Source organism: Micromonospora sp. NPDC005171, assembly GCF_040608575.1.
Lineage (GTDB): Bacteria > Actinomycetota > Actinomycetes > Mycobacteriales > Micromonosporaceae > Micromonospora.
This window is the reverse complement of record NZ_JBEXIM010000025.1, coordinates 1-55673: the sequence shown is the minus strand read 5'-3', so window position 1 is coordinate 55673 and position 55673 is coordinate 1. Positions and strand designations below refer to the sequence as shown.

Sequence of the window (55673 nt, the reverse complement as noted above, 5' to 3'; positions counted from 1 at the left end):
GGCGCGCTGGTGGTCGGCTTCGGTGAGCTGACCGTTGCCACGTACGCCGAGGTGCTCAAGGCCACCGACGACGGCGGCCAGGGTTTCCTCACCTTCATTCGCAACAGCGGGTTGGTCGCCGTCGCGGCGACCGTGCTCACCCTCCTGGTCGCCATCCCCGGCGCGTACGCGGTGGCCCGGCTGCGGTTCTTCGGCCGGCGGCAGGTGGACTTCCTGTTCCTGGCGGTCTACCTGTTCCCGTCGATCGTCATCGCGATCCCGCTGTTCGTGGTCTTCACCCGGGCCGGCCTGCGCGGCTCGCTCTTCGGTCTGGTGCTGGTCTACATCTCGCAGACGTTGCCGGTGTCGGTCTACATGCTGAAGAACTACTTCGAGACCATCCCGGTCAGCCTGGAGGAGTCCGCCGCCATCGACGGCGCCGGTCGGCTCGGCATCCTCCGGCGGGTCAGCCTGCCCCTGGCGATGCCGTCGATCATGGCGGTCGCGCTCTACGACTTCATGATCGCCTGGAACGAGTTCCTTTTCGCCCTGCTGTTCCTGGTCGACAAACCCAACCGGTGGACGGTGTCGCTGGGTCTGTCGCTGCTCGCCGACGGCGTGGAGGTTCCCAAGACGGTGCTGATGGCCGGGTCGGTCGTGCTCACCCTGCCCATCGTGATTCTTTTCTTCGCCAGCGAGCGACTGCTCACCGAGGGGCTGACCAGCGGCGCGGAGAAAGGCTGAGCCGGCCGGTGTCACAGTCCGGAAACGCCGGGCTGTGATGTCCCCCACGATCCCTCTCATGTCCGTACCATCGGCACGTTCTTAACCGGCACAGCTGAGGGAGTTCGGCGCATGAGTCAGGCAGGACGGCGTCATCCGACCGAGACGGCGGGCGAGGATTACACCGATCGGCTACAGCGCCTCGGTGGTGCCCGTTGGAAGCGGATGCTCGACGTGCAGGCGCCGTACCGGTGGAATCTGCGCCGGCTCAATCTGGGCACCACCCTCGACGTCGGCTCCGGCCTGGGCCGCAACCTCGCCAACCTGGACGGCAACGGCGTCGGCGTCGACCACAACCCGACCTCGGTGGCGCACTCGCGGGCCGCCGGGTTCGAGGCGTACGAGGTGGAGGAGTTCAAGGACAGCCCCCACGCCCGGCCCGGGGCGTTCGACTCCCTGCTCGCCGCGCACCTGCTGGAGCACCTGCCAGCCGAGCAGGCGCTGGAGGTCATCTCGTCCTACCTGCCGTACGTGCGCTCGGGCGGGCAGGCCGTGTTCATCACGCCGCAGGAACGCGGCTACGCCAGCGACGCCTCACACGTCCGGTTCGTCGGCTTCGCCGAGGCGGCGCAGGCCTGCGCGGACCTTGGTCTGACCGTCACCCGGCAGTATTCCTTCCCGTTCCCCCGGCCGCTCGGGCGGGTGTTCACCTACAACGAGTTCGTGACGGTGGCCCGGCTGCCCTGATCCGGGCTGTCCCGGGTCGACCGCCGGGCCGCCACCGGCCCGGTTACGGTGGCCACATGGCCAACCCGACCCGCTGGGCGACCGACACCGGTCCCGAGCACTCACAGTGGTATATCGACCGGTTCCGCAAGCTCGTGGCCGAGGGTGCGGACCTGGCCGGCGAGGCCCGACTGGTGGACGCCCTCGTCGCGCCCGGCTCCCGGATTCTCGACGCCGGTAGCGGCACCGGCCGCGTCGGTGCCGCACTGGCCGAGCGGGGGCACACGGTGGTCGGGGTGGACGCCGACCCGGCGCTGGTGGACGCCGCCCGCGCCGACTACCCCGGCCCGACGTGGCTGGTCGCCGACCTCGCCGAGCTGGACCTACCGGCGCTGGGTGAGGCCGAACCGTTCGACGCGGCGGTGCTGGCCGGCAACGTGCTCGCCTTCGTCGCCGTCGGCACCGAACCGGAGGTGCTGCGTCGGGTCGCCGCGCACCTGCGACCCGATGGCGTGCTGACGGTGGGCTTCGGCACCGAGCGTGGCTACCCGCTGACCGCGTTCGACGCCGACGCGGTGGCCGCCGGGCTGCGCGTGGAGCAGCGCTTCGCCACCTGGGACCTGCGCCCGTGGCGCGACGACGCGCCGTTCGCGGTGAGCGTGCTGCGCCGCCCGGCCGAGTGACACCCGCCGGGCCGCGTCAACCTCAGTCCGGGGCGGCGACGGCACGGGCGGCGGCCGGGTCGAGAGTGGCCCCGGCGGGCACCAGGCTGACCAGCCCGGCCGGCAGCCGCACCGGCCGCACGTCGCGGTAGCCGAGCATCGGGAGCACGTCCCGGTCGGCCAGCACGTACCGTCGGCCCAGGTCGGTGACGACGGAGACCGCGCCGCCGGTCGCGCCGGGCGCCGCGGCGGCCTCGACCACCGCGCCGCGGCCCGGCTCCACCACGACGTGGTCGGCCAGCACCATGCCACCGGTCGGCGCGGTGCGAGGCGCGGCCGTCAGGTCCCGCAGCGGTACGCCCCAGCGCACCTCACCCACACCGCCGTCGTCGCCGATGCGGGTGCAGAGCGCCCCGCCGTCACCGGCGGCGAGCCGGGGCGGGGTCGGCGGCGGGGCGTTCGGACCGGTCGGGGCGAGGTCGGGCACCGTGGGCAACGCGGCGAACCGGCCCAACGTCATCGGCACCGGCTCGACCTGCCCGGTGCGGGCCAGCAACAGCCCCGCCTGCAACTCGGTGATGCCGGCCAGGCCGGCGTCGAGCGCCACCGCGTACTGCCGGCCGCCACCGGAGTTGCTCACCAGGTAGACCGCGCCGATCGTGGCGCCGGGCACCCGGGTGGCGGGCCGGCCCAGCGCCGGCAGGTCGAGCGGGGCGAGGTCGGCGCCGGCGGGCAACGAGTTGAGCAGTGCCGGCGCCACCGGAACCGCCTGGGCCCGGGTGGTGGCGAGCGCCGCCAGCACCCGGCTGGGATCACGGACCAGGTAACGCCGCTGGTGCCAGACCAGGTGCAGCCCACCGTCGGGGTGGCGCAGCAGCAGCGCTTCGTCGCCCAGCGGCCGGCCACCCTCGGGCTCGGTGCCGATCAGCAACGCGGAGCGGGGCGCCTCGACGCCCGCGCCGGCAGGGACGGTCGAGCAGACCGTCCACGCCGTGGCGGCCAGCCGGCCGGGGGCGGGCAGCGAGTCGGGTGCGTCGGCGATGCCCAACGGCAGCCCGCGCGGCACCCCGTCGATCGTGCGTCGGGACACCAGCACGGTCTTCGACCGGTCCGCGCCGACGATGAGCAGCGCCGAGGCGTAGTTGAGCACTGGGTGCAGCTTCTGCTCGCGATAGACGAACCGGGCGCCGGACTCCTTCTCCACGATCACCGCGCCCGGGTCGCGCCACCCCTTGCCGCCGCCGGCGAACAGGCCGTAGAGGGCGAAACCACCGAGCCCGATCGCCGCGACCAGGACACTGGCCAGGCCGGCGCCGGCCAGCCGCCGAAACGGTGACTGCGCGGGGTCGGTCTCCCGCATGACCAGGGCGGCGACTGCCCGCTGGACGCTGAACTGGTAGGAGTGCAGCTGGTCCTGCCGCGACGGCATGAGTCTCCTCCGGTGGATCGGCCGGGCACAGGATATGCGCTGCGTCGATCTCCCGTGGACCCTGCGTGGCCGTCCGCCGCCGGGCAACCGGTACCATCCGTGGACGAATCCGGCGGCGAGAGGGCACCCGTGGGCGCGCGTTTCGAAGAGCTGGCCTGGCGGGAGACCCCGATCGGCGCGATCAGCCTGCGCCGACGCCGGGACCCGGCGCTCCAGGTCGAGGTGTACGAGGTCAAGCTCGACGACGAGTACCTGATGTCCAGCCTCTTCCCGGTGGCCGAGATCGAGCTGGCCCGACTCGGCCTCGCCGAGGTGGCCGGTGACTCGCTCGACGTGGTGGTGGGCGGTCTCGGGCTGGGCTACACCGCCTGCGCGGCGCTGGGTGACCCCCGGGTGCGCTCGCTGCTCGTGGTGGAGGCGATCGAGGACGTGATCGACTGGCACCGGCGGGGGTTGCTGCCGTTCGCGGCGGGGCTCGCCGAGGATCCGCGGACCCGGTTCGTGCAGGCCGACTTCTTCGCGGCGGTGGCCGGTGACACCGGCTTCGACGCTGAGGTGCCCGGTCGGCGGTTCGACGCCGTGCTGCTCGACGTCGACCACTCCCCGCGCAACGTCCTGCACCCCAGCCACGCGGCGTTCTACCCGCCGGCCGGTCTGCGCCGGCTGGCCGCGCTGCTGCGCCCCGAGGGGGTCTTCGCGCTCTGGTCGGACGACCCGCCGGACGTCGAGTTCACCGCCGCGCTCACCGAGGTGTTCGTGGACGTGCGAGCGCACGTCGTGCCGTTCGCCAACCCGCTGACCGGCGGGGAGTCGGCAAACACCGTCTACGTGGCGCGTACCGGCCCCTGATCGACTCCGGTATGCCGCTCGCGCATGGTGTCGGCCGGACGGGGAACGAGAACCCGGGCCGGCCGCACCAGGCGCGGCCGGTTACGGGAGGTCGACATGCGTGCACTGCTCTGGGTCGTCGGCGTGGTCGCCGGTGTGCTGATCCTGCTCGGGTTGATCCTCGAGGCGGTCCGCTGGCTCATCATCATCGGTCTGATCGCGCTGGTGATCGTGATCATCCTGGGCGTCGTCAAGGGGCGGCAGGCGATGAGCCATCAGTCCCGCCGACGGTGAAGACACCAGGTTCGGTCAGAACCAGTCCGGGCGCATGTCGAGGGTGGTCCGATCCCGGCTCTCCAGCAGGTCGAACTGCGGGCCGGTCCGGGGCAACTCGACGGTGAAGAAGTAGCGCGCGGCCTGACGCTTACCGGCGTGGAACGCGTCGCCGGCCCCCTCCGGCGGCAGCGCCAGCACCTGCTCCAACCACATCCACGCGATCACCACGTGCCCGACGGCCTCCAGGTAGGCGCTGGCGTTGGCCAGCGCGAGCACCGGGTCACCGTCGGCCCACAGTCGACGGGTCACCGCGGTGACCCGGTCCACGACAGCGGCCAGCCGGCCCGCCAGCTCGGCCGCCTCTCCCCCGGCCTTGCGGGCCCGCTCGACGGTGTCACCGATCGTCGTGGTCAGCAGAGCGAGACCGGCGCCGCCCCGCATGGTCATCTTGCGGCCCAGCAGGTCCAGCGCCTGGATGCCGTGGGTGCCCTCGTGGATGGGGTTGAGCCGGTTGTCCCGGTAGTGCTGTTCCACGTCGTGGTCACGGGTGTAGCCGGCGCCGCCGAGCACCTGGATCGCCAGGTCGTTGGCGGTGAGGCACCACTGTGACGGCCAACTCTTGGTGATCGGGGTGAGCACGTCCAGCAGCAGGTGCGCGCGCTCGCGGTCGGCCTCGGCCGGGGCGGTCTTCTGCTCGTCGAGCAGCCGCGCGCAGTAGAGCACCAGCGCCAGCGCCCCCTCCACGTAGCTCTTCTGCGCCAGCAGCATCCGTCGTACGTCGGGGTGGTCGATGATCGGCACCTGCGCGGTAGCCGGGTCCTTCGCGCCGACCGGCCGGCCCTGCGGCCTCTCCTTGGCGTACGCCAGGCTCTTGAGGTAGCCGGTGTAACCCAGTGCGGTGGCGCCCGCCCCGACCCCGATCCGGGCCTCGTTCATCATGTGGAACATCTGCGCCAGACCCTGATGCGGCGCGCCGACCAGGTGACCGACGGCCCCGGCGCGGCCGGCCGGGGTGTGCGCGCCGTCGCCGAAGCTGAGCAGGGTGTTGGTGGTGCCCCGGAACCCCATCTTGTGGTTGAGCCCGGCCAACACCACGTCGTTGCGCTCACCGAGCGACCCGTCCGGACCGACCAGCACCTTGGGCACGATGAACAGCGAGATGCCCTTGACCCCGGGCGGCGCGCCGGGGATGCGGGCCAGCACCAGGTGGACGATGTTCTCGGACAACTCGTGGTCGCCGCCGGAGATCCACATCTTGGTGCCGAAGAGCCGGTACGTGCCGTCCGCCTGGGGCTCGGCACGGGTGGTGATGTCGGCAAGTGAGCTGCCGGCGTGCGGCTCGGACAGGCACATGGTGCCGAAGAACCGGCCGTCCAGCATGGGTCGGACGTAGGTGTCCACCTGCTCGGGGCTGCCGTGCGCGAGCAGCAGGTTGGCGTTGCCCAGGGTGAGGAACGGGTACGCCGAGGTGGCCACGTTGGCGGCCTGGAACCAGGTGAAGCAGGCCGCGGCGACCGCGTGCGGCAGTTGCAGGCCACCGACCGAGGCGTCCAGGCCGGCGGTGAGCAGGCCCGTCTCGGCGAAGCTGTCCAACGCCGCACGGACCTGCGGGATCAGCCGCACCCGCTGCCCGTCGAAGGTGGGCTCGGCCAGGTCGGCGGCGCGGTTGTGCGGGGCGAACTGTTCGGTGGCCACCCGTTCGGCGAGGTCCAGGGCGTCGTCGAAGGTCTCCCGGGAGTGCTCGGCGTAGCGGGGACGCTCGACGAGTTCGGACACCCGCAGCCACTCGTGCAGCAGGAAGTCGAGGTCACGGCGGGAGAGCAGGGTGGACGGCACGGCACTCCTCAGCGGGCGCGGGGGGCGGGTCAGGCCGGAGCGACGGCCCACTGTCGCCCCGGCCCATCCTGGCCGATCGGTCGGGCGCGCACCACCGGGCCGGGTGGGGTTCGGCGAGCGGAACGTGTCACACCGACCGGCTAGCGTCGTTGCCCGTGACCGCACCCGGAGACGTCCCGCCCGAGGTCCTCGACCGGCTGCGGCCGATCTGTCTCGGGTTGCCGGAGACCTACGAGGAGCCCGCCTGGGTGGGCGTCCGCTGGCGGATCCGCAAGCGGACCTTCGCCCATGTGCTCACCGTCGACCCCGACCGCCAGCCGGTCCACGCACGGGCCGCCGCACTCGACCAGCCCGCCTGCCTGCTGACCTTCCGGTCGCCACTCGACGAGATCGCCGGGCTCCTCGGGATGGGGCACCCCTTCTACAAGCCGGACTGGAGCCCGAACGTCCTGGGCATGGTCCTGGACGGCAACACCGACTGGGAGGAGGTGGGTGAGTTGCTCACCGAGAGCTACTGCGTGATGGCCCCGAAGCGGCTCGCCGCCCAGGTCGGCCCGCCGGCGTCGGCGTCCGGTTGAGCGTCGGCGGGTGCGGGGAGGCCGCCGAGCGTCGGCGGCGCCCTGCAATCGGCGTGCCCTGCGACCGGCGGTTTCGGCCGGCAGTCGCCGGGGATACCGCGCCGGATGGCCGGAGCCGTCGGCCACCCACACCGCGCTGGCCCACCCCGACCGGGTGAGCGCGCACTGGAGCCGAGGACGCCGCCGGGCGGGTGAGGAGCGGGTCGATGTCGTCGCTGCCCACCGAGGAGGATCCCCGGTTGACGCCCGTGTTGCACGAGGACCGGGTGTGCACCGGCGTGACCACGGTGCGCGGCCGGGTGTTCCTGAGCTACCCGTTGGCGGACCGGCCCGGCGTGCAGGTGGTCGAGGCGCTGCCGGACGGCCGGCGTGACCCGTACCCCGATGCCGGGTGGAACCGCGCCGACCAGCCGCCGGACGCGGCGTTCGTGCACGTCAACGGGTTACGTGCCGGCCCGGACGGCCGGTTGTGGATCGTCGACTCGGGCACACCGCAGGTCGGCGGCGCGCAGGTGCCGGGCGGCGCTCGGCTGATCGCGGTCAACCTGGACGGCGACCGCGTGGAGCGGGTCTACCACCTCGACGAGGCGGTCCACCCGGACAGCTACGTCGACGACGTCCGGTTCAACGGGCGGATGGCGTACCTCAGCGACGCCGGAGCGGCCGGCCTCATCGTGCTCGACCTCGATTCCGGTCGGTCCCGACGCGTGCTGGACAGGCATCCGAGCACGGTGGGCGGCGCGGTCATCGCCGACGGTCGAGCGCTGCGCGACCCGGACGGCGCCGAGGTACGCCTGCACGTCGACCAGTTGGAGGTATCGCCGGACGGTCGCTGGCTCTACTACCAACCGGCCTCCGGCGGGATGTCCCGGATCGCCACCCGCTGGTTGGACGACCCGTCGGTGTCCGCCGACGAGATGGCCCGGAGGGTCGAACGGTGGTGTGACACGCCCAGCACCGGCGGCACGGCCATCGACGCCACCGGCGCCATCTACCTCAGCGACCTGGAACGGCGGCGCGTCCTCGTCCTCGCACCCGACCGCGGCGTGCGGACGCTCGTCGCCGACCCCCGGCTGGCCTGGGTGGACGCGATGTGGCTCGACGCCGAGGCCCGGCTCTGGATGCCGGCGGCCCAGCTGCACCTGACCGCCGGGCTCAACGGCGGGCACGTGGCGGTCGACTACCCGGTGCAGATCTTCCGGATGCCCGTCGACACCGGGCCTCCCGCACTGGACCACGCCTGAGTGGACACTCCCGCGACCGCGGCTCCGCGGCGGTGACCTCCGGGGCCCGGGTACGAAATCCCGGAGGAACGGGTGCGGTCCGATGGTCGACGATCGCAGGGTGTCCGTTCCCGCCCGTCAGATCCGTGCCCGTTACTCGGCCGACACGATCACCGTCTACCAGGCGTACCCACCGGAGATCGCGCTTCCGGCGCGGGGGTCACGCGCCGCATCGAGCAACATGTCGCCGTCCTCGATATCCTGCGATGCATGCACCGCAGCCGCGTGTACGCACTACTGATCGACGCTCCCGAGGCGGAGGCCGCCCGGGCGGCGGAGTTCTGGTCGGCGGCGCTCGGCGTCAGCACCCGGTCGGATCCGGCGGAGCCGCAGTTCGTCGGCCTGCATGAGGCGCTGCCGGGGTTGGTCACCGCCGTTCAGGCGGTCGACGACGCGCCGCGCTTCCACCTGGACATCGAGACCGACGACGTGCCGGCCGAGACCGCGCGGTTGACGGCGCTGGGCGCCACCGAGGTGTCGCAGTGGCTCGAGTGCCGGATCCTGCGGGCGCCCGGTGGTCACCTGCTCTGTGTGCTGCCGGTGGCGAGTCCACCGGAGGTGTTCGCCGCCGAGGCCCGCAGCTGGTCGTGACCCACCGACGTGTCGCAGGTCGGCGTTAGGCTCCCGGCCATGGCTGATTTCGTGTTGGTGGCGGGGGCGTGGCTGGGCTCGCGGGCATGGGACGAGGTGGTGACGCCGCTGCGGGCGGCCGGCCACGGCACGCACCCGCTGACCCTCTCCGGCCTCGCTGAGAAGCGGGGCGTGCCGGCCGGGCAGCAGACCCACGTGCAGGACGTCGTCGACGAGGTCGAGCGCCGCGACCTGCGTGACGTGGTGCTGGTCGGGCACAGTTACTCGGGCATCCCGGTGGGTCAGGCCGCCGAGCGGATCGGCGGCCGGTTGACCCGGGTGGTCTTCGTCGACTCCGAGGTGCCGGTCGACGGTGGGTCGTTCGCGTCCGGCTGGTGGCAGGGTCAGGCGGCCTTCGAGGCGCAGCTCGCCGACAATGGTGGCTACTGGCCGCCGCTGGGCGCGGCCGACTTCGACGGTCAGGGGCTCACCGACGAGCAAATCGCCCGGCTGGTCGGCGGCTCCACGCCGCACCCGGGGGTCACGCTTACCGAGCCGGCCGTGCTGACCCGGCCGTTGAGTGAGCTGCCGGCGACGTACGTCAAGTGTCTGCTCGACGGGCCTGAGCCCAACGGCACGGTGGCCAAGCTGCTGGCCAGCGACCAGTGGCGACTGGTCACCATGGACACCGGCCACTGGCCGATGTTCTCCCAGCCCACCGAGCTGGCCCGGATTCTGCTGGCGGAGGCCGCCTGACCTGCTTGAGCTGGGGCCGCACCCGATGCCGACGCCGCACTGACCGCTGACGTGGGGCGACCGAACGGTCAGTGCATGAGCGACAGCGACGCCCGCACGACCAAGCGGTGCCCGCACGACCACGCCCGCCCCAGCGGTCAGGCCGCCGGTTCGTCGAGGGTTCTGATGTGGCGTACCGGCGACGCGACCAGCCAGAGCACGGCGAGCACGCCACCCAGGCCGGCGATGGCCAGGGTGGGCCGCAGCCCGATGGTGGTGCCCAACGCTCCACCGACCAGCGCGCCGAGCGGCCGGATGCCGTAGTTGACGGCACTGTAGGCGCCGGCTCGGCGCCCTCGCGCGTCGTCCGGTGTCACGGCGGTGAGGAGGGCGTTGAGGTTCACGTCCATCAGCATCACCCCGACGCTGGAGACCAACTCGATGGCCGCCAGCATGGCCACCTTCGTCCAGGTGGGTCCGCTCACCAGCGCGGTCAGCGCCAGCGGCGCGGGAAAGAGCACCGCGCCGATCATGGCGGTACGGCCCAACCCGATGGCGCGGGAGATCCGTGGGGCGAGCGCCGCGCCCGCGAGCCCGCCGAGTGCCCCGAACCCGAAGGCGATGCCGATCGCGCCGGCCGACAGGTCGAGTTCGCGACTGGCGTAGAGCACCAGCAGGGCGCTGGCGATGAAGGTGAAGAAGTTGACAGTGCTGGTGCAGCCGAGGGCGGCCCGCAGCACCGGGTGGCGCAGCACCAGCACGAGCCCTTCGCGGACCAGGCTGAGAGTGGACGTCCGACGCGACGGCGGCGGCTCGGTCACCGGGATCCGTCCGAGCAGCAGCGCGGAGCCGACGAACGACATCGCGTCGACGACGATCGCGACCGGCGCGCTGAGCACCTGGATCAGCCCACCGCCGACTGCAGGGCCGGCGATGAAGGACAGCGACCGGCTCATGCTGAGCTTGCTGGTCGCGTCCACGTACGCCGATCGCGGCACCAGGGCGACGAAGAATGCCTGATGGGCCATGGCGAACAGCACCGCTCCGAGGCCGGTGAGCAGTGCCACCAGGTAGAGCTGGGTGAGGGTGATCGCGTCGAACAGGTAGGCCACGGGCAGGCTGAGCAGCACCGCGGCGCGGACCAGGTCCGCGATGATCAGGAGTTGCCGCTTGTGGGTGCGCTGGTCCACCCACGCACCGAGGAACAGGCCCAGCAGGTTGGGCAGCCAGATCAGCGCGGTGAGGACGCTGACCTGCACGGGTGTCGCGGTGAGCAGGGAGACGGCGATCAGCGGCAGAGCCAGTTCGCTGACCCGGTCGCCGAACTGGGAGATCGTCTCGCCGGCCCAGAAGGTGCGGAACCGCCGGTCGCGGTGCAGGGCCGGCGGGGGCACGGTGCCGGTGGCGCTCACGGTGCCGGTCATGACGTGGCCGATTCGTCGTCGCCGGGCTCGGCCGAGGCTTCGTCTCCCGGTTCGGGCAGGAGGTAGCGCAGCATCCGGACGATCCGGGCGCCGTCCGGGGCCGACGCCTCCTTGCGCCGCACGTACGGGGCGATCAGCTCTTCGATCGACTCCTCCAGCTGCCGCAACTCGTCGGCGGTGGCCACGAACCGGGTGTCGGCCATGCCGGCCAGCGCGCGCCACTCGGGGTCCAGTCGGGGCTCCTCATGCAGCAGCCACTGCTGGGGTGCGTCGGCGTTGCGGGCGAACATCTCCGCGCGCAACTGCTGGACGGCGGACTGCCCCTCGGTGCCCTCGGGCGCGGTGAAACGGAAGCCTCGGGCGACGGCCTGCCACCAGCGTTCCCGCTTGCTGGTGGCGCCATCCCAGTCGTGGACCAGGCCGAACGTCGCGAGGTGCCGCAGGTGCCAGCTGACCACCGACGGTGTGGCGCCGACGTGCGGTGAGAGCCCGGTCGCCGTGGCCGGGCCGTGCCGCTGCAGGTGTTCGAGGATCGCCAGCCGGACGGGGTGGGCCAGCGCCCGCAGAGCCTGCGGCTCGGTGATCTCGAAATCCCCGTACGGATTCTTGAGAGACATGTTTCGAGAGTAGTCTCTCAGATCGGATCGGGACAACCCGCAGCCGCCGTGGCGGTGCCAGTTGCTCAGGCGACGCCCAGCCGCGCCAGCGGCTCGACCAACTCCCGCTCCTCGTAGCTGAGGTGCGACAGGAGGGCGTCGGTCAGCAGATCCACCGCGGCCCGCAGCTCGGCGATGCCGTCCGGAGACCCGACGTACGCGACCAGGGCCCGATCGACACCCTCCAGCACGTCGTGGATGGCGTGATGCTCCTGCTCCAGCCGGTCGACCACCGGGCGGAGTCGGGGGTCCCGCGCCCGCAACCGGGGGAAGAGCGACTGGTCCTCGATCGTGTGGTGGGTGGTGACGATGCGGCAGTACGACTCGCAGTAGACGCCGAGCGTCCAGCGGTTCTGCCGCATGGTCATCGTGTTGATGTGGGACCGGGCCGCGCCGGCGTCGATCTCGCCGGCCGCCACCTGCTCGATCAGGTCGTGAATCTGGGCCAGCTCGGCGCGCAGGCCGTCGTGGATCTGCACGAGGTGCGCGCCGGTGGCCTGCTCCTGTGGGGTGTAGGTGCGCTCCGGGTCGGGCGCGGGCCCGGTCGGCCGGGTCGACTCGTCCCACACCTGCCGCTCGCTTCGCCGTACGCCGTCGTCCGGCGTCGGCACCACGGCGAACGTGCCGCCGCTCGCGGTGGCGTGGCTGGACCGGGCCGGCGAGGCAACGACCCGCTCCGGCTCCGCCGGCGTCGGCTCCCCCGGCGTACGCTCCGGAGCCGCTCCGCTGTCACGTTCGGCCGCGACCAGCTCGCGGACGGCGGGGACCACCTCGCCGGCGAACCGGCGCAGATCGTCGGGGTCGTCGCTGGCGAGGATGAAGGTGCCGACGCCGTCCTCCAGTGCCAGCTCGGCCAACTCCTCGGCCCACTGCTCGGCGGGCCCGCTGAGCTGGCCGCGCCCGACGGCCGAGAACTCTCCGGCGATGTTGAGCAGCCGACGCACGTCCTGCGGAGACCGGCCGGCCTGCTGCGCGGCGTCGTCGATGATCGCGTTGCCCTTGCTCAGGTCACCGGGTTGAAGGTAGCCCAGCGTGGGCAGCCAACCGTCGGCCCGACGCCCGGTGAGCTGGAGCATCCGGGGCTTGTACGCGCCCAGCCAGATCGGCGCCGGGTGGGCCGGAGCGGGTCCCCGCTTGGCGCCGACGACCCGGTAGAACTCGCCGTCGACCCGCACTCCGCCGCGCGTCTCGACGTCCCAGAGCTGACGGATGATCTCGATGGCCTCCTCCAGCGCTCGCACACCCTGGCCGGGGGTCAGCCGCCGGCCGCCCATCGCCTCGATGGCGTCCCAGAACGCCCCGGCCCCGAGGCCGAGGCTGATCCGGCCATCGCTGAGCAGGTCCAGGCTGGCTACGCTGCGGGCGAGCACCGCCGGCGGGCGCAGTGGCAGGTTCGTCACGTTCGCCGCCAGGTGCACCCGGCTGGTGCGGGCCGCCACGAAGCTCAGCAGCGTCCAGGTGTCGAGGAACGCCTGCTGGTACGGGTGGTCCTGGAAGGTGACCAGGTCCAGCCCGACCTGCTCGGCCAGGACGGCGACGCCGACCGTGCGCTCCGGATTGCCAGCGCTGGGCGTGACGAAGGATCCGAAGACCAGGTCGTGGCCGTAGTCGCTCATCTGCGCGCCTCCCGATTCACCCGACGCGTCGGGCGATGCGTCGTCGCTTGACCTTATGCCACACAGAACTTCTTCTGCCAACAAGGTTCGACTTACTGCGGTATTGTCGGGGGATGACGGGTGCCAATCACCGGCCGGACCGGCCCGATCCGCTCGACGACGACCTGGGCTGGATGCTCGGGATCGTCTTCCGCGGCTACGTTCGCGCGACCGAGCACACGTTCACCGACTTCCCCGGTGGCCCGCGCGGCTACCAGCTGCTCACCGCGGCGATCAACGGGCCGGCCCGTAACCAGGGCGCCATCGCCGAGGAGATCGGCATCGACCGCACCGTCCTCACGTACCTGATCGATGACCTGGAGCGGCCCGGGTTCGTCGCCCGGCGCGCGGACCCGGCCGACCGGCGCAACCGGCTGGTCGAGGTCACCGACGCCGGTCGTGCCGCCTGGGAACAGCGGCGGTCGGCACTGCGGCAGGTCGAGTCGCATCTGCTGGGGGCGCTCACGCCGACCGAGTCGGCGACGCTGCGGGCACTGCTCCAGAAGGTCGCCTGCTCGGCCCAGGCGATCGACCCGCTGCGCGACCTCTGCGAGGTGGTGACACAGGTGCAGGCCGAGCCGGCGCCGGCGGCACGCCGGACGGGCGCCGCGGCGGTGCGCACCGGGCGAACCGCCACTCCCCCAGCCCGCCGCCGCAGCCCCGGCTGACCTGCGGATACGACCGGGCGGGCCCGCCCCGCACCATCCGACGTCGTCCGTCGAGCGGTGCCGGACAGGCCCGCGATGTCGCTACCGCGCTCGGTCAGCGCACGTGCACGAAGACCGGGTTCGAGTAGAACCACAGGTCGTCCCACGGGCTCTCCAGCCCGTCGGCGAGCGGTTCGGCCTCGTCGGTGCTGGTGCCACGCACCCGCGCGTAGGTGTCCGCCTCGACATTGCGCAGGGTGTGCCGGATGACGTAGCTGTCGCCGTGCCGACGCCAGTCCCGCGGGCCGAACCGGGCCGCCACAGTCGTGGTGGGGTTGGTGTCGGCGTCCAGGCTGGCGCTCGGGCCGGTGATCTGGCCGACGATCAGGTCGACCCGGCGGACCTCGGGCCGGTCGCCGTTCGCGTTCAGCCCACCCAGCGGACGGAACGTGATCTCGATCTCGACATCGGTACGGCTACGACGGCTCACGGTGATCGTCTCGCCCACCTCGGCGGTCCTGCCCTGGGAGGTGGCGGTGACGTCGAGGCTGCGGATCAGATCACCGGTGGTGACCCAGATCCGGCCGTTGCGCAGGCCGTCCATGATGTCGCCGTAGTCCTGGCGGGCGTGCACGTACGTCTTGCTGTACTCGCCCGGCCAGAAGTCGGAGCCGCCGCGGGTCCAGTGCACGTGCGAGTCCGAGGTCGCGGTGATCCACCAGCGCCGGCCCTCGCCGAGCAGTGAGTCCCACAGGCCGCCGACCCGGGCGGTCATCTGGTCGAAGCCGCCGTAGGTGGGGTGGTTGCCGTACCCGCCCCGCTTACCACCGTTGAGCGGGCCGGCCTGGTGGCCGGGCGCTCCCTCAAAGCCGATGTAGACGTCCGGCGCGGCGTTGTTGCCGTTGCGGAACTCGCGCGGGGTGTCCTGACCGTAGACGCCGAGACCGGGCGCCGAACGGGACGTGTGGTGGGCGATCACCAGCGGCTTGTGCGGCATGCCCCGGGCGACCTTGAGGAACTCCACCATCTTGGCCTCGGTGTCGCGGGCCGGGTCGGTGGGGAACGCGTCGTACTTGGCGAACCGGCTCTCCAGCTCGAAGAGCTGCTTCGCCTCGTCGTCGTGGCGCGGGATCATCAGCGTGTGGTGGTCCAGCGAGGGTGCGTCGAACTCCATGCCCCAGAACTGGAGCACCTCGGGGACCAGCTTGCGGGACCGCAGCAGGTCGGGGTAGGCCTGCTCGATGTTCACCTTCGAGTGGGTCGGTCCACCGTGGTCGGTGCACATCGCCCAGGTCAGGCCGAAGTTCTTCGCCATGATGGCGTTGGTGACGATCGGGTAGACCGCGTCCGCGCCCTTGTGGAAGACGATCGGGGACTTCGTGGTGTCGAACTCGCCGCTGTACTCGGAGTGGATGTGGTGGTCGCCCGCACGCCACGCCCGGTTCCGGGAGTCACCCCGGTCGGTCTTGTCGTCGTCACCCGGCCGGCGGTCCTCGTCGGCCCACGCCGCGCCGGCGCTGACCAGGGGGCTGGCCGCGGCCAGCGTCGCGCCGACGCCCGCGTACTTGACCAGCTTGCGCCGGGACAGCTGCGCGTGCTCGGTCTCTTCGGGATGCTTGTCTCTCACGTGAGAGCCTCTCCTCGATCAAGCGAATGCTCTTTCGATCAAGGAGCCTCGGAGAGGGCGGTGAACGGCCGCCGTACGCGACGGGTGCGCATGATGAACACCCGCCCCCGACCTGCGCGCAGCGCCGGGAGGGGCAGCACGGGGTGACCCCGCGACCGCGCGGAGTGTCCAGTCGGGACCGGTCACGGCCGGGCCGGGTCAGGGTGCCACGGACCGTGCGATGCCGCATCGACCCGGGTTCCTCACGACCGGTTGCCGGTCAGATCCGGGCGCGGGGCAGCCAGCCCAGGAATCGGAGCCGTACCCGAGGCAGCGGCAGCGTGGGCAGGTCCTCGGCGGCCGCGACGAGGCAGGATCCGAGATAGACCGCGAGGGAAGCGCGTGCTCCACCAAACTCGGCCAGCAGTTGGCTTTGCTTGGTGGCGCAGGGCCACTCGCGGCCGCATCCGGTGCAGGTCCAGCTCGGCGGGTTGGGCAGGTGCTCCGGCAGCTTGGCGCGGCGGTACCGACCGACGACGCTGTTGTCCGAGCGCACGTCGCGTCGCCATGACGCGGGACCGTCGTTGCGGTGGGGCGCCGGACGGGCGCCGGGTAGGTAACGCCCGACGGTGCCGAAGAGCACCCCGACCCGGATCAGCGCGTCCGGTCCGAGATGCTGGGTCAGTAACGCGGTCATCAGGTAGTGCCCCAGCAGGTCGAAGGCGTCCCGGTTCAGACCCAGGTCACGGCAGAGGTCGACGAAGTCCGGCGTGGCCAGCGGCACCCGGTCGTCGAGTGCCCGGCGAAGCACCGCACGCAGCCCACCCCCGAGCCGCTCCAGTGCGTCACCCTCGCCCAGACCCAGGCTGTCCTCGTCCGCAACCCGGGCCAGCGCCTCGCCGACGGCCAGCCGAACGACGCGGTCAGGATCAGTACTGTCCAACGGTTCCCCCCTCTGCGGGTCGGCCTACCGCCGGTGACCCGGTCATCCTCCGACGAATCATGAACAAGATTTCGCTGTCAGCCCCGAGGGTGGCTAGGACCGCAGACGCAGAACCATTCGCCGCGCTAGCCGGAAAACGAAGTCGAGCTGCCGACACATCACAGTGATTCGCAGGACGGCACCTCGGCGATTGTCGTATGGTGACATTCCCATCTACAGATATAGCGTTCCAGAGTCACGTAATGGTCAGACCAGATCCGACACCTCAACCGGTCGCTGCCGTCCGCTCGCGACGCTCCACCTCACCTCACCTCACCTCACCTCACCTCACCTCACCTCACCTCACCGCACCGCCGGCCAGCCACGTGCCGGGCCACCGCCGACCACCCCGGCATGTCCCGAACCTGCCGTCGGCACCCGTTCCAGCACCCGGCGGCACCTCCACCGGACGGAGACAGCGGATGACGTCATCGCCAGTGCAGACCCACCAGTTCGACAGTCGCGACCCGGCGGTAATCCAGGAATTCCTGTCCGCCACGTACGACCCGAAACTGCGCATTCAGAGCAGGAACCGATACCGGCTCACCCACCACCGCGTCGACACCGGTCCCTTCGCCATCGCGACCACCCGCCAGACCGGGCGCCTCGACATCGACGCCAGCACCCTCGGCGGGCTGGTCATCGGTCGCACCCGCACCGCGCACGTCAACCGGTCCTGTGCCGGATCGACCCACCGGTTCGGCCCCGGCGAGGTCTTCCTGGTCACCAGGCCGGATGAGCCGTGCACCGTCCGCTGGCATCCCGGTGAGGTGGAGCTCTGTGTACTGGACCTGTCGGTGCTGGCGCAGGTGGCCACCACCGCGCCGGCCCGCCGGCCCGGCCGGATCGAGTTCACCGAGCTGGGTGCCGCCGGCGCGGCCCTCGCCCGGCAGTGGCGCAACACCACCAGCTTCGTCCGCGACGTCGTCCTGAACAGCCCGGCCGCCGGGGCGCAATCGCTGGTGATCGGCAACGCCGCCCGGATGCTGGCCGCGGCGGCGCTCGCGGTCTTCCCGAACACCGCGTTCACCGAACCGACCGCCGCGGACCGGAGCGACGCCACAACCGCCACGCTACGACGGGCGATCGCGTTCCTGGAGGAGCACGCCGACCGGGACATCAACGCGGCCGACATCGCCGGCGCCGCCGGCGTCTCCCTCCGGGCGGTACAACTCGCCTTCCGCCGCCATCTCGGCACCACCCCCATGGCCTACCTGCGTCGGGTCCGGCTCGTCCGCGCACACCACGACCTGGTACGCGCCGACCCGCACCAGGAGACGGTCTCGGCGATCGCCAGTCGGTGGGGATTCGCCAGCCACAGCAGGTTCACCGCGCGGTACCACGCCAGCTTCGGTGTGCCGCCGCGCGAGACGCTGAACACCTGAGACAGGTCGCGGTCCGCTTTGACAAGGCGCTGCACGACGAGTTGATCGCGATGCTGGCGCGCGACCAGGCCGACCGCGAGGGCACGCCGCAGAGCGAGTCCGACCAGGCCCGTACCGCGCGATTGAAGGAGATCATCCGTAACCACGGCTGGCCGACCTTCGCCCTGGTGGGCGAGGACGGCGGCAACGCCGCCTGGGCGATCGCCCAGCACTCCGACCAGGATCCGACCTTCCAACAGGAGGCACTGGACCTGCTGCGGGCGGCGGTGGCCGACCGCCAGGCATCGCCGGGCAACCTTGCCTACCTGGAGGACCGGGTCGCGGTGGGCAAGGGCGAGCCCCAGGGGTACGACACGCAGATCCGCTGCGGACCGGACGGTCCTGTCCCGACGACTCCGATGAGGGACGAGCCGCAGGTCGAGCGGCGCCGGACCGAGGGCGGCCTGCCGACCCTGGCCGAGATGACCACGATCTGCGCGCAGGACGGCACCTAGCGCGGCGGCCTGCGCCCAGGACGGCACGTAGCGCGGCGTTGACCGACGGGTCGGCTGCTAGCCCCGGTCGCGTTCGCCGCTGTCGCGGGCGGTCTGCAGCTCGGGCACCGAGGCTTCCAGCAGGTCGGCGAGGCCGCGCAGTTGCTCGGCGACGCGGGCGCCCAGGGGGGTCAGCGAGTATTCGACCCGCGGCGGGATCGCGGTGAGCACCTCGCGGGTGAGCATTCCGTCGCGTTCGAGGGTCTGCAGGGTCTGGGAGAGCATCCGCTCGCTGACCCCGTCGATGCGCCGACGCAGCGCGTTGAACCGGTAGCGGCCCTCGCCGAGCGCCAACAGAGCCAGCGAGGCCCACTTCGAGGTGACGTCCTCGAAGGCCGCACGGGAGGTGCACCCCCGGGCGAAGACATCGCTGACGAATTCCTGGGTAGGCCCCGCCGGGTCCTGGGCCGGCATGTCGCTCACCTCACCAGCCTAGCCCACGCTACTTCTTGGTTAGTGCTGTAGATTCGTAAGTGCCTGCTGATCTGTCACTGCCTCCGGAGGTTCCCATGCCCACCTACGCCGTCACCGGCGCCACCGGCCGACTCGGCCGCCTGGTGATCGAGCAGCTGCGCGACAGCGGCGTACCCGCCGCCGAGATCGCCGCCATCGTCCGCAGCCCGGAGAAGGCCGCCGACCTGGCCGCGCGCGGGGTCGAGATCCGCAAGGCCAACTACGACGACCCGTCGACGCTGCCCGGGGCCGTGGCCGGCGTACGCCGGCTGCTGCTCATCTCCGGCGACACTCCCGGTCAGCGCGTCGCGCAGCACACCGCGGTCATCGACGCCGCCAAGCTCGCCGGGGTCGAGCGTCTCGTCTACACCAGCATCCTGAGGGCCGACACCACAGCGAACCCGCTCGCCCCGGAGCACAAGGCCACCGAGGAGGTCCTGGCCGCGTCCGGTCTGGCCTACACCGTGCTGCGCAACGGCTGGTACACCGAGAACTACACCGACCAGCTGCCGCAGTACCTCGGATCCGGCACGATCCTCGGCGCCACCGGCGGCAGCAAGATCTCCGCCGCACCCCGGGCCGACTACGCGGGCGCGGCCGTGGCCGCGCTGACCCGGGCGGAGGACGGCAACGCCGTCTACGAACTGGGCGGCACCGCATTCACCTTCGACGAGCTGGCCGAGGCCGTCACCGAGGTGACCGGCACCAGAGTCGTCCACCAGGACATGACCGCCGCCGAGCTGGCCTCGGCCCTGGAGAACGTCGGCCTGGACGCGGGCACCGCCGGTTTCGTCGCCGCGCTGGACCACTCGATCGCCAACGGCGAGCTGGCGACCGACAGCGACGACCTCAGCCGCCTGCTCGGGCGGCCGAGCACCCCGCTGCGCGACGCCATCCGGGCCGCGCGGGCCTGACCGGTTCAGCCCGAAGCGGGCGGCGGCACCCCGGCCGCCGCCGCCCGCCACGCGGGGAAGGCGGCCACGTACCCTCGACGACATGGCGCGGCATGTCGACGACCAGCCCTCCCCACACAGCGGACCGCCGCGTCGGCACCCGGCGCGGTCCGAACTGGACAGCCCGGCGTCGGGCCCGGTGAGCGGCGGCGACTTCGTCGTCCGCGCCGCCGTGCCGCAGGACGACCCCGAGCGGGTCTTCGACGTGCTGTGGCAGCTCGCGCCCGACGACGCACGGCCGGACGCCGGCCGGTTGGCGAGCGCCTGGCGTGACCTGCACGCGCAGGCTGGCCGCCGCCTCCTGCTGGCCGCCGCAGGGGACACCTTCGTCGGCACCCTCGACACCCTCGTCGCCCCCAACCTCACCCACGGCGCGCGACCGTACATGGTGGTGGAGAACGTGGTGGTCGTACCCGAATGGCGCCGTCGCGGGGTCGCCCGGGCGCTCATGCTGGCGGCGCTCGGCGACGCGACAGCGGCCGGCTGCTACAAGGTCCAACTGGTGTCGAACGCCGCGCGCACCGACGCCCACCGGTTCTACGCGTCAATCGGGTTCGCGCAGTCCGCTGTCGGCTACCGCCGATACCTCACCACCGCGCCGTGACACCGGCCGCTCCCAAGTCCCGGCCGGCTACTCGGCCTCGTCCTGCTCGTCGGTGAGCTCGGCCAGGGCGTCGGCCGCGTCCCGGTTCCCGCCGTCGGCGAGCCGGCGAAGTTCGCCGACGTCCGCCCGCTCCGTGGCCACCTCGACAAGCTGGTCAGCGGCGTCCCGGTCACCGTCCCTGGCACGTTGGCGCAGGTCGGCAAGATCAGGGTCGGACATCGCGCACCTCCCGCGGTTGGCGCGGGGTCGCCGGGTCCCGCTCACCATCGAGAACCTAGACCAGCGGGCGTCGCGGTGGGCGGAGGAACGGCGGACACCACCTGTCCGCCGAGGCGGTCAGCCCGCCTCCGTCGACTCCACGAGCAGCAGACCGGTCAGCAGACCGCGCAGGGTCCGCTCGACGAGATCCGCCCGGGGCGCCGGCCCGGAGGGCCGACTGAACGCCGCGACCAGGTGCGGGTACGCCGCGAGGTCCACTCCGGCGAAGCCGGACGCCCCGGCGGCGGACTCGCGGCGGGCGAAGAGGCTCACGACGCCGGTCATCATCGCGATGGCCTCGAACTTGGCGGCCGCCGGACAGTGCACGGGTTCCAGGATCCGGAGGCAGTTGTCGAACCAGGCCAGGCTCTGCGGGCCGATGCCGGAGGGTCGGTGGATCACGTCGAGCAGCCACGGGTGGGCGCCGAACAGCGCCAACTGGCGCCGCCCCAGCAGCACCATCGTCGCCAACCAGTCGCCAGCCACCTGCGGGTACGGGCGCAGCTCCCCCACCGCCCGGTCGGTCATCAGGTCCAGCAGGTCGTCGCGGGACGACAGGTAGCGGTAGAGGGATCCGGCGCCGGTGCCGAGCGCGGCGGCCACCGCGCGCATCGACACCGCGGCCAGCCCCTCGGTGTCGGCCAGGGCGATGGCAGCCACGACGATGCTGTCCCGACTGTGCGCCGGAGCGGGGCCGCGGCTGCCGCGTTCGGGTCTGCTCCAGATCGGCTGCCGGTCGGGGCCGCCGCTCGCGGCTGTGTCACTCACTGATCTACTGTAAACTGCAAACTTTGTTCGCAGTTGATGTCGGTGCCGAACCCGTGGACCGGACGTCGTCTCCGCCGGCGACACCGGGGCGGGCGAGTCGGCCCCGAACCGGCACGGTCGCCCAGCGTCGTTGATCTTGGATAGTCTGGTGGGCATGCCCGCACACCATCCGCACCGCCATGACGACGGCCGGAGGTGGGCCACCGCGGCGGCGCGCCTGATCGAGCCGGCCGACTGGTGAGTGACGCACCCGTGCCCGCCCCGCGCGGTGGTTCGTCCACGCCACCGCGGCACCGCCCAGGCTGGACCGACCGTTGCGACCGGCTCGCCCGGTCCCGCCCCTTCGAGATCGCCATCGTCGTGGTCATCCTCGCCAACGGCATCGTCCTCGGCCTGGAGACGTACGACGACCTGAGCCCGGCGGGCACCGCGCTGCACGGGCTGGAGCTGTTCTTCCGGGCCGTCTTCGTCGTCGAGATCGCCGTCCGGCTGGCCGCCTACGGCAGACGCCCACAGGACTTCTTCCGGCACGGCTGGAACGTCTTCGACTTCGTGGTGATCGCGGCGATCTTCATCCCGGGCCTGCACGGCGACCCGGCGCTGCTGCGGGTCGTGCGGGTCGCCCGCATGGTCCGCCTGGTGCGGTTCTCGCCGGGTCTGCGGACCATCGTGTCCGCGCTGTGGCGCAGTCTGCCCGGTGTCACCGGGTTCCTCGCCCTGGCCGTGGTGACGCTCTACGTGTACGGCATGGCCGGCTGGCTGATCTTCGGCGACAGGTATCCGGAGGAGTACGGCGACATCGGCCGGTCGCTGCTGACATTGTTCGTGCTGTTGTCGCTGGAGACGCTGCCGGACCTCATCGAGCAGGGCATGGCGATCTCACCATGGACGCTGCTCTACTACGTCAGCTACGTGGTCATCACCGTCAACCTGCTGCTCAACATCCTCATCGCGGTCATCGTGAACTCCATGGAGGAGGCCCGCCGGTTGGAGATGACCGAGCGGCTGGCCCCCGGGTACGACGAGGACGGCGACGGCGTGCCGGACGAGGTGGACCGGATCGCGCTCACCCAACGGTTGGACGACCTGCGGGCGGTCATCACCGAGTTGGAACGGGAACTGCGCATCGACCGGGACGACGGGCACGGCCGACCCCACCGGGACAACGCCCGCGCCGGACGGTGATCCGACGCTCGCGCTGCGTCTTCGGGTTCGGATAGTGTCGACGGCGGTCCCATCGGCCTCCCTGAAGGGGTAGCGGCATGACGACCAGTGTCGACAATGCCCAGACCGCCACCGATCCCACTGACACGCTCGGCACGGTGATCGACGAGGTGATCCGCCCGCAGGCGCCGATCGTCGACCGGGACAAGGCCTTCCCCCGTCCGGGCGTCGACGCTCTCGCCGCGGCCGGCCTGCTCGGCCTGGCCTCCTCGACCGAGGTCGGTGGCGCCGGCCACGGCATGCGGGCGGTCGCCGAGGTCATCGAGCGGCTGGCCGCCGAGTGCGGGTCCACGGCGATGGTGGTGCTCATGCACTACGCGGCGACCGCCGTCATCGAGGCGCACGGCCCGCGCGACGTCCGCGCGGCCATCGCCGCCGGGGATCACCTCACCACGTTGGCGTTCTCCGAGTACGGCTCGCGCAGCCACTTCTGGTCGCCGACCGGCACCGCGACAGCCGCCGACGGCGACACCGTCCGCCTCGACGCCCGCAAGAGCTGGGTCACCTCGGCCGGCGAGGCCAACAGCTACGTCTGGTCGAGCCTTCCGCTGACCCGCGACGCCGGCCCGATGACGCTGTGGCTGGTGCCGGCCGACAGCGCCGGCCTGCGCGTGACCGGCGACTTCGACGGGCTGGGCCTGCGCGGCAACGGCTCTCGCCCGATGACCGCCGACGGGCTCCGGGTTCCGTCGACGGCGCGGATGTCGGCCGACGGCGCCGGGCTCGACACCGCGCTCGGCGCGGTACTGCCCTGGTTCCTGGTGCTCAACGCCGCCTTCTGCCTCGGTCTCGCCGACAGCGCGGTGGCCGAGGCCAGCCGGCATCTCACCAGGACCACGCTCGCGCACACCGGCGCCGCCCTACGCGACGCGCCCGTCACCCGACGCGACCTCGCCCGGCTGATGATCCGTACCGACGCGCTGCGCGCCTTTTTGGGCGACACGCTCACCGCACTGGAGACCGGCCGCGACGACGCCATGCTGCGGGTGCTCCAGGTCAAGGCGCTCGCCGGCGAGACCGTCGCCGACGTGACCGATGGCGCGATGCAGCTCTGCGGCGGCAGCGCCTTCCGCAAGGAGCTGGGCCTTGAGCGCCGTTTCCGGGACGCCCGCGCGGCCCGGGTGATGGCACCGACGACCGACGCGCTGCACGATTTCGTCGGTCGGGTCGCCACCGGGCTGCCCCTGCTCGACGAGGCCAACCGCTGATGCCCGCGCCAACCGTTCTGCTGGGCGCGGTCGCGTACGACCCCAAGGTGGTGACCATCTGGGAGGGGTTCCGCACCTGGCTGCGCGGGCGCGGCCTGGACTTCGACTTCGTCCTCTACTCGCACTACGAACGACAGGTCGAGGACCTCGTCGCCGGGCGGATCGACGCGGCCTGGAACTCTCCCCTGGCCTGGCTACGGGCCGAGCGGCTGGCCGCCGCCAACGGCACGACCGTCCGCGCGCTCACCATGCGCGACACCGACCAGGACCTCAGCTCGGTCGTGGTGGTTCGCGCGGACTCGCCGGTGCGCCAGATCGCGGATCTCGCCGGACGGGTGGTCGCGGTGGGGGCGGTCGACAGTCCACAGGCGACGCTCATTCCGCTGGGTCACCTCGCGGCGGCCGGGGTCACTGTCGACGTTCGCCGCTTCGACGTGGGTGTCGGCCTGCACGGCGACCACATCGGCGGCGAACGGGACGCGGCCCGCGCCCTGGCGGCCGGGGAGGTCGACGCCGCCTGCATGATCGACGCCAACCATCTGGCGTTCGTCCAGGAGGGCACGTTACCGCCCGAGGGCACCCGCATCGTGGCGCAGACCGCCCGCTACGACCACTGCAACATGACGGTCCGCGCGCCGGAGTCGGACGGGGTCCGCCTGTTCGGCACGCTGCTGCTCGGCATGTCGTACGCCGATCCGCAGGTACGCCCGCTGCTCGACCTGGAGGGGCTGACGGCCTGGCGGGAAGGTCGCACCAGCGGCTATGACGCCCTCGCCGACGCTGTCCGCGTCAGCGGCTTCTACTCCCCCGACGGGCGGGTGACGGCCCCGGACTACCGGCCGTGAGCGCGACACCGGTCACCGAGGTCGACCTCGGCGACCTGGGTTTCGGCCGGGGCGCACACCTGCTCGTGCAACGCGCGCTGACCGGGCTGCCGCCCGGCGGCCGGTTGGCGGTCACCGGCCGCGACCCGGCGTTGCGCGTACACCTGCCCGCCTGGTGTCGTGGCCGGGGCCATCGGGTCGAGTGGCCGGATCGGGGCGACCAGAGCGACCTCGTCGCGGTGGTGGTCCGGGGTTCAGCGGACGACGACCGCTGGTTCGGCGCGGAACGGGCCGGGCCGGCCCTGCCGTCGGCGCTCAGCAGCCGTCCGCCGGCGCGGTGGGGGCTCGGCGCCCGGGGCGCGCTTTTCGAAGCGGGTGGGCCCGAGGCCCGCTTCGACCTGGACGACCGCGACCTGGTCTGGGCCGACATCGCTCCCCACCTGTACGCGCAGGCCGCCGCGCGACAGTGGGACCCGCAAACGGCGGTGCCGTGGGACGACCCGTTCGCGCTGCCGGCGGACGTCGAGGCCGCTGTGGTGCAGGTGATGACCTACCTGGTCGAGAACGAGCAGGCCGCTCTCGTCGTACCGGCCCGGTTCGTGGGGCGCATCCATCCGCACTTCCGGGAGGTGGTGCAGCTGCTGGCCGTGCAGATGGCCGATGAGGCCCGGCACATGGAGGTGTTCAGCCGGCGGGCGCTGCTGCGGGGCGCCGAGCTGGGCACGTCGTCCGCCGGCGGCCGGCAGTCGCTGTTCACGCTCGTCGCGGAGTCGGACTTCGCGTTGGCGTCGTTCCTGCTCTCCGTGCTCGGCGAAGGCAGCTTCGTCGACCTGCTCTCGTTCCTGCACGACAACGCCCCGGACCCGGTCACCCGCCGGATCTGTTGGCTCGCCAGGCAGGACGAGCGCCGGCACGTGGTGTTCGGCGTGGCACACCTGGAGCATCAGGCGCAGCTGGATCCGCTGCTACGGGACCGGCTGCGGGCGGCCATCCACCGCCGCCACGACGCGCTTGTCGACACCGCGGGCCTCAACGCGGACGTCTTCGACGCGCTTGTGGTGCTGGCGGCGGGTGGTTGGCATCCGGACGACGTGTCCGCCGGCTTCGACCGGGTGCGGGCTCTGCAACACGCGATGGATCAGGGCCGCCAGCGCCGCCTCGTCCGGCTGGGTTTCCGGCCGGACGAGGCGGCGGCGCTCTCCGCCCTGCACACCCGCAACTTCATGTAGGCGATCCCCGCGCGCGCGAAACGGTGTGCGTCGGGATTCCGCAGTACGGTGGAGCGGTCATGAACAGGGATTCCAGCGCGGTCCGCGAGGAGTTGCTGCGGCTGCGCGAGCAGACCGAGGCTCAGGCCACCGCCCTGGACGCCGACCTCCGGAGCCTCTTCGAGGCGTCCCGGTCGTCAAACGCCGATGACGAGCACGACCCCGAGGGCAGCACGATCGCCTTCGAACGCGCGCAGCTCAGCGCCGTCCTGGACGCCACCCGTCGACGCCTGGCCGAGCTGGACGTCGCGCTGCGACGGGTCGACGACGGCAGCTACGGAGTGTGCGAACGGTGCGCCCGTCCGATTCCCGCCGAGCGGCTGGTCGCCCGCCCGTCCGCGCGTACGTGTGTCGCCTGCGCCAGCCGACGGTGACGGCGCCCGTCGACAGCGAGGAAGGCGGGCACCACGTGGTCAGCTGGCGCAACAGCCTCCCGCGGGCACGGACGCGGGATCGAGGGCGAGGAGGCTGATCGGCGCGGACCGCAGCCCTCCGGAGATGCCGGTGGACAGTCCACGCCCCGTCGGTTCCGGCCCGCAGCAGTCGTCGCCGCTCGCCGAGTCGGCACGGTTGCTGTTGCACACGCCGGTTTCGGGCAGGTCGAGCTGGACGGCACGGGCGGCGGCCCAGTCGCCGGCCAGCGCGGCGACCACGGAGCGGACCTGCTCGTAGCCGGTGGCCATGAGGAACGTCGGCGCCCGACCGTAGGACTTCATGCCGACGGCGTAGTAGCCCTGCTCCGGGTGGGCGAGCACGTCCACGCCGTGCGGGGGCACGGTGCCGCAGGAGTGCTCGTTGGGGTCGATCAGCGGGGCCAGGGCGCGGGTGGCGCCCAGCACCGGGTCGAGGTCCAGCCGCAGCTCAGCGGCGATGGTGTGGTCGGGGCGGAAGCCGGTGGCAGCGACCACCCGGTCGACGGTGATCGACTCGGCGCTGCCGTCGCCGTGCCGTAGGACCACGCTCAGCCGGCCGTCGGTCGGGGTGAGCGCCTGCACGGAGAACCCGGTGAGCAGTCGGATCCGGCCGGCGTCGACGTGCGCACGCAGTCGTGCCCCGAGCGCGCCCCGCGCCGGGAGGGCGTCGGCGTCCCCGCCGCCGTAGGTGCGCGTTGGTGTGGCGGCCCGGATGGCCCAGGTCACAGCGGTGTCGGGCTCGGCAGTGGCCAGCTCAGCCAGGGACAGCAGGGTGTTCGCGGCCGAGTGGCCGGCGCCGACCACGAGGGTGTGCCGGCCGACGAACCGGCCCCGGTCGGCGCCGAGCACGTCCGGCAGCGCGTGTTCCAGGTGCGCCGCCGCGTCGGCCTCCCCTCGCGCGGGCAGGCCGGACGCGCCGAGGACGTTCGGCGTACGCCAGGTGCCGGAGGCGTCGATGACGGCGCGGGCGACCAGCTCGTCGCCGTCGGCGAGGCGGACCAGGAACGGCGCGGCGTCGCGCCCGGCGGTACGCAGCCGGTCCAGGCCGAGCCGGCTGATCGCCTCGACGCGTGCGCCGTACCGCAGGTGGGGCTTGAGTTGCGGCATCTGCGCGAGGGGTCGGAGGTAGTCGTCGACCAGTTCCGCGCCGGTCGGCAGCGCTTCCGGATCGGGGGCGACCCAACCGGCCTCGTCGAGGAGCCGGCGGGCGGCCGGGTCGATGTTGTACCGCCACGGCGAGAAGACGCGCACGTGCCCCCACTGGCGTACGGCGGCACCCGGGCTGTCGCCGGCTTCGAGGACGGTGAAGGGCAGCCCGCGCTCGTGCAGGTGCGCGGCGGCGGCGAGACCGGTGGGGCCGGCGCCGATGACGACGACGGGGAGTTCGTCCAGAGCGTTCATCAGTGGCTCCTCGGTGTGTTGGCCCGTTTCAGGGGTCATGGATCGTCAGGTGATGGTGGGGCTGCGACGTTCCAGCAGCACGACGTCGCGCCAGCGGTCATGGTGGCGACCGACCCGTTCGCGGACGCCGATGACCCGGAATCCGGCCCGCTGGTGCAGGGTGAGGCTGGCCGTGTTCTCCGGGAAGACTCCGGACTGGATGGTCCAGATGCCGGCGGCCTCGGTCGAGGCGATCAGCGCGGCCAGCAGCAGTCGGGCGATGCCACGGCCCTGGGCGGCCGGGTCGACGTAGACGGAGTGTTCGACCACTCCGGCGTAGACCGCGCGGGTCGAGGTTGGCGAGACGGCGATCCAGCCGAGGACCGTCCCGTTGCTGTCGACGGCCACGAAGCGGTGCGCGCTCAGGCGGGCGGTGTCGAACGCCGCCCAGGTCGGGGCGGTGATCTCGAAGCTGGCGTTGCCGGCGTCCAGACCGGCCTGGTAGATCGCCAGGACCCGGGCGGCGTCGGCGTCGGTCATGGGCCGCACGGTGATGTCGACCATCAGCAGGCTCCTTCCGGGCAGGCGACGACGCCTGTCTCGACGTCGGTCGAATCAGAGAGTTGCACGCTGATTAGATAGGTGTCAACCTAGAGGAATGTCGAATCAAGCGACCCAGGATGCGGTCTGCTGCCCACCGCTGGCCGAACGCCGCGTGCCGGCCGAGGCCGCCGCGGTGCTCGCACCCGCGTTCAAGGCCCTCGGCGATCCGGTGCGGCTGCAACTGCTGTCGATGATCGCCTCCGCCGAGAGCGGGGAGATCTGCGTCTGCGACCTGACCCCCGCGTTCGACCTGACCGGTCCGACCATCTCGCACCACCTCAGGACACTGCGCGAGGCGGGGCTGGTCGACGCCGAGCGCCGGGGCACCTGGGTCTACTACAGGGCACGGCCGGCCATCCTGGGCCAGCTCGCCGCACTGCTCGCCGTGGCACCGGCGACATGACGACGACCTTGCCGAGCGCCCCGGCCGAGAGCGCCGTCGTCGGCCGCCTCTCCCGACTCGACCAGTTCCTACCCGTCTGGATCGGGCTGGCGATGGCCGTCGGCCTGCTCCTCGGTCGCCTGATCCCCGGCCTGAACAGCGCCCTGGACGCGGTGCAGATCGGCGGGATCTCGATACCGATCGCGGCCGGTCTGCTGATCATGATGTACCCGGTGTTGGCGAAGGTCCGCTACGACCGGCTCGACACCGTCACCGGCGACCGGCGCCTGTTGATCTCCTCGCTGGTCCTCAACTGGCTCGTCGGCCCCGCGGTGATGTTCGCCCTGGCCTGGATCTTCCTGGCCGACCAGCCCGCGTACCGCACCGGGCTGATCATCGTCGGTCTGGCCCGCTGCATCGCCATGGTCATCATCTGGAACGACCTGGCCTGTGGTGACCGGGAGGCCGCCGCCGTCCTGGTCGCGCTGAACTCGGTCTTCCAGGTCGTCGCCTTCGGCCTGCTCGGCTGGTTCTACCTCTCCGTGCTCCCCCACTGGCTCGGGCTCTCCGGCGCCAAGTTGACGATTTCGGCCTGGGACATCGCCGGCAACGTGCTCATCTTCCTCGGCATCCCGCTGCTCGCCGGCTACCTCACCCGCCGCCTCGGCGAGCGCACCAGGGGCCGCGACTGGTACGAGGCCCGCTTCCTGCCCAGGATCGGCCCGGCCGCCCTCTACGGGCTCCTGTTCACGATCGTGATCCTGTTCGCCCTACAGGGAGACGCCGTCACCAGCCGACCCCTGGACGTCGTCCGCATCGCCCTGCCCCTGCTGGTGTACTTCGCGCTGATGTGGGCCGGCGCCTACGCCCTCGGCCGGGCCATCGGTCTCGGCTACGAGCGCACCACCACCCTCGCGTTCACCGCCGCCGGCAACAACTTCGAACTTGCCATCGCCGTGGCGATCGGCACCTTCGGAGTCGCCTCCGGCCAAGCCCTCGCCGGGGTCGTCGGCCCGTTGATCGAGGTGCCCGTCCTGGTCGGGCTCGTCTACGTCTCCCTGTGGGCGCGCCGCCGCTTCTTCACCACTCCTTGATTGAGAGGCACCACCGTGAGTGACAAGCCCAGCGTCCTGTTCGTCTGCGTCCACAACGCCGGCCGTTCCCAGATGGCCGCCGGCTGGCTGCGCCACCTCGCCGGCGACGCCGTCGAGGTCCGCTCGGCCGGCTCCGCGCCGGCCGAGACGGTCAACCCCGCCGCCGTGCAGGCCATGCGCGAGGTCGGCATCGACATCACCGACCAGACCCCCACACTTCTGGAGTACGCGACCGCGGAGTCCTCCGACGTCATCGTGACGATGGGCTGCGGCGACACCTGCCCGGTCTTCCCCGGCAAACGCTACGAGGACTGGCAGCTCGACGACCCGGCCGGCAAGGGCGTCGACGCCGTCCGCCCGATCCGCGACGAGATCCGGAGCCGGGTGGAGAAGCTCCTCACCGACCTGAACCGAAGCTGAACGCGCCGCCCTCTCGATCAGGTGATGAGAAGTAGCTGTCGGAGTCGGCCTTGAGCCACTTCTCATCACCTGATCATGGGCAACGCGTCGTGGGCCCAGGGCTAGAAGTCGTCGTCGAAGGCGACCGTGCCGGTCACCCCGACCTGGTACGCCGACACCCGCCGCTCGAAGAAGTTGGACAGCTCCTGCACGTCCTGCAACTCCATGAAGCCGAACGGGTTGCTCGACCCGTAGTGAGGCGCGATGCCGAGCTGGGCGAGGCGGCGGTCGGCGACGTGCTGGAGGTACTCCCGCATGTCGGCCAACGTCAGACCGGGCACGCCGTGGCCCACCAGGTCCTCGGCGAACTGCACCTCACACTCGACCGCCTCGATGAGCATCCGGCGGACCTGGTCGGCGAGGTCGTCGTCGAACAGGTCCGGTTCCTCGGCGCGGACGGTGTCGACGACGTCGAACGCGAACGCCATGTGCATCGACTCGTCGCGGAACACCCAGTTGGTGCCGGAGGCGAGGCCGTGCAGCAGGCCGCGGGAGCGCAGGAAATAGACGTACGCGAACGCGCCGTAGAAGAACAATCCCTCGATGCAGGCGGCGAAGCAGATCAGGTTGAGCAGGAACGTCCGCCGGTCCTCACGGGATCGCAGCTCCCGCAGGTCGTTGAGGGAGTCGATCCAGCGGAAGCAGAACTCGGCCTTGCGACGGATCGAGGGGATGTTCTCGATGGCGGCGAAGGCCTCGAAGCGCTCGGTCTCGTCGGGCACGTACGTGTCGAGCAGGTTGAGATAGAACTGGACGTGCACGGCCTCCTCGAACAGCTGCCGGGACAGGTAGAGGCGACCCTCGGGGCTGTTGACGTGCTGGTAGAGGTTGAGCACCAGGTTGTTGGCGACGATGGTGTCCCCGGTGGCGAAGAACGCGACCAGGCGGCTGACCAGGTGCCGTTCGGCCGGCGACAGCTTGTCCAGGTCGGCGAGGTCGGCGTGCAGGTCGACCTCCTCCACCGTCCAGGTGTTGCGGATGGCGTCGCGGAACCTGTCGAAGAAGTGCGGGTAGCGCATCGGGCGGAGGGTGAGGTCCATCCCGGGGTCGAGCAGCATGTGCGTGGTCCTCGTGTCGGCGGTGCTGAGATCGGTGGCGATGTCGGCGGCGGTCACTGGCAGGCCTCGCACGACTCGGGGTTCTCCAGCGAGCAGGCCAGCGCCTCCGCGTCGACAGCGACGGGTGCGACAGCGCTGACGGTGGCCTGCTGGATCCGCGTGGCGGGGCGCGAGCGCAGGTAGTAGGTGGTCTTCAGCCCGGCCTTCCAGGCGTACAGGTACATCGAGGAGAGCTTGCCGATTGTCGGTGCGGCCAGGAACAGGTTCAGCGACTGGGACTGGTCGATGAACGGGGCGCGGGCGGCGGCCAGGTCGATCAGCGCCCGCTGCGGCAGCTCCCAGGCGGTGCGGAACAACTCCCGTACGCCGGCCGGCAGCTCGGTGATGTCCTGCACCGACCCCTCCGCCCGCTTGATCGCCGACCGGATCCGCTCGGTCCACAGGCCACGGGCCTTCAGCTCGCGGACCAGCGCGGTGTTGACCTGGAGGAACTCCCCCGACAGGGTCTCGCGCTTGAACAGGTTGGACACCTGCGGCTCGATGCACTCGTAGCACCCGGCGATCGAGGCGATGGTCGCCGTCGGCGCGACCGCCACCAGCAGCGAGTTGCGCAGCCCGTACGCCTCGACCCGCTCGCGCAGCGCGTCCCACCGCGCGGCCTGCGTACCCTCGACGCCCCACAGGTCGGGTTGGAGCTGGCCCCGCGCGGCCCGGGTCTGCGGGTACGCCGGATGCGCGCCGAAGTCGCGCGCCAGGTCGGCGGAGGTCTCCAGCGCGGTCAGGTACAGCTCCTCGCTGATCCGGGTGGACAGCTCCCGCGCGGCCGGCGAGTCGAACGGCAGCCGCAGCGCGAAGAAGACGTCCTGCAGGCCCATCAGCCCGAGCCCGACGGGCCGCCAGCGGGGGTTGCTCGCCGCCGCCTGCGCGGTCGGGTAGTAGTTGATGTCGATCACCCGGTCGAGGAAGGTCACCGCGGTCCGCACCGTGGCGCGCAGCCGCTCCCAGTCGATGCCGCCGTCGCTGAGGTGTGCGGCGAGATTCACCGAGCCGAGGTTGCACACGGCGGTCTCGGTGTCGCTGGACACCTCGATGATCTCCGTGCACAGGTTGGACAGGTGCACCACGTTGCCCGGCTCGGCAGTCTGGTTGCAGAGCCGGTTCGCGGCGTCCTTGAAGGTCATCCAGCCGTTGCCGGTCTGGGCGAGGGTCCGCATCATCTTCCCGTACAGCTCCCGTGCCGGGACCTGCCGCACGTAGCGGCCCTGCGCCTCGGCCTGCCGGTACGCGGTGTCGAACCGCTCCCCCCACAGGTCGGGCAGCTCGGGCACCTCGTGCGGGTCGAACAGCGACCACGGCTCGTCGGCCTCGACCCGGCGCATGAACTCGTCCGGGATCCAGTTGGCCAGGTTGAGGTTGTGGGTGCGCCGCGCGTCCTCGCCGGTGTTGTCCCGCAGTTGCAGGAACTCCTCGATGTCCGGGTGCCACGGCTCCAGGTAGACGCAGGCCGCGCCCTTGCGCCGGCCACCCTGGTTGACGGCGGCGACGCTCGCGTCGAGAGTGCGCAGCCACGGCACGATCCCGTTGGACTGCCCGTTCGTGCCCCGGATCAGCGCGCCGCGGGAGCGGACCCGGGAGTACGCGATGCCGATACCACCGGCGAACTTGGACAGGTTGGCGACCTGGGCGTACCGCTGGTAGATCGAGTCCAGCTCGTCGCGCGGCGAGTCGACCAGATAGCAGGAGGACATCTGGGTGTGCCGGGTCCCAGAGTTGAACAAGGTCGGTGAGCTGGGCAGGTAGGCCAGGCTGGACATCAGCCGGTAGAAGTCGACCGCCTCGTCCGCCGTGCGGGACAGGCCGCAGGCCACCCGCAGCAGCCAGTACTGCGGGGTCTCCACCACCAGTCGGCTGGTGGGATGGCGCAGCAGGTAGCGGTCGTAGACGGTGCGCAGGCCGAAGTACTCGAACCGGCGGTCGCCGTTCGGGTCGATGGCGTGGTCGAGGGTCGCGGCGTGTGCGGCGACGAACGCGGCGGTGTCGTCACCGATCAGGCCCTCGGCGTGGCCGACCCGGATCGCCGCGCTGAACGAGGTGATGCCCTGTCGACGCACCTCCTTGTCGACGTAGCCGGCCAGCAGCCGCGCGGCGAGACGCGAGTACTGCGGCTCCTCACCGATCATCTCGGCGGCGGTCTGGATGGACAGCCGGTCCAGTTCGGCAGTGGTCGCGCCGTCGTAGAGGCCGCTGATGGTGCGGGTGGCCACCCGCATCGGGTCGACGTCGGTCAGGTCGTCGGCCCACCGCTCGACCGCCCGGACGATCTTGTTCACGTCGACGGGTTCGGTGCCGCCGTCGCGTTTGCGGACCTGCATCGGCGTGCGCCGCACTGTCGCGTCGCCGCTGGCCGGAACTACCTCGGTGACTGTCACCACTCGCTCCTCGGAGTTGAAGACCTGGTGGCCCCGGACGCGGGGAGACAGACACCGACGGACGCCACGCCAGCCCGGCGTGGGTCAGGTGGCGTCGGCCGTCCCACGCGGCCTCGGACCGCCGCCCACCCGGTGCGGGTACGCGGCGCGCTGGCAGGTCTTCGGACTCGCGGGCACGACCGGATTCGCCGGTCTCCTACTGGCCGTCGCTTCCCAGGCCGATGTGGTGGCCCAGTGCTGATGACGGCGGTCGTTCCCACTCACCGCTGCGGGACAGTCCCGGATTTCCACCGGGTTCCCTGTTGCCTCGACCGCCCCGGATGAGCGGCGAACCAGCTGCGTTCGACACCATATATAGGGACGCAGCCGTTGTCACACCCCACATGTCGGTCTCGGGCGTGTCGGCGGCCGCCCGGTGAGCACCGTCACCAACCTGGCCGACCGCGCCACGCCGACCGGCGGCAGGCAGCGGAGCCGCTGCCCTTCGATGCGGGTGTCGACAATCGACAAAGATTTGATGTATCGGGGCATCGGGTGCCGTGCGCCACGCCCATGTGCCGCCGTCAATGCCTTGAAGGGAGGGTGAACATCCAATCTCCGGGGCCCGTTCCCCTCACCACTCTCAGCCACCCACCGGCACGGCGGGCAGCAAGGCGGATCGTTCCGACCAACCAAACATCATATGTCTGCGGGTCTGCGGTGATCGACATCGTTGACGCGCCGGAGAAGTCCTCCGTATACTCCCAGTGATCATCTGATCTTTAGCCTAGCCGGGCGAGGAGCGCATGCCGCAGATCACTGCCGTCACCGTCGAAGACGTCCGCTTCCCCACCTCCCTGACCGCTGACGGCTCAGACGCCATGAACAAGGACGGCGACTATTCGGCGGCCTACGTCGTCCTGCACACCGACGGCGTCGACGGCGTGGGTGCGCCGCTCGCGGGGCACGGTCTGACCTTCACCATCGGTCGCGGCAACGACATCGTCGCGGCGGCGGCGGTCCACCAGGCGCAGCGTCTCGTGGGCCTGGACGTGGCGACGATGGCAGCGGACATGGGCGCGGTCTACCGCCTCCTCACCTCCGACTCGCAGCTGCGGTGGCTCGGCCCGGAGAAGGGCGTCGTCCACCTGTCCCTCGCCGCCGTGTTGAACGCGTCGTGGGACCTGGTCGCCCGGCTCGCCGACAAGCCGCTGTGGAGGCTGCTCGTCGACATGTCCCCCGAGCAACTCGTCGACATCGCGGACCTGCGCTACCTGTCCGACGCGCTGACCCGCGACGAGGCGCTGGCCATCCTGCGGGCCAAGGAGGGCACGAAGGCCGCCCGCCTCGCCGAGCTCGACCGGACCGGCTACCCCGCCTACACCACCTCGGCGGGTTGGCTCGGCTACGGCGACGACAAGCTGCGCCGGCTGTGCCAGGAGGCGGTGGACACCGGCTACGGGTACGTCAAGCTCAAGGTGGGCGCCAACCTCGACGACGACATCCGCCGGTGCGCGATCGCGCGGGAGATCCTCGGGCCGGATCGCAACCTGATGATCGACGCCAACCAGGTGTGGGACGTCGACCAGGCCATCGAGTGGGTCACCGCCCTCGCCCAGTTCAAGCCCCTGTGGATCGAGGAGCCGACCAGCCCCGACGACATCCTGGGCCACGCGGCCGTCCGCCGTGCCGTCGCTCCGATCGGCGTCGCCACCGGCGAGCACTGCCACAACCGGGTGATGTTCAAGCAGCTGTTCCAAGCCGAGGCCATCGACTTCTGCCAGCTGGACACCGGCAGGTTGGCCAGCATCAACGAGATCGTCGCCGTGCTGCTGCTCGCCGCGAAGTTCGACGTCCCGGTGTGCCCACACGCCGGCGGTGTGGGGCTCTGCGAGATGGTCCAACACGTGTCGGTGCTCGACTACGTCGCGATCTCGGGGGATCTCACCGACCGGGTCACCGAGTTCGTCGACCACCTGCACGAGCACTTCACCGACCCGTGCATCATCCGGGACACCGGTTCCGGCAGCGGATACGTCCTGCCCAGCCAGCCCGGCTACTCCACCCGGATGCGTACCGAGTCGGTCGCGCTCTACAGGTTTCCCGACGGCCACTACTGGGCGGCGACAGACCCGACTACCGTGTCATCTCCGGAGGCGGCGTACGTGATCGCGGGTGGGAAGGCCACCCCCGCCGGCCGCTAGGGGAGTCATGTCTCGCACTGACGAAGTGGTCAACGGCATCAAGCGGATGATCCTCGAAGGGCAGTTCAGGCCCGGGGACCGGTTGCCCATCGAGAAGGACCTCGCCGAGTCGCTCGGCGTCTCGCGGGGCTCGCTGCGCGAGGGGATGTCGGCGCTGTCGATCCTCGGCATCGTCAACATCCGCCAGGGCGACGGCACCTACGTCACCAACCTCGACGCCCCACAACTGCTGGCCCCGATGGGTTTCGTTGTGGACTTCCAGGGTCAGGGCGACCCGCGGCACATCCACACCGTCCGGCGACTGCTGGAGTGCGAGGCCGCCCGGCTGGCGGCGACCAGGATCACCGACGAGGCGCTGGCCCAGGCGGGAGACCTGCTCGAGGAGGCGGCCCGGATGGTCGGCCAGTCACCGCAGGACCACGAGCGGATCATGGAGATCGACATCGCCTTCCACCGGATCATCGCCGTGCACGCCGAGAATCCGGTGCTCGTCGGCCTGATCGAAGCCTTCGCCGGGCGCACCATCCGCGGCCGGCTGTGGCGCAGTCTGCACGAGGAGGGCGCGGACCTGCGGACCCATGACGAGCACGTGGCGATCCTGAAGGCCCTCGTGGCACGCGACCCGGAGCGGGCGCGAACCCGGATGGCCAACCACCTGATCGGCGTGGAGGAGTCGTTGCAGGGGTTACCCGACGACACTGACCCGAGCATCGAGACGGTCCGGCCGTGACCGCCGGCCCTTACGACTGCACGTCGAGCAGCCCCTCGTCGTACAACGCCGCCCAGAGCTGATCCGGGACGTCGACGTCGGATCGGCGCAGGGTCTCGGTCACCTGGGCCTCGTCCCGCATGCCGACCACCGTCGAGACCACGGCCGGGTGACGACTGACGAACGCCAACGCCGCCTGCGGCAGCGTGACCCCGTACGTCTGACAGACCCGCGCTATCCGGCGGGCCTGGTCGATCACCTCTGCCGGCGCCTGCCGGTAGTCGTAGACGGCGTCGGTCGCCGGCACGTCCCGGGCCAGCAGCCCCGAGTTGTAGACCCCGGCGACCACCACGCCGACGCGGCGGGCCTGCGCGACCGGCAGCAGGTCGGTCAACGCGCCCTGTTCCAGCAGGGTGTACCGGCCGGCGCACATCACCACGTCCACGTCGGTCTCCGCCACGAAGCGCGCCAGCATCGCGGACTGGTTCATCCCCGCACCGACGGCGCCGATCACGCCCTGCTCCCGCAGCTCCACCAACGCCGGGATCGCCTCGTGCGCGGCCTGCTCCCAGTGCTCGTCCGGGTCATGCAGATACACCACGTCGATCCGGTCCAGGCCGGTGCGCCGAAGGCTCGCCTCCAACGAACGGCGCACGCCGTCGCGGCTGAAGTCCCAGACCCGGCGATGGTCGGCGGGAACGTCGAACCCCTCCGGATCCCGCAGGTGTGCCGTCTCCGGCGACGGCACGAGCAGCCGACCAACCTTCGTCGACACCACGTACTCGCCGCGCGGGCGGGAGCGTAGCGCCGCACCCAGCCGCCGTTCGGACAGGCCCAGCCCGTAATGCGGCGCCGTGTCGAAGTATCGGATGCCACCTGCCCATGCGGTGTCCACGGCGGCGGCGAACTGCTCGTCGGACGTCGCCCGATAGAGATTGCCGCCCTGCGAGGCACCGAAGCCCAGTGGGCTCAGCCGCAGCGGCGACCGGACCGCGTTCGTGGTCGCCCAACGGGCGGGATCGGGCGCGCCCCGCTGGGCGACCGACGTCACCGCTCGTCCCGATCCGCGCTGCTGCTGCCGGTCACGCTGCTGCTGCCGGTCATCGCCGCGACCAGGTCGTCGGTGGTGACCTCGTCGGCGCGGAGTTGGGCCGCACGCCGACCGAGGCGCAGCACCTCGACCCGGTCGGCGATCTCGAGCACCTGCGGCATGTTGTGGCTCACCAGCACCACCGACATGCCGGCGTCGCGGGCACGCCGCACGACGTCGAGCACCCGCCCGGTCTGGACCACGCCCAGCGCAGCGGTGGGCTCATCGAGGATCACCACGTTCGTCGCCCAGATGATGGCACGGGCCACCGCGACGCACTGCCGCTGCCCACCGGAGAGCATCGCGATCGGGGTGGTGACCCGGGGGATCCGTACGCCCAGCTCATCGAGGGCGGCGGCGGCGCCGCTGCGCATGGCGCGCTTGTCCAACAGCCCGAGCCGGCCGAGCGGCCCGGACCGCAGGATCTCCCGGCCGAGATAGAGGTTGGCGGCCACGCTGAGGTCGTCGGCGACAGCGAGGTCCTGGTAGACGGTCTCCACCCCCGCCCGTCGGGCATCGACAGGAGTGGAAAACTGGACCGGACGGCCGTCGACCCGGATCTCGCCCTCGTCCGGCGGGTGCACACCCGACAGAGTCTTGATCAGGGTGCTCTTGCCGGCGCCGTTGTCGCCGATCAGCGCGACGACCTCACCCCGGCGGACGGTGAAATCCGCACCACGCAACGCCTCGACGTGCCCGAACCGCTTGACGATGCCGCGGGCTTCGAGGACCGGCGGTTCCGCGTCGGTGGGTCGCTGGTCGCTGTCGGCGGTGGCCGTGGGAATGCCCCCCATCACTGCACCGGCGGGTTGGCGCAGCTGGGCTCGAGCACCGCCCTGATCTCCGCCGAGTCGATGTTCTCCTTGGTGACGAACGTGACGCCGGTGTCGGCCGATGCCAGCGGAGCCTTGTCCCGGAGGTGCTTGACCATCTTGTCGACGCCGAAGTAGCCCATCTTGAACGGGTTCTGCACGACCAGCGCCGAGATCTGACCGTTGCGCACCCCGGCGATCTCGTCCGGGGCCGCGTCCCAGCCGATGATGACCACCTTGCCGGACTTGCCGGCCGCCTGGATGGCCTGCGCCGCGCCGAGCACGCTCGGTTCGTTGGCCGCGAAGACGCCGGCGAGTTTGGGGTTGGCGGTGAGGATGTTCTCGGTGACCCGGCGGGCCTCGTTGACGTCACTGCGGCTCGGCTGCTGCCCGACCAGCTTCAGGTTGGGGTACTGGGCGAGGCCGGCCTTGAAGCCGTCGACCCGCTCGGTGTTGGTCTGCGATCCGGGCTGGAACTCGACGAGCGCCACCTCGTGGTTGCCGGGGCCGAGTTCGGTGGCGAGCAGCTTCGCCGCCTCGGTTGCCGAGGCACGGTTGTCGGTGGCGAAGAGGGGCACCGTCGACGGCTGCGGGCTGGTGCCAGAGTCGATCATGGCGACCGGGATGTTGGCGCCGAGCGCCTTGTCGGTCGCCGGTGCGAGCGCGCTGGAGTCGGTCGCGGCGTAGACGATGCCGTCGACCTTCTTGGTGACGAAGTTCTGAATCAGGTTGACCTGGCCCTCGACGTCGGTCTCGGTGGTCACCCCGTCCCACTGGACGGTGACGTCCCCGGCGCGCTGGGCGGCGCACTCCGCGCCCGCCTTGACCGTGTTCCAGTAGTCGGCCCCGACCGCCTTGGGCACGACGGCGAGCTTCAACGGGCCGCTCGCGTCCTTGGTCGCGCCGTCGCCGCCGTCACGGACCTCGACCCCGCCGCAGGCGCTGAGCAGAGCGGTCGCCGCGGCCGCGGCCAGGATCGCCTGCGCGCGCACGAGTCGTCCTCGCGGCCGCCGGCTGGTGGTGGTGTGTGCCATGGTGTGTGTCCTTCCTCGTTCGGACTCTCGAAATGGCATGTCAACCCCGTGATTCCAGCCGCCGGCGGCGGTACTGGTCGAAGTAGACGGCGGCCCAGATGATCACGCCGACGATCACCTGCTGGTAGTGGATGCTGATGTCGAGCAGGACGGCGCCGTTGCGGACCAGGGCGATGAGGAACGCGCCGATGATGGTCCCGACGATCCGGCCCTGCCCGCCGAACAGGCTGGCACCGCCGATGACCGCGGCGGCGATGACGTCGAGCTCCAGCGAGATGCCGTAGTTGGGCTGGCCGGAGTTGACCCGGGACGCGGCGATCATGCCGCCCAACCCGACCAGCACGCCGGCCAGTACGTACACCCCGGTCAGGTGCCGCCCCACCCGGATGCCGGAGCGGCGGGCGGCCTCCAGATTGGAGCCCATCGCGTAGGTGTACTGACCGAAGCGGGTCTGGGAGAGCAGGAACGCGACCCCGACGGCGACCAGGACGGTGATCACCACGGCGAACGGAATGCCGAGGATCTGCCCGTTGCCGAGCAGTTGGAAGGATCGGGGCAGGCCGTAGACGCCGACCGCTCCGGTGATGATGAAGACCAGGCCGCGGCCCACCGACATCGTCCCCAGCGTCGCGATGAACGGCGGAATCCGGGCCACCGTCACCAGCAGCCCGTTCAACAGCCCGGCCAGCGCGCCGACGCCGATCGCGACCGCCGTCGCCGCCCAGACCGAGAAGCCGAGGTCGCGCACGACCATCGCGCCCAACACGCCGGCGAGTGCGGCCACCGACCCCACGGACAGGTCGATGCCCTTCGTGATGATGACCATCGTCTGGGCCGTGGCGATGATGGCGATCACCGCCGTCTGGGCCCCGATGTTGAAGAGGTTGTCGGCTGTCAGGAAGTAGGGACTCGCGAAGGTCAGGGCGATGAACAGGACGACCAACGCGGTGGCGGCGGTGAACTCGGAGACGGCATGGGAGATCCGTTCCCGGAACCAGTCGCTGAGTTCGCCGGGCTGCGTGCCGGCGGTTGCCTCGGCGCTACTCATCGTCGGACCTGACCTCCCCAAGCGCGGCGCCGACGTCCGACGGGGACCCGCCGACGAGCCGAACGCCTGTGAGCGACCAATCCCGCTCGGATGGCAGGGCGGTTAGACACCCACGCAGCCCTCGGAGATAGGTCTGATGTTTCCCACGATCAGGCGTTACCTTGCCACGCATTCACGTATGTTGCCAAGGTCTTTCGCGCATGTTTTGCCATCGTTACCTGCACCACCGAAGGCATACGTCCGACCAAACCGGCATCGGCTGCCGTCGCAAGCATGTTATCGATAACATGCTATGTCCCCAGCTCGGAACCCGCTGTCACGTCAGGACGGGGCCAGCCGATACACCCGGCCGGCGGTCCGGCGCCAGATCGCGGCCCGCTCGTCCTCGGACAGCGGATCCAGCAGGTCACCGAGGACCGAGACCCAGCGGGTGTACGAGGTGGCGAGCAGGCAGACCGGCCAGTCCGAGCCGAACATCAGCCGATCCGGCCCGAACACGTCGAGGGCGTGCTCGACAGCGGGCCGCAGGTCGGCCGCCGTCCAGGACCCACCGTCCACCTCGGTCACCAGGCCGGAGAGTTTCGCCGTCATGTTGGGCTCGGCAGCGAGCGCCCGCAGTTCGCGGCGCCAGTCACCGAGATCGGCGCGCCCGAGCGGGGGCTTGCCGAGGTGGTCGAGGACGAACCGCACCTGGGGCAGGTCACGGACGAGCCGGGTGGCCGCGGGCAACTGACGAGGACGCACCAAAAGGTCGAAGGCGAGGCCAGCGGCACCGACAGCGTCGATGCCCCGCCGCACCTCGGTGCGGTCGAGATAGGTCGGGTCGGGCTCGGACTGGACCAGGTGGCGGATCCCGACCAACCGTTCGCCACCCCGCGCCTTCCGTAGTCGCTCGAGGCGGCGACCGACATCGGCGGCGGTGAGGTCGACCCAGCCGACGACCCCGGCGACGAGTGGGTCGTCGGCCGCGATGCCGAGCAGTTCGGGCGTCTCGGACCGGACGGCGACGGACTGCACGACAACGGTCCGGGTGACACCGGCGGCGCGGGCCGCCGGGGCGAGCTCGACCGGCGTGAAGTCGTCGTCGATCGCGGCCATGGTGTCCGGATCGATCCAGGGCTGTGGGTGCCGCGCCCGGACCCAGAGGTGATGATGCGCGTCGACGATGCCCGGTCGTCGCGCGACCTCGCCCGTCGTCACCGGACCCGTCCTGGCGTGTATTCGTCCATCCCACACCCCGCCCTGCCACTGATCGAACCCCCCGGGTCGACCCGGGGCCACAGAGCCGATCTGGCAGGTTGACCATGTTAGCGGTAACAGACGGTTCATGAGTGGCGGAACGGCTTGCCGCAGTATCACCTTTTGGTCTGACGAATCTGCCCTGCAGCCTGAGGCCGGTCCGGCTCATTCACCGACCCGGTGGGGCCGGCGTTCGGAGGCACGGGTCCGGGTTGACCGCCTGAGTCGGCACCGATACCGTCGACCCACTATCTGCGGCGACGCGAGGGAAGCCGGTGTGAATCCGGCGCGGTCGCGCCACTGTGAGCGGTTCCCCCACCAACGGGGGGGCCGCGAGCCAGGACGCTCGGTCGTCCGCAGCCTTGCGATGGGGACGCGTCATCCCTGGGGAGGTTCGTGTATTCATGTCTAGCTCCGCTTCCAGCCAGCCGGTGGTGCACCCCGCTGGCAGTGCTCGTCTGCTGTGGACGGCTCTGGCGACAGTTGCAGTGCTCACCCTGCTGGCGTACCTCGTCGCCTTCGACCAGGGGGCGGTGTCGCGCAGTGGGACGTACCTGCACGAGCTGATGCACGACGGCCGGCACCTGCTGGGCGTCCCGTGCCACTGAACACCACCACCGCTCCCCCGTTCGTCGCCGTCCTCGTCCGCGGGCTGCTCGCCGGCCTGATCGCCGGCCTGCTCGCCGGGGCGTTCGCGTACGTCGTCGGCGAACCACACGTCGAGGCGGCCATCGCCATCGAGGAGGCGGCGACGCACGCCGAGCCCGCCGCTGGTGCGCACGATCACGAGGACGCAGTGGTCGGCCGGACGGGTCAGCGCGGCGGTCTGTTCCTGGCCACCGGCCTGTTCGGGGCGGCGATGGGTGGTCTGCTGGCCACGGCGTACGTCCTGCTGTCCCGTCGGCGGCGTGGCGACGACGACGGGCGGTCGGGCCTGCTGCTGGCCGGCGCGGCGCTGCTCGGCGCGGTGATCGTGCCGTTCCTCAAGTACCCGGCGAACCCGCCGGCGGTCGGCGACCCGGCCACCATCAACCAACGGACCGTCACCTACCTGTTGATGGTGGTGCTCGGGCTGGTGGCCGTGTGGGCCGGTTCGCTGGGCTACCGGTCGGTCGGCGCCCAGGCGCCGCCGTGGCTGCGCGCCGCCGCGGCCGTCGGCGGATTCCTGCTGGTCACGGCAGTGTCGTACGTGGTGATGCCATCCTTCCAGGAGGTTCCGGCGGATTTCCCCGCCACCCTGCTGTGGAACTTCCGACTGGCCTCGCTCGGCACCCAGGTGGTGCTCTGGACCGGCATCGGCCTGCTCTTCGCGGCCCTGATGCACCACGAGCGGCGTCGCCGGGCCGCCGCCGCGCTGCCGAGCACGTGACCGGCACCAGCCTCCGGCTGGTCGCCCACGGTCACACCGCAGCTCTGCGCCGGGCCTGCTTCGGCGGGACCGACGAGGGCCTGGACGAGGGTGGCCTGCGTGCCGCCCTCGCCCGGGCCCACGCGGATCCGGACCGGCGTGGGCACCTCGGCGTGAACGACACGTGCGTGTCCAGCCCTGCGGCGGCGGCCCGGCAGACCGCCGACGCCTTCGGCCTGCTGCCGACGATCGAGACGGCGTTGGCCGACTGTGACTACGGCGACTGGTCCGGACTGTCGCTGGCCGAGATCGGCGGCACGCACCCGCAGGCGCTGCGGGACTGGCTGTCCACACCGGACTCCGCGCCGCACGGCGGTGAGTCCGTCACGGCGGTGCGGGATCGGGTCGGTGGCTGGCTGGACGAGCAGCGCGGCGCCGGTCGACGCGTCATAGCGGTCACCCACCCGCTGGTGATCCGGGTCGCGGTCGTGCACGCCCTGGGTCTGCCGACGGCGACCTACCGGCAGTTGGACGTGGAGCCGTTGGCGATCGTCCGGCTCACCAGTCAGGGCACACGCTGGCAGCTCCGACTGGGCGCGTGGCGAGCAGGGTGAGCTGACGTCGACGACGCGGGCCGTGCCCACCAGCAGTGGACACGGCCCGCGCGGGTCGGTCGATCGGCCGCCTTCTCAGTGGTGCCGGTGCGGCAGGTGCAGCTCGACCGGCTCGGGCGGAAGGTCGTCGACACCTGCGGCGACCGCCTGTTCGTGGCGGCGACGCGCCGGGGGCAGGGCGAGTGCCGCGAGGACGGCCAGGACCGCGACGCCCGCGCACACCCAGAAGCCGGCGGTGAACGCCGCGTCGGTGGGCAGCCCCTGCGGGGTGCTGTTCGACGTGATGACTGCGGCCACGACGGCCGCGCCGATGCTGCTGCCGATGGTGCGAGCGATGGTGTTGACACCGCTCGCCTCGCCGGTCTGTCCGGCCGGGACGCTCTCGATGATGGCGTTGGACATCGCCGCGAACGCCAGGCCGATGCCGGCGCCGGTGAGCACCCCGGAGAGCAGCACCTGCCAGGTCGCGCCGTGCGCGAGCGCCGGTAGCGCGAATGCGACGACGACCGCGACAGTGCCGAGGAACATCGGGACCTTGGGACCGAAACGCCGATCCAGCAGACCGGCGAGGGGACCGAAGATCACCATCATCAGGACGGTGGGCAGCAGGAACAGGCCCGCCTGGGACACCGTCTTGCCGAACCCGTACCCGGTGGCGGCGGGAAGTTGAAGCAGGGTCGGTACCAGCACGAACGTCCCGAACATCGCGAAACCGAGGATCAGGGCGACGAGGTCGGTGGCCCAGACACCACGGATCCGCATCAGGCGCATGTCGATGAGCGGCTCGCGTACCCGAAGCTCGACCCGGACGAACACGATCATCGCGACCACGCCGAGGACGAACAGGCCGATGGTCTTCGGTTCGACCCAGCCCCAGCCCTGCCCCTTGCTCACGGCCAGCAGCAGGGAGACCAGCGACACCGACAGGATGGCCGCGCCGAGCATGTCGAGTCGCCCGGGCGTGCGGACCCGCGACTCGGGCATGCCGAAGATGGCTCCGAGCAGCGCGACGGCGACGAGGACAAGCGGCAGCCAGAACAGCCAGTGCCAGGACAGGTGCTCCACGATCGGGCCCGCGGCGACGATGCCGACACCGGCGCCGACCCCGAAGATCGCCGACAGCAGGCCGACGGTGACGCCGACCTTCTCCCGGGGCAGTTGGTCGCGGACGATGCCGATCGACAGCGGCAGGATCGCTCCGGCGGCTCCCTGCAGCGCCCGCGCCACGATCAGCACGGTCAGGTTGGGAGCCAGGGCGGCGAGCAGGGTGCCCGCGGCGAGGGCCGCGAGGACGCCGATGAGGACACGTCGCTTGCCGACCATGTCACCGAGACGTCCGAGGATGGGCGTCAGCACCGAGGCGGCCAACAGGTACGCCGTGAGCACCCAGCTGATGTCTCCGGTCGAGACGCCCAGGTCCCTTCCGATGGTCGACAGCGCGGGCGCCACCAGCGACTGCAGCACCGCGAACGCAAGGCCGCCCAGCGACAGGTACAGCACCAGGAGGGTGCTGTTGGCGCGCGGGGCGGCGCCGGACGTGGAGCCGAGGTGGGTCGACTCCTCGATGGTGTGGGTCATGAGATCCCCGAACTAGATGTAAACGTTTGCTGACTTAGCCAGTATGCGCAGCCGGGGAGCCATGTCAACAGTCGTTTACGTCACGTCCCCGGTTGCGCTGAAACTTGCCTCCGACAGAAAGTCAACATATGTTTACTTGACGCCGAGGCCGATGACCGCCGCAGAGCGAAGGAAGGACGCGTCGTGACAGCAGAACCGCCTGTCCCCGCGACCGGCAACACCACAGGCGAGCCGGTCCAGCGTCGCCGTCGGGACGCGACCGAGACCCGCCAACTCCTGCTCAACGCCGCTCGTCAGCGCTTCGCCCGGGACGGCTACGCGGCCACCACCGTCCGGGACATCGCCGACGACGCGGGCGTCAACGTGGCGCTCATCAGCCGCTACTTCACGTCGAAGGAGGGCCTGTTCGAGGCGTGCCTGCGCGCCGCAGGCGACGAACTGCGCCGAACGACAGGTCAGACGCCGGCCGACCGGGTGCCCGAGGCCATCGCCGGGCACATCGCCGACCTCGGCGCGGCGGGTTTGTCGAGCCAGCTCTCACTGCTGTTGCGATCATCCGGGGACGCGGGGGCCGACGAGATCCGGCGCGGCGTGCTGATTCGTTCCAGCGAACAACTGGCGGCGGCTCGCGGGTGGCGTCCCGGCGAACCGGGCAGCGAACAGCTCCTGCTCCGCGCCCAGATGGTCCTCGCCGCCGGCATCGGAGTCGCTGTGCTGCGATCGTCCATCCAGCTGGAACCGCTGAGTTCCGCCACCCAACAGGACCTGGTCGGGCCGCTGCGCGACCTGGTCGACGCGCTGCTGCCACCTCGCTGAGCCCGACCGGAAGCGCGACCCGGGACGGCCCGTTCAGCGCGTCGCCCACCATCGCCAGGGCGCCACGGCCGGGTCAGCCCGCGCGGGTGTGGACCAGTGCGGCGGCGCGACCCAGGGCGGACTTCTCGACGGCGGAGAGCGCGGGGTCGATCCGACGCCGGCCCACCGCACGCCGTAGCTGGCTGGCCCGGGGCAGCTCCGCGCGTCGCTGAAAGGCGTCAAGGCCCTCCCGGGCAGGACCGGCGAGCTGCGCGTCCGGGCTGACCGCCACCTCGGCGAGGATGAGAGCGGTCATGGCCACGTCCAGGTCGGCCGGCCCCTCGGCCGCATTGCGCCAATCGATCACCACCGGCCCGCGCGAGGTCACCATGACGTTTTGTGGGTGCAGGTCGAGGTGCAGGACCCGGTCCGCCGGGTCGGCGCCGACCCGGGCCGGCAGGGTGTGCAGGCGGTCGTGCAGGTCCACGAGCAGGTCGGCGGCCGCGCCGACGGCGGTGCGTCCAGCGAGCATCGACGCCAGGAGAGTCTCGCCGTCGAGCCGTTCGAGCACCAGGTCGGGCCCTTCGGCGTCGTACACCACGGGCACCGGGTAGCCGGCGGCCCCGACGTACGCCATCAACGCCGCCTCCGGCGCGCTGTCCCCGCCCTGGCGGTAGCGGCGCAGCACCCGCGACTCGTCGAGCACGTAGACATCTGCGTCGCGCCCCGAGGCGAGCAGCGCGTGATCGGCCATGGCAGACGACGCTAACAGCGGGTTGCGCGACAAACGCGTGGGGCGGGCCGTGATCACGGCCCGCCCCACGCGGCTGCGCTGTCCCCGGCGCGGTGCTAGCCGGTGACGGTGAACGGTCGGGACACCTTCGTCGCCGACGTGGCGCCGTTCACCGTGACGCTGGTCGCGCCCGCCTTCGCCGCACCCGGAACGCTGACCGTCGCGCCGGAGATGACGCCGTCAGCGTTCGCGCGCACGGTGCTGACCGCGAGGCCGGTCCCGAACGTGATCGTGACCGCCTCGTTCGGAGCGAACCCGGAACCGTCGAGCACGATCGACGTACCGCGCGGCCCCGAGGTGGTCAGCAGCGCCACCCGCGGCTCGTAGGTCCGCGCCTCCGGCTTCTCGGTCACCTGGACGGTGGCCGTGGCCGGCGTACGCGAGGACGCGCCCGTCGCGGTGACGGCGTACCGGCCGGGTTGCGCCTCGCCGGAGGTCGGCACCGAGGCGCGAACCGTTCCCGTCGCGGAGGCCGCGACCTTCATGGTCCGGCCCGGGTCGGTGCCGACGCTGAACGTCACCTGCTCGCCGGCGGCGAAGCCGCTGCCGTTGACGGTGATCGCGCCACCGGTGCTGACGGTGCCGGACGCGGACACCGCGATCGCCGGCTGCGACCCGCCCCGGGCCACGGTCACCGTGAAGGACCCGGTGCTGCTGGACAGGCTGTCCCACGCGGTGACGCGCACCGTGTAGCTGCCCTCCCGCGGATAGGTGTGCTGGCCGCTCATCGCGCCCGACGCACCGATCGTCACGTCGTCCGGAACCGTGCCGTCACCCCACTGGACCCGGGCCCGGTAGCCCGTCGTACCGGGAACGCCGCCGGTCACAGTGCCCAGGTTCGCCGCGAGGGCCTGCCCGGCGGTGGCCGTCTGGTCCTTCGGGGCGACGGTCGCCAGCGCCGGAGCGGGCGTGCCGTCGTTGGCCACGGCGAACACGTGGATCCGGCCCGCCGAGCGAGGGTCGCCGGTCTGCGTCGGCAGTGTCACCGACACCAGCGTCTTACCCGCCGGGATCTGGTACGGCGCGGTGGCGAACAGGAACGGCTGCGCGCCGTCGCGGCTGGTGCCCTGCAACCGGTACGCCGTCCGGGCCACGATGATGTTGCCGTAGGACGGGGTGCCGTTGGCGTTGCCGCCCAGCGTCCAGTCGCTCATCTGGATCGGGATGCTGGCCGTGCTGCCGTCACTGAACGTCGCCGTACCGGTGGTGCTCTGGTTGCCCTGCGTTCCGGCGCCGATGAACGAGATGCTCTTCGCGTCCTGCGGAAGGTCGAGGACGACAGTCGCCCCGTTACCTGTGGCGTTGTCCGGCTGCCCGGCCGGGATCACCGGCAGGGTGAACCGCAGCCCGGTCCCGGGAACCTGCTGCGCCTGGCCCTGAATGGCGCCACCCGCCGCCAGGGCGGCCCGCGAGTAAGCCCACGACTTGGCGTCGCAGTCCGCCGCCAGGACCCCTTCGTCGCCGACGCAGACAGTGTCGAACGCGGCGGTGAGGCCGGAGGCCGGGGCGTACGCCACCTCGACGCCGACCGTCGCGGAGCTCTGGCTTTCGCCGTCGGTCACCGTGACGTTCGCCTGGTGGTAGCCGGGCGTGGCGTAGGTGTGCGATCCACCGATGCGGTAGACGGCCCGCGAGCTCAACGTCACGGTGCCCGCGGTGACCGGCGTGCCGTCACCCCAGTCGACGGTGGCCTGGTAGCCGCTGGCGTCGCCGCCGGTGACGGTGGCCAGCGGCACCGAGACGGCTACGCCGGTGGTGGCGTGCACGCCGTCCGCGGCGGTGACCGCGATGTCGCCGCCCCCGAGGTCGAGGTCACCCCCGGCGAGCAGCTCGACCTCGGCGAGGTGTGTCTGGGCGGCGCCGACGGTCTTCGTGACGGCGAGGCGGAACTGCTGGAACCGTCCCGGCTTGTCGATCGAGTACGGCCGGGTCTGGTTGCGCCACGGGAACACCTGGCCGGTGCGCGAGTCCACAGTGGTCCAGGTAAGGCCGTCGTTGGAGCCCTGCAGGCGCCAGTCCGCCGGATCGCCCGCACCCGCCCCGGACGTGACGGTGTAGTACTTCGGCTTCTGCTTGCCACCGCGGAAGGCCCAGGTGATCTGCGGGGTCGCCGAGGTGAAGGTCAGCTGCGTGGTCGACGAGTCGTCGAACAGCTTCGCCGCGTCCTGACCGCCGGTCGCGGTAGCGGTGCCGAGACCGGGGCCGGTGACGTCCTGCAACGGCTTCGGCGCCTGGTCACCCTTGGTCAGCGACGGCGGGGCGTCGTTCTTGCCGCTGCCCCACGACGACGGCCGGGGGCCCATCTGGAAGTCGATGGTGCCGCCCTTGGCGAGCGTCGCCACGTCCAGTGACACGCCGCGCTGCTTCTTGCCGTTGACCTTCACGTCCTGCACGTACACGTTCGTCGCGCTGTTGTTCGGCGCGTTGACGACGATGTCGCCGCTGCTGCGGTGCACCGTCATCCTGGTGAACTGCGGCGAGCCGATCGCCCACTCGGACGACCCGGCCTGCAACGGGTAGATGCCCAGCGAGCTGAGGATGTACCAGGACGACATCTCGCCGTTGTCCTCGTCGCCCAGGTAGCCCTGGCCGATCTCACTGCCGACGTAGAGGCGGCGCAGGATCTCCCGTACCGTCTCCTGGGTCTTGGCGGGCGCCCCGGCGAAGTTGTACATGTACGGGATGTGGTGCGACGGCTGGTTGCTCATGCCGAGCTGGCCCATCCGCACCGCGCGCGCCTCGAGCATCTCGTGGATGACACCGCCGTATCCACCGGGGCGGTCGGCGTTCTCCGGGGTGGTGAAGAACGCGTCGAGCTTGTCCCGCAGCGCCTTCTGCCCGCCGTACAGGTTGGCCAGGCCCTGGCCGTCCTGCTGGGCGGTGAACGCGAAGTTCCACCCGTTGGTCTCGGTGTAGACGCCACCCCAGTCCAGCGGGTCACCGGCGAGGAAGTTGCCGGCGGCGTCGCGGCCCTGGAAGAGCTTCGTCTTCGGGTCGAAGAGGTGGACGTAGTTGCGGGCCCGCTCCAGGAAGTACCGCGACTCTTCAATGAGCCGGGCGCGCTCCGACTTCGGCGTGGCCGGGTCCTTGGCGAGCGCCGCACCCATGTTGCCGATGCCGTAGTCGTTGATGTAGCCCTCCAGCGCCCAGGACACCGACTCCCCCGTCGACGTCGGCGTGTACCCGAGGAACAGGGAGCTCTCGATGCCCTTGCGCCCCACCGCGCTGCGCCCGGACGCGACTGTCGCGTCCTTGACGGCCGCGTCGTACGCCGCGAGCGGGTCGGGCAGCTTCACCCCGGTGAGGTACGCCTGGGCCAGCGCCACGTTCGCGCTGGTGCCGGTCATCAGGTCGGCGTAGCCCGGGGACGACCAGCGGGCGATCCAGCCGCCGTCGCGGTAGTGCTGGACGAACCCGTCGGAGATCTTGGCGGCGACGTCCGGGTACAGCAACGCGTAGGCGGGCCACACGGTGCGGTAGGTGTCCCAGAAGCCGTTGTTGACGTAGATCTGCCCGTCGACGACCTTCGCGCCGGTCCGGGTGGGGGTCGACGCGCCGGTCGGCGCCGAGACCGGGCTCGCGTACTGCCAGCGCGGCGCGGCGGCGGTGCCGGTGTTCTCCGACTGCGAGTTCGGGTAGAGGTTCAGCCGGTACAGGTTCGAGTACATGCTGATTAGCTGCGCCTCGGTGGCGCCGCGCAGCTCGACCCGGCCGAGCCGGTCCTTCCACGCGGCCGTGGCGTCGGCGTGGATCTGGTCGAAGCTCTTACCGGTGACCTCCAGGTCGAGGTTGCGGCGCGCCTGGTCGACGGAGAGGAACGACGTCGCGAGACGCATCGTCACCTCCCGCGACGCGGAGATGTCGAAGGTGGCCGAGGTCGCGGCGGACGCCGTCGGCGCCCGGCCGAAGGCACCGGCGACGAACATCCGGCTCCGACCTGCCGACAGGCCGCTTCCGTTGTCGACCCACCCGGTGAACGTGCCGTCCGTACCGATGGTGAACGTGCCGTTGTGGAAGACCAGGCTTCCGGTCGGCTGCCCGGTGGGGAAGGTGAACCGCATGATCCCGGCGTGGTCGGTGGGCGACATCTCCGCGATCAGGCCGTTCTGGAGCGTGACCCGGTAGAGGTCCGGCTGCGCCGTCTCGTCGTCGTGGCGGAAGGCGACGGCCCGGCTGGCCGGCTGGCCGGTGAGCGGCCCGCCACCGACGACCGGCATGACGGACATCTGGTTGCGGTCACCCATCCAGGGGCTGGGCTCGTGGGAGATCGCGAGGCCCTGCAGCATCGGCAGGTTGGCCTCGTTGTTGACCCGGTGGTACTCGTACTCCCAGGAGTCGGACGTCGCGTCGGTCACCGGGGTGAAGAAGTTGAACCCGTTCGGCACGGCGGTGATCGGCAGGTTGTTGCCGCGCGAGAAGCCGCCCGTCGAGTTGGTGCCCCGTCGGGTGTCGACGTAGTTGGTCAGCTTCGAGCCGTCGATCGACGCCGGCTCGGCCGTCAGCTCGATGTCGTCGAGCCAACCCTGGAACCGGGTCTCCGCGGTGGCCTGCGGATTGTCGTACGCGAGCAGGATGCGGTCGATCGTCTTGCCGCGCGCGACGGTGCCGAGGTCGGCCTGCACCAGGTTCCACTGGTCGGCGAAGAGCACCTTCGAGGCGCCCTGACCGGTGCCCGTGAGCGGGTAGCCGTGCTGGTCGGCGGGCGAGCGGCCACTCAGGTAGCTGCCGTCGGTGAAGTGCAGGTCGACGGCGGTGTAGGTGGACGGGTACCGGCCGTCCCCGTTGGTGAACTCGGGGAAGATCTTGTACGACAGCCGGGTCTTCGGTCCGACCGGTATGGCGACGTCGAAGAGCTTGTTCGTCGCGTACGCCCGGCCGTTGCCCTCGGCGCCGCCGGAGTAGCGCAGCGCGGCCAGTCCGGTGAACCCGACGTCCGGCTTCGTGGTGTAGCCGCCGTTCGGGCCGGCGGTCGCCGCGCTGACCATGGGGGTGGCTGGTGGGCGGACGTCCGAGCCGTCGCTGATGTTCCAGTCGGCGAGTTGCAGGAGCGAGTCGCCGGAGTTCGCTGTGACGTTGAGCCGGTAGAACGCGTAGGCGTTCGGGTTGGTGAAGCTGTACGTCCTGGTGGCGAAGCGCCCGCTGAACTTCTCGCCGGCGCGCTTGTCCAGGTCGGTCCAGGTGCTGCCGTCGTTCGACCCCTGGACGATGAAGTCCTTGGGATCCCGGTTCGGTGCGTCGTTGGCCGCGGTCAGCGAGTAGCGCAGCACCGTCGCCGGCTTGGCGAGATGGTAGGTCACCCAGCCGGTGGACGCGAACACGAGCCACTTTGTCGACGGGTCGTCGTCAGTGAGGTTCGCGGCGATCTCTCGCGGCGTGTTCTCGTCGCTCGCGGTCACGGCGCTGACCTGGCCGAGCAGGCTGCCGGGCAGGGTGGCGACCTTACCGCTGAGGTTGCCCTGGACCGGCTTGCCGTTCGGGCCGACCTCCACGGTGCTGGTGGCGGGCTGCGGGTCGGCGGACTCGAACGAGGAGGTGAAGTTGCCGGGCGTCGCCGGGCTGGGGGCGGCGTTCGCCAGGGGCGCGGCGACGAGCAGGCCCAGCGGTAGCAGGGCGGCTGTCGTCGCCGCGATCAGGCGGGGAGAGAGGGGACGCGCAAGGGGGGTATGCGACATGAGGGACGGAGCCTTTCGACTCGAACCGGGTCGAGTACGTCGAACGTCTGGGCAGAGTGGAGCGGGTGGCGGGTCAGGGCCCTGACATCGTTGTCATGAGAGGTCGTGAGCAACGAGGATCGGGACGGGTGGACTGCCGCTGATAGTTCCGGGCGCAGCACGGCCGTGTCAACGGGTTGATCGCTCCGAAACGGCCACCGCCCCCACCGGGCCCGGCGGCCGATGTGCCGGGCCTCGACTCCGTCCGGTGACGAATGCCGAGGCCCGGCCACGGATCAGCAGTAGAGGTTGGCTCCGGCGGACACGCCGAGGATGCCGACGAACTGCTGGTACCTGGTGACGCGACTCTGCACCTGGGCGGGGTTTCCGCCGTTGCACTCGATCGAGCCGTTGATGCTGCGGATCGTCTCACCGAACCCGGCCCCGTTGACCATCGCATTGTGGGCGGTCATGGTGCCCGGCCCGTTCTGCGTCATCCAGTACCAGATACCGGTCTTCCAGGCCACCGCGGCGTCCGTCTGCACCAGCCACGGGTTGGTCAGCAGTGGCAGGTTGAGGGCGTTACCGGCGGCGTTGTAGTTGAAGTTCCAACTGAGCTGGATCGGCCCCCGCCCGTAGTAGGCGGCCTGCCCGGCGGGGCAGCCGTACGGCTGGCCGGGGTCGCAGTAGTGCGGGTAGTTGGCGGTGTTCTGCTCGACGATGTGCACGAGCCCGCCGGTCTCGTGGTAGACGTTCGCCAGGAAGGCGGCGGCCTCCTGGCGCTGGACGGTGTCGCTGCCGCTACGCGCGAACGCTGGGTAGGCGCTGAGCGCGGCGACGAGTCCGGAGTACGTGTAGAACGAGTTGCGACCCGGGAACATCTGGTTGAACTGGGCCTCGGTGACCACGAAGCCGCCCGGGTTGGTGGGCGGCGGGGTGGTGGGGGGCTGGCCGCCACAGGTGTAGGGCTCCCAGTACCAGGTGCTGACGATCGGGTCGTACCCGGGATTGTCGTGCTCGGCGATGTAGTAGAGACCGTTGGTGTACCGCACGATCGCCCCGGTGGCGTACCAGGTCCCGGCGGTCCAGTTCGGGTAGGAGCAGGTCCCGCCGGTGGGCGGCGTGGTGCCCCCGCCGCACGCGCCGAGGTCCTCCCAGACGCCGGTCGTGCCCGGCGGCGCCTCGTTCTGGGTCCACCACTTCGCCCGGTAGTTGCGGCCGTTGTGGGAGACCTGGGCGTCTCCCCAGTAGACGGCCGAGGCCTGCCACGATGCTGAGCAGGCCGCCGCGGACGCGGCCGTGGCCGGAATGACAGCCGCCAGCCCGCCGGCGACGACCAGTGCCGCCAGCGCGACCAGCGCGCGCAGTCTCGTCATGTGATCACTCCCCTCCTGGGACCTCACTGGCCGAAACCCGAGCCGGATATCGACCGGAGTGACTGTAACATCTTCTGTTCACAACCTTTACTATTCCCGTCCGGCCAGCGCGACGGCGGCTCGGCGACGGGGTGTCGATAATTCCGGCGGCTTTCCGGATCATGTCGAGTGCTCGCGCATCGATCAACATGATCGAACGCCCTGGACGCGCCGTTCCGGCCACGGCGCGCCTGGCCAACCGCCGAACGGAGCCCTGTGTTGTTCCGAGAATGTTCCGGAACTTGTTGACGCGTTGGAATTCTCGCTGCAATACTCCGATCCATTGAGGTCAATGCGATCGGCTTCGTCGCGGTCTCGGCTCCACCTACCCACTCATCCACACCCGTCCGGACTGTGCCGCCCGCAACCCTGGGCACGTCCGGGCCCGCACGAAGGGGCACCAGATGAGCAGGCTCTTCCCCCGCACGGCCCTGTGGTCGAGGCGGTTGCGCGCGGCGCTCGCCGTCCTCGCCACCGCCGTCGCCATGTGCGGCGTCGTCCTCGCGGCCACCTCGACCCCGTCGAACGCCGCCACCTGCAACGGCTACGTCGGCCTCACCTTCGACGACGGTCCGACCGGCAGCACCAGCGAACTGCTGAACGTGCTGCGCAGCAACGGCGTACGCGCCACCATGTTCAACGTCGGCCAGAACGTCCAGAACAACCAGTCAGCCGCGCAGGCCCAGGTGGCCGCCGGCATGTGGGTCGGCAACCACAGCTGGAACCACGCCCACATGACCTCGATGAGCCAGGCCCAGATGCAGTCGGACCTGTCCCAGACCAGCTCGGCGATCCAGTCGGCGACCGGCAGCCGGCCGGTGCTGTTCCGACCGCCCTACGGCGAGACCAACTCCACGTTGCAGTCCGTCGCCTCGTCACTGGGCATGCGCCAGGTGATCTGGGACGTGGACTCCCAGGACTGGAACGGCGCCAGCGTCAGCCAGATCGTGGCCAACGCGAGCCGACTCCAAGCCGGTCAGGTCATCCTGATGCACGACGGGATCCAGAACACCCGCGACGCGATCCCCCAGATCATGGCCAACCTGACCAGCCGCAACCTCTGCCCCGGCATGATCTCGCCGTCCACCGGCCGCGCGGTCGCGCCCGACGGCACGACCCCGCCGCCCACCACCACCCCGCCGCCCGCCGGCGGCAGCTGCACCGCGACCGCCACCACCACCAACGTCTGGGGCGACCGGTACAACACGTCGGTGACGGTCAGCGGCACCAGCACGTGGACGGTGGTCGTGGCCATCACCTCGCCACAGCGGGTCTCCACCATCTGGAACGGCACCGCCACCTGGGACAGCAGCGGCACCGTCATGACCATGCGGTCCAACGGCAGCGGCAACACCTTCGGCTTCACCACGATGACCAACGGCAACAGCAGCGCCCGCCCGCAGATCCGTTCCTGCACCTCGGGTTGACATCGCCCAGGTTGAGTCGTGCGCGGTGGGTGCGCCCGGCACCCAC

Annotated in this window: 52 protein-coding genes, 1 pseudogene and 2 riboswitches (1 of these 55 running past the window's edge); of the genes and pseudogenes, 30 read left to right on the top strand and 23 right to left on the bottom strand. The window is 71.1% G+C overall.

Going from position 1 to position 55673, the window contains the following annotated elements:
• The 3 genes from ABZU74_RS24430 to ABZU74_RS24420 form a co-directional block, all read left to right on the top strand.
• Positions 1-723, top strand: partial view of a carbohydrate ABC transporter permease gene (locus ABZU74_RS24430; protein WP_355428069.1) — the 3' portion only. The gene continues 144 nt to the left of window position 1, outside the view; 723 of the gene's 867 nt are visible here — the last part of the coding sequence; its start codon lies off the left edge, out of view; it ends in the stop codon at positions 721-723.
• A gap of 111 nt (positions 724-834) precedes the next feature.
• Positions 835-1449, top strand: a complete 615-nt coding sequence (locus ABZU74_RS24425) for a methyltransferase domain-containing protein (protein WP_355428066.1) — start codon at positions 835-837, stop codon at positions 1447-1449.
• A gap of 56 nt (positions 1450-1505) precedes the next feature.
• Positions 1506-2111, top strand: a complete 606-nt coding sequence (locus ABZU74_RS24420) for a class I SAM-dependent methyltransferase (RefSeq protein WP_196922624.1) — start codon at positions 1506-1508, stop codon at positions 2109-2111.
• A gap of 22 nt (positions 2112-2133) precedes the next feature.
• Here ABZU74_RS24420 and eccB read toward each other — a convergent pair whose 3' ends face one another.
• Complete coding sequence (gene eccB, locus ABZU74_RS24415; protein WP_355428063.1) at positions 2134-3519, bottom strand: type VII secretion protein EccB; 1386 nt, start codon at positions 3517-3519, stop codon at positions 2134-2136.
• A gap of 129 nt (positions 3520-3648) precedes the next feature.
• Between eccB and ABZU74_RS24410 the strand changes: the two genes are divergently transcribed.
• Both ABZU74_RS24410 and ABZU74_RS24405 read left to right on the top strand, forming a co-directional pair.
• Positions 3649-4368 (top strand): spermidine synthase, encoded by a 720-nt coding sequence (locus ABZU74_RS24410; protein ID WP_355428060.1) that lies wholly within the window; start codon positions 3649-3651, stop codon positions 4366-4368.
• A gap of 96 nt (positions 4369-4464) precedes the next feature.
• Positions 4465-4641, top strand: coding sequence for a hypothetical protein (locus ABZU74_RS24405; RefSeq protein WP_198041500.1), 177 nt, complete (start codon positions 4465-4467; stop codon positions 4639-4641).
• A gap of 15 nt (positions 4642-4656) precedes the next feature.
• Here ABZU74_RS24405 and ABZU74_RS24400 read toward each other — a convergent pair whose 3' ends face one another.
• Positions 4657-6459 carry an acyl-CoA dehydrogenase gene (locus ABZU74_RS24400; protein ID WP_355428057.1) on the bottom strand — a complete coding sequence of 601 codons (1803 nt, stop codon included), beginning with the start codon at positions 6457-6459 and terminating at the stop codon, positions 4657-4659.
• Positions 6460-6614: 155 nt separating this feature from the next.
• Between ABZU74_RS24400 and ABZU74_RS24395 the strand changes: the two genes are divergently transcribed.
• The 5 genes and pseudogenes from ABZU74_RS24395 to ABZU74_RS24375 all read left to right on the top strand — a co-directional run bounded on the left by ABZU74_RS24395 (position 6615) and on the right by ABZU74_RS24375 (position 9646).
• On the top strand, positions 6615-7037 hold the full coding sequence (locus ABZU74_RS24395) for an MmcQ/YjbR family DNA-binding protein (protein WP_355428054.1): 423 nt from the start codon (positions 6615-6617) through the stop codon (positions 7035-7037).
• Between the two features lie 206 nt (positions 7038-7243).
• A complete protein-coding gene (locus ABZU74_RS24390; protein WP_355428051.1) occupies positions 7244-8281 on the top strand; it encodes an L-dopachrome tautomerase-related protein in 1038 nt (345 codons plus the stop codon).
• Positions 8282-8381: 100 nt separating this feature from the next.
• Positions 8382-8474: pseudogene (locus ABZU74_RS24385) on the top strand (DUF4291 family protein); the annotation flags it as partial.
• Positions 8475-8530: 56 nt separating this feature from the next.
• The gene (locus tag ABZU74_RS24380; RefSeq protein WP_355428047.1) at positions 8531-8911 is read left to right on the top strand and encodes a VOC family protein; all 381 of its coding nucleotides are present in this window, start codon (positions 8531-8533) and stop codon (positions 8909-8911) included.
• A 39-nt stretch (positions 8912-8950) separates the two neighbouring features.
• Positions 8951-9646: an alpha/beta hydrolase gene (locus tag ABZU74_RS24375; RefSeq protein WP_355428044.1), complete on the top strand. Its 696-nt coding sequence runs from the start codon at positions 8951-8953 to the stop codon at positions 9644-9646.
• Positions 9647-9783: 137 nt separating this feature from the next.
• Here the strand turns inward: ABZU74_RS24375 and ABZU74_RS24370 are convergent, their stop codons facing one another.
• From ABZU74_RS24370 to ABZU74_RS24360, 3 genes are all read right to left on the bottom strand, one after another.
• Positions 9784-11049 carry an MFS transporter gene (locus ABZU74_RS24370; RefSeq protein WP_355428041.1) on the bottom strand — a complete coding sequence of 422 codons (1266 nt, stop codon included), beginning with the start codon at positions 11047-11049 and terminating at the stop codon, positions 9784-9786.
• Complete coding sequence (locus tag ABZU74_RS24365; protein ID WP_355428038.1) at positions 11046-11666, bottom strand: helix-turn-helix domain-containing protein; 621 nt, start codon at positions 11664-11666, stop codon at positions 11046-11048. The genes ABZU74_RS24370 and ABZU74_RS24365 overlap by 4 nt, the downstream gene beginning before the upstream one ends.
• A 65-nt stretch (positions 11667-11731) precedes the next feature.
• Entirely contained in the window at positions 11732-13321 is a 1590-nt protein-coding gene (locus tag ABZU74_RS24360; RefSeq protein ID WP_355428035.1) for an LLM class flavin-dependent oxidoreductase, read from the bottom strand.
• 113 nt (positions 13322-13434) lie between these two features.
• On the opposite strand from ABZU74_RS24360, the gene ABZU74_RS24355 reads away from it, so the two are divergent.
• Positions 13435-14028 (top strand): MarR family winged helix-turn-helix transcriptional regulator, encoded by a 594-nt coding sequence (locus tag ABZU74_RS24355; RefSeq protein WP_355428032.1) that lies wholly within the window; start codon positions 13435-13437, stop codon positions 14026-14028.
• A gap of 94 nt (positions 14029-14122) precedes the next feature.
• On the opposite strand, the gene ABZU74_RS24350 is transcribed toward ABZU74_RS24355, so the two are convergent.
• Together ABZU74_RS24350 and ABZU74_RS24345 are read right to left on the bottom strand one after the other, a co-directional pair.
• Positions 14123-15634 carry a phosphoesterase gene (locus ABZU74_RS24350; protein ID WP_355428029.1) on the bottom strand — a complete coding sequence of 504 codons (1512 nt, stop codon included), beginning with the start codon at positions 15632-15634 and terminating at the stop codon, positions 14123-14125.
• Positions 15635-15893: 259 nt separating this feature from the next.
• Positions 15894-16556, bottom strand: a complete 663-nt coding sequence (locus tag ABZU74_RS24345) for a hypothetical protein (RefSeq protein WP_355428026.1) — start codon at positions 16554-16556, stop codon at positions 15894-15896.
• A 461-nt stretch (positions 16557-17017) separates the two neighbouring features.
• Between ABZU74_RS24345 and ABZU74_RS24340 the strand changes: the two genes are divergently transcribed.
• Complete coding sequence (locus ABZU74_RS24340; RefSeq protein ID WP_355428023.1) at positions 17018-17980, top strand: helix-turn-helix transcriptional regulator; 963 nt, start codon at positions 17018-17020, stop codon at positions 17978-17980.
• A gap of 50 nt (positions 17981-18030) precedes the next feature.
• A complete protein-coding gene (locus tag ABZU74_RS24335) occupies positions 18031-18474 on the top strand; it encodes a DUF6624 domain-containing protein (RefSeq protein ID WP_355428020.1) in 444 nt (147 codons plus the stop codon).
• A gap of 57 nt (positions 18475-18531) precedes the next feature.
• On the opposite strand, the gene ABZU74_RS24330 is transcribed toward ABZU74_RS24335, so the two are convergent.
• Complete coding sequence (locus ABZU74_RS24330) at positions 18532-18927, bottom strand: helix-turn-helix domain-containing protein (RefSeq protein ID WP_355428150.1); 396 nt, start codon at positions 18925-18927, stop codon at positions 18532-18534.
• A gap of 95 nt (positions 18928-19022) precedes the next feature.
• Here ABZU74_RS24330 and ABZU74_RS24325 point away from each other — a divergent pair, with 95 nt between their 5' ends.
• Together ABZU74_RS24325 and ABZU74_RS24320 are read left to right on the top strand one after the other, a co-directional pair.
• A complete protein-coding gene (locus ABZU74_RS24325) occupies positions 19023-19880 on the top strand; it encodes an SDR family oxidoreductase (protein WP_355428017.1) in 858 nt (285 codons plus the stop codon).
• An 82-nt stretch (positions 19881-19962) separates the two neighbouring features.
• A complete protein-coding gene (locus tag ABZU74_RS24320; RefSeq protein WP_355428014.1) occupies positions 19963-20523 on the top strand; it encodes a GNAT family N-acetyltransferase in 561 nt (186 codons plus the stop codon).
• A gap of 27 nt (positions 20524-20550) precedes the next feature.
• On the opposite strand, the gene ABZU74_RS24315 is transcribed toward ABZU74_RS24320, so the two are convergent.
• Together ABZU74_RS24315 and ABZU74_RS24310 are read right to left on the bottom strand one after the other, a co-directional pair.
• The gene (locus tag ABZU74_RS24315; RefSeq protein WP_355428011.1) at positions 20551-20742 is read right to left on the bottom strand and encodes a hypothetical protein; all 192 of its coding nucleotides are present in this window, start codon (positions 20740-20742) and stop codon (positions 20551-20553) included.
• A gap of 117 nt (positions 20743-20859) precedes the next feature.
• Positions 20860-21549 carry a helix-turn-helix domain-containing protein gene (locus tag ABZU74_RS24310; protein WP_355428008.1) on the bottom strand — a complete coding sequence of 230 codons (690 nt, stop codon included), beginning with the start codon at positions 21547-21549 and terminating at the stop codon, positions 20860-20862.
• Positions 21550-21786: 237 nt separating this feature from the next.
• Between ABZU74_RS24310 and ABZU74_RS24305 the strand changes: the two genes are divergently transcribed.
• From ABZU74_RS24305 to ABZU74_RS24285, 5 genes are all read left to right on the top strand, one after another.
• Positions 21787-22734, top strand: a complete 948-nt coding sequence (locus ABZU74_RS24305) for an ion transporter (RefSeq protein ID WP_355428005.1) — start codon at positions 21787-21789, stop codon at positions 22732-22734.
• A gap of 77 nt (positions 22735-22811) precedes the next feature.
• Positions 22812-23981 (top strand): acyl-CoA dehydrogenase family protein, encoded by a 1170-nt coding sequence (locus tag ABZU74_RS24300; RefSeq protein ID WP_355428002.1) that lies wholly within the window; start codon positions 22812-22814, stop codon positions 23979-23981.
• Entirely contained in the window at positions 23981-24826 is an 846-nt protein-coding gene (locus tag ABZU74_RS24295) for a PhnD/SsuA/transferrin family substrate-binding protein (RefSeq protein ID WP_355427999.1), read from the top strand. Before ABZU74_RS24300 ends, ABZU74_RS24295 begins: the two co-directional genes overlap by 1 nt.
• The gene (locus tag ABZU74_RS24290) at positions 24823-26034 is read left to right on the top strand and encodes a ferritin-like domain-containing protein (RefSeq protein ID WP_355427996.1); all 1212 of its coding nucleotides are present in this window, start codon (positions 24823-24825) and stop codon (positions 26032-26034) included. Before ABZU74_RS24295 ends, ABZU74_RS24290 begins: the two co-directional genes overlap by 4 nt.
• Positions 26035-26093: 59 nt before the next feature.
• Positions 26094-26447, top strand: a complete 354-nt coding sequence (locus ABZU74_RS24285) for a TraR/DksA C4-type zinc finger protein (protein WP_355427993.1) — start codon at positions 26094-26096, stop codon at positions 26445-26447.
• Positions 26448-26486: 39 nt separating this feature from the next.
• On the opposite strand, the gene ABZU74_RS24280 is transcribed toward ABZU74_RS24285, so the two are convergent.
• Positions 26487-27887: an FAD-dependent oxidoreductase gene (locus tag ABZU74_RS24280; protein WP_355427990.1), complete on the bottom strand. Its 1401-nt coding sequence runs from the start codon at positions 27885-27887 to the stop codon at positions 26487-26489.
• Positions 27888-27932: 45 nt separating this feature from the next.
• The gene (locus tag ABZU74_RS24275; protein WP_355427987.1) at positions 27933-28430 is read right to left on the bottom strand and encodes an N-acetyltransferase family protein; all 498 of its coding nucleotides are present in this window, start codon (positions 28428-28430) and stop codon (positions 27933-27935) included.
• Positions 28431-28524: 94 nt separating this feature from the next.
• Here ABZU74_RS24275 and ABZU74_RS24270 point away from each other — a divergent pair, with 94 nt between their 5' ends.
• The 3 genes from ABZU74_RS24270 to ABZU74_RS24260 are packed head-to-tail and all read left to right on the top strand — an operon-like array spanning position 28525 to position 30365.
• Positions 28525-28872 carry a metalloregulator ArsR/SmtB family transcription factor gene (locus ABZU74_RS24270; protein WP_355427984.1) on the top strand — a complete coding sequence of 116 codons (348 nt, stop codon included), beginning with the start codon at positions 28525-28527 and terminating at the stop codon, positions 28870-28872.
• Positions 28869-29945 carry an ACR3 family arsenite efflux transporter gene (gene arsB, locus ABZU74_RS24265; RefSeq protein WP_355427981.1) on the top strand — a complete coding sequence of 359 codons (1077 nt, stop codon included), beginning with the start codon at positions 28869-28871 and terminating at the stop codon, positions 29943-29945. Before ABZU74_RS24270 ends, arsB begins: the two co-directional genes overlap by 4 nt.
• Positions 29946-29960: 15 nt before the next feature.
• On the top strand, positions 29961-30365 hold the full coding sequence (locus ABZU74_RS24260) for an arsenate reductase ArsC (RefSeq protein ID WP_355427978.1): 405 nt from the start codon (positions 29961-29963) through the stop codon (positions 30363-30365).
• A gap of 101 nt (positions 30366-30466) precedes the next feature.
• On the opposite strand, the gene ABZU74_RS24255 is transcribed toward ABZU74_RS24260, so the two are convergent.
• Positions 30467-31462: a ribonucleotide-diphosphate reductase subunit beta gene (locus tag ABZU74_RS24255; RefSeq protein WP_355428147.1), complete on the bottom strand. Its 996-nt coding sequence runs from the start codon at positions 31460-31462 to the stop codon at positions 30467-30469.
• A 53-nt stretch (positions 31463-31515) separates the two neighbouring features.
• A complete protein-coding gene (locus tag ABZU74_RS24250) occupies positions 31516-33834 on the bottom strand; it encodes a ribonucleoside-diphosphate reductase subunit alpha (RefSeq protein WP_355428144.1) in 2319 nt (772 codons plus the stop codon).
• A 191-nt stretch (positions 33835-34025) separates the two neighbouring features.
• Positions 34026-34243: riboswitch (cobalamin riboswitch) on the bottom strand.
• Between the two features lie 433 nt (positions 34244-34676).
• Between ABZU74_RS24250 and ABZU74_RS24245 the strand changes: the two genes are divergently transcribed.
• The gene (locus ABZU74_RS24245; RefSeq protein WP_355427975.1) at positions 34677-36074 is read left to right on the top strand and encodes an enolase C-terminal domain-like protein; all 1398 of its coding nucleotides are present in this window, start codon (positions 34677-34679) and stop codon (positions 36072-36074) included.
• Positions 36075-36081: 7 nt separating this feature from the next.
• Positions 36082-36804 (top strand): FadR/GntR family transcriptional regulator, encoded by a 723-nt coding sequence (locus ABZU74_RS24240; RefSeq protein WP_355427972.1) that lies wholly within the window; start codon positions 36082-36084, stop codon positions 36802-36804.
• 10 nt (positions 36805-36814) lie between these two features.
• Here ABZU74_RS24240 and ABZU74_RS24235 read toward each other — a convergent pair whose 3' ends face one another.
• From ABZU74_RS24235 to ABZU74_RS24215, 5 genes are all read right to left on the bottom strand, one after another.
• A complete protein-coding gene (locus ABZU74_RS24235) occupies positions 36815-37834 on the bottom strand; it encodes an aldo/keto reductase (RefSeq protein WP_355427969.1) in 1020 nt (339 codons plus the stop codon).
• Entirely contained in the window at positions 37831-38667 is an 837-nt protein-coding gene (locus tag ABZU74_RS24230) for an ATP-binding cassette domain-containing protein (RefSeq protein WP_355427966.1), read from the bottom strand. Before ABZU74_RS24230 ends, ABZU74_RS24235 begins: the two co-directional genes overlap by 4 nt.
• Complete coding sequence (locus tag ABZU74_RS24225) at positions 38667-39719, bottom strand: ABC transporter substrate-binding protein (RefSeq protein WP_355427963.1); 1053 nt, start codon at positions 39717-39719, stop codon at positions 38667-38669. The genes ABZU74_RS24230 and ABZU74_RS24225 overlap by 1 nt, the downstream gene beginning before the upstream one ends.
• A 40-nt stretch (positions 39720-39759) precedes the next feature.
• On the bottom strand, positions 39760-40767 hold the full coding sequence (locus ABZU74_RS24220) for an ABC transporter permease (protein WP_355427960.1): 1008 nt from the start codon (positions 40765-40767) through the stop codon (positions 39760-39762).
• Between the two features lie 321 nt (positions 40768-41088).
• Positions 41089-41967 carry an amidohydrolase family protein gene (locus tag ABZU74_RS24215; protein ID WP_355427957.1) on the bottom strand — a complete coding sequence of 293 codons (879 nt, stop codon included), beginning with the start codon at positions 41965-41967 and terminating at the stop codon, positions 41089-41091.
• 306 nt (positions 41968-42273) lie between these two features.
• Positions 42274-42352: riboswitch (cobalamin riboswitch) on the top strand.
• A gap of 58 nt (positions 42353-42410) precedes the next feature.
• Between ABZU74_RS24215 and ABZU74_RS24210 the strand changes: the two genes are divergently transcribed.
• The 3 genes from ABZU74_RS24210 to ABZU74_RS24200 are packed head-to-tail and all read left to right on the top strand — an operon-like array spanning position 42411 to position 43968.
• The gene (locus ABZU74_RS24210) at positions 42411-42614 is read left to right on the top strand and encodes a CbtB domain-containing protein (RefSeq protein ID WP_355427954.1); all 204 of its coding nucleotides are present in this window, start codon (positions 42411-42413) and stop codon (positions 42612-42614) included.
• A complete protein-coding gene (locus tag ABZU74_RS24205; protein WP_355427951.1) occupies positions 42605-43375 on the top strand; it encodes a CbtA family protein in 771 nt (256 codons plus the stop codon). Before ABZU74_RS24210 ends, ABZU74_RS24205 begins: the two co-directional genes overlap by 10 nt.
• Positions 43372-43968: a histidine phosphatase family protein gene (locus tag ABZU74_RS24200; RefSeq protein ID WP_355427948.1), complete on the top strand. Its 597-nt coding sequence runs from the start codon at positions 43372-43374 to the stop codon at positions 43966-43968. Before ABZU74_RS24205 ends, ABZU74_RS24200 begins: the two co-directional genes overlap by 4 nt.
• Before the next feature lie 75 nt (positions 43969-44043).
• On the opposite strand, the gene ABZU74_RS24195 is transcribed toward ABZU74_RS24200, so the two are convergent.
• Entirely contained in the window at positions 44044-45546 is a 1503-nt protein-coding gene (locus ABZU74_RS24195) for an MFS transporter (RefSeq protein ID WP_355427945.1), read from the bottom strand.
• A gap of 183 nt (positions 45547-45729) precedes the next feature.
• Between ABZU74_RS24195 and ABZU74_RS24190 the strand changes: the two genes are divergently transcribed.
• The gene (locus tag ABZU74_RS24190) at positions 45730-46362 is read left to right on the top strand and encodes a TetR family transcriptional regulator (protein ID WP_355427942.1); all 633 of its coding nucleotides are present in this window, start codon (positions 45730-45732) and stop codon (positions 46360-46362) included.
• A gap of 73 nt (positions 46363-46435) precedes the next feature.
• On the opposite strand, the gene ABZU74_RS24185 is transcribed toward ABZU74_RS24190, so the two are convergent.
• From ABZU74_RS24185 to ABZU74_RS24175, 3 genes are all read right to left on the bottom strand, one after another.
• Entirely contained in the window at positions 46436-47095 is a 660-nt protein-coding gene (locus tag ABZU74_RS24185) for a phosphotransferase (RefSeq protein ID WP_355427939.1), read from the bottom strand.
• Between the two features lie 95 nt (positions 47096-47190).
• On the bottom strand, positions 47191-52806 hold the full coding sequence (locus ABZU74_RS24180; RefSeq protein ID WP_355427936.1) for a GH92 family glycosyl hydrolase: 5616 nt from the start codon (positions 52804-52806) through the stop codon (positions 47191-47193).
• Between the two features lie 275 nt (positions 52807-53081).
• Positions 53082-54161, bottom strand: a complete 1080-nt coding sequence (locus ABZU74_RS24175; protein WP_355427933.1) for a glycoside hydrolase family 19 protein — start codon at positions 54159-54161, stop codon at positions 53082-53084.
• 443 nt (positions 54162-54604) lie between these two features.
• On the opposite strand from ABZU74_RS24175, the gene ABZU74_RS24170 reads away from it, so the two are divergent.
• Positions 54605-55627: a polysaccharide deacetylase family protein gene (locus ABZU74_RS24170; protein ID WP_355427930.1), complete on the top strand. Its 1023-nt coding sequence runs from the start codon at positions 54605-54607 to the stop codon at positions 55625-55627.
• The last annotated feature ends 46 nt before the right edge of the window (positions 55628-55673 follow it).

Coding starts and splice junctions, on each gene's coding strand:
- ABZU74_RS24425 (WP_355428066.1), top strand. CDS start 835: ATGAGTCAGGCAGGACGGCGTCATCCGACCGAGACGGCGGGCGAGGAT.
- ABZU74_RS24420 (WP_196922624.1), top strand. CDS start 1,506: ATGGCCAACCCGACCCGCTGGGCGACCGACACCGGTCCCGAGCACTCA.
- eccB (WP_355428063.1), bottom strand. CDS start 3,519: ATGCCGTCGCGGCAGGACCAGCTGCACTCCTACCAGTTCAGCGTCCAG.
- ABZU74_RS24405 (WP_198041500.1), top strand. CDS start 4,465: ATGCGTGCACTGCTCTGGGTCGTCGGCGTGGTCGCCGGTGTGCTGATC.
- ABZU74_RS24390 (WP_355428051.1), top strand. CDS start 7,244: ATGTCGTCGCTGCCCACCGAGGAGGATCCCCGGTTGACGCCCGTGTTG.
- ABZU74_RS24380 (WP_355428047.1), top strand. CDS start 8,531: ATGCACCGCAGCCGCGTGTACGCACTACTGATCGACGCTCCCGAGGCG.
- ABZU74_RS24375 (WP_355428044.1), top strand. CDS start 8,951: ATGGCTGATTTCGTGTTGGTGGCGGGGGCGTGGCTGGGCTCGCGGGCA.
- ABZU74_RS24370 (WP_355428041.1), bottom strand. CDS start 11,049: ATGACCGGCACCGTGAGCGCCACCGGCACCGTGCCCCCGCCGGCCCTG.
- ABZU74_RS24365 (WP_355428038.1), bottom strand. CDS start 11,666: ATGTCTCTCAAGAATCCGTACGGGGATTTCGAGATCACCGAGCCGCAG.
- ABZU74_RS24360 (WP_355428035.1), bottom strand. CDS start 13,321: ATGAGCGACTACGGCCACGACCTGGTCTTCGGATCCTTCGTCACGCCC.
- ABZU74_RS24355 (WP_355428032.1), top strand. CDS start 13,435: ATGACGGGTGCCAATCACCGGCCGGACCGGCCCGATCCGCTCGACGAC.
- ABZU74_RS24340 (WP_355428023.1), top strand. CDS start 17,018: ATGACGTCATCGCCAGTGCAGACCCACCAGTTCGACAGTCGCGACCCG.
- ABZU74_RS24335 (WP_355428020.1), top strand. CDS start 18,031: ATGCTGGCGCGCGACCAGGCCGACCGCGAGGGCACGCCGCAGAGCGAG.
- ABZU74_RS24330 (WP_355428150.1), bottom strand. CDS start 18,927: ATGCCGGCCCAGGACCCGGCGGGGCCTACCCAGGAATTCGTCAGCGAT.
- ABZU74_RS24325 (WP_355428017.1), top strand. CDS start 19,023: ATGCCCACCTACGCCGTCACCGGCGCCACCGGCCGACTCGGCCGCCTG.
- ABZU74_RS24320 (WP_355428014.1), top strand. CDS start 19,963: ATGGCGCGGCATGTCGACGACCAGCCCTCCCCACACAGCGGACCGCCG.
- ABZU74_RS24315 (WP_355428011.1), bottom strand. CDS start 20,742: ATGTCCGACCCTGATCTTGCCGACCTGCGCCAACGTGCCAGGGACGGT.
- ABZU74_RS24300 (WP_355428002.1), top strand. CDS start 22,812: ATGACGACCAGTGTCGACAATGCCCAGACCGCCACCGATCCCACTGAC.
- ABZU74_RS24295 (WP_355427999.1), top strand. CDS start 23,981: ATGCCCGCGCCAACCGTTCTGCTGGGCGCGGTCGCGTACGACCCCAAG.
- ABZU74_RS24285 (WP_355427993.1), top strand. CDS start 26,094: ATGAACAGGGATTCCAGCGCGGTCCGCGAGGAGTTGCTGCGGCTGCGC.
- ABZU74_RS24280 (WP_355427990.1), bottom strand. CDS start 27,887: ATGAACGCTCTGGACGAACTCCCCGTCGTCGTCATCGGCGCCGGCCCC.
- ABZU74_RS24275 (WP_355427987.1), bottom strand. CDS start 28,430: ATGGTCGACATCACCGTGCGGCCCATGACCGACGCCGACGCCGCCCGG.
- ABZU74_RS24270 (WP_355427984.1), top strand. CDS start 28,525: ATGTCGAATCAAGCGACCCAGGATGCGGTCTGCTGCCCACCGCTGGCC.
- arsB (WP_355427981.1), top strand. CDS start 28,869: ATGACGACGACCTTGCCGAGCGCCCCGGCCGAGAGCGCCGTCGTCGGC.
- ABZU74_RS24255 (WP_355428147.1), bottom strand. CDS start 31,462: ATGCTGCTCGACCCCGGGATGGACCTCACCCTCCGCCCGATGCGCTAC.
- ABZU74_RS24250 (WP_355428144.1), bottom strand. CDS start 33,834: ATGCAGGTCCGCAAACGCGACGGCGGCACCGAACCCGTCGACGTGAAC.
- ABZU74_RS24245 (WP_355427975.1), top strand. CDS start 34,677: ATGCCGCAGATCACTGCCGTCACCGTCGAAGACGTCCGCTTCCCCACC.
- ABZU74_RS24240 (WP_355427972.1), top strand. CDS start 36,082: ATGTCTCGCACTGACGAAGTGGTCAACGGCATCAAGCGGATGATCCTC.
- ABZU74_RS24230 (WP_355427966.1), bottom strand. CDS start 38,667: ATGGGGGGCATTCCCACGGCCACCGCCGACAGCGACCAGCGACCCACC.
- ABZU74_RS24225 (WP_355427963.1), bottom strand. CDS start 39,719: ATGGCACACACCACCACCAGCCGGCGGCCGCGAGGACGACTCGTGCGC.
- ABZU74_RS24220 (WP_355427960.1), bottom strand. CDS start 40,767: ATGAGTAGCGCCGAGGCAACCGCCGGCACGCAGCCCGGCGAACTCAGC.
- ABZU74_RS24210 (WP_355427954.1), top strand. CDS start 42,411: ATGTCTAGCTCCGCTTCCAGCCAGCCGGTGGTGCACCCCGCTGGCAGT.
- ABZU74_RS24195 (WP_355427945.1), bottom strand. CDS start 45,546: ATGACCCACACCATCGAGGAGTCGACCCACCTCGGCTCCACGTCCGGC.
- ABZU74_RS24185 (WP_355427939.1), bottom strand. CDS start 47,095: ATGGCCGATCACGCGCTGCTCGCCTCGGGGCGCGACGCAGATGTCTAC.
- ABZU74_RS24180 (WP_355427936.1), bottom strand. CDS start 52,806: ATGTCGCATACCCCCCTTGCGCGTCCCCTCTCTCCCCGCCTGATCGCG.
- ABZU74_RS24175 (WP_355427933.1), bottom strand. CDS start 54,161: ATGACGAGACTGCGCGCGCTGGTCGCGCTGGCGGCACTGGTCGTCGCC.
- ABZU74_RS24170 (WP_355427930.1), top strand. CDS start 54,605: ATGAGCAGGCTCTTCCCCCGCACGGCCCTGTGGTCGAGGCGGTTGCGC.